This is a genomic window from Streptomyces paromomycinus, from assembly GCF_003865155.1.
Classification (GTDB): Bacteria; Actinomycetota; Actinomycetes; order Streptomycetales; family Streptomycetaceae; genus Streptomyces; species Streptomyces chrestomyceticus.
In genome coordinates this window covers 1,089,734-1,145,830 of the sequence record NZ_BHZD01000001.1, presented here as the reverse complement: position 1 = coordinate 1,145,830, position 56,097 = coordinate 1,089,734, and the positions used below count along the sequence as shown (strand labels likewise).

Annotated in this window: 48 protein-coding genes (1 of these 48 running past the window's edge); 23 read left to right on the top strand and 25 right to left on the bottom strand. The window is 73.2% G+C overall.

What is annotated here, in order from left to right:
• Positions 1-82: 82 nt before the first annotated feature.
• Positions 83-1,045: an ABC transporter ATP-binding protein gene (locus OEIGOIKO_RS04300; RefSeq protein WP_125058435.1), complete on the top strand. Its 963-nt coding sequence runs from the start codon at positions 83-85 to the stop codon at positions 1,043-1,045.
• Positions 1,038-1,709: an ABC transporter ATP-binding protein gene (locus tag OEIGOIKO_RS04295; protein ID WP_125051984.1), complete on the top strand. Its 672-nt coding sequence runs from the start codon at positions 1,038-1,040 to the stop codon at positions 1,707-1,709. Before OEIGOIKO_RS04300 ends, OEIGOIKO_RS04295 begins: the two co-directional genes overlap by 8 nt.
• Positions 1,710-1,743: 34 nt before the next feature.
• Here the strand turns inward: OEIGOIKO_RS04295 and OEIGOIKO_RS04290 are convergent, their stop codons facing one another.
• Positions 1,744-2,952: a cytochrome P450 gene (locus OEIGOIKO_RS04290; protein WP_125051982.1), complete on the bottom strand. Its 1,209-nt coding sequence runs from the start codon at positions 2,950-2,952 to the stop codon at positions 1,744-1,746.
• Positions 2,953-3,138: 186 nt separating this feature from the next.
• Here OEIGOIKO_RS04290 and OEIGOIKO_RS04285 point away from each other — a divergent pair, with 186 nt between their 5' ends.
• Positions 3,139-3,813, top strand: coding sequence for a GbsR/MarR family transcriptional regulator (locus OEIGOIKO_RS04285; protein ID WP_125051980.1), 675 nt, complete (start codon positions 3,139-3,141; stop codon positions 3,811-3,813).
• Positions 3,814-3,826: 13 nt separating this feature from the next.
• Here the strand turns inward: OEIGOIKO_RS04285 and OEIGOIKO_RS04280 are convergent, their stop codons facing one another.
• On the bottom strand, positions 3,827-5,404 hold the full coding sequence (locus tag OEIGOIKO_RS04280) for an acyl-CoA synthetase (protein ID WP_125051978.1): 1,578 nt from the start codon (positions 5,402-5,404) through the stop codon (positions 3,827-3,829).
• Between the two features lie 132 nt (positions 5,405-5,536).
• Between OEIGOIKO_RS04280 and OEIGOIKO_RS04275 the strand changes: the two genes are divergently transcribed.
• The 4 genes from OEIGOIKO_RS04275 (at position 5,537) to OEIGOIKO_RS04260 (ending at position 10,027) form a co-directional block, all read left to right on the top strand.
• A complete protein-coding gene (locus OEIGOIKO_RS04275; protein ID WP_125051976.1) occupies positions 5,537-6,796 on the top strand; it encodes a cytochrome P450 in 1,260 nt (419 codons plus the stop codon).
• Complete coding sequence (locus tag OEIGOIKO_RS04270) at positions 6,796-7,860, top strand: beta-ketoacyl-[acyl-carrier-protein] synthase family protein (protein ID WP_125051974.1); 1,065 nt, start codon at positions 6,796-6,798, stop codon at positions 7,858-7,860. The genes OEIGOIKO_RS04275 and OEIGOIKO_RS04270 overlap by 1 nt, the downstream gene beginning before the upstream one ends.
• A gap of 16 nt (positions 7,861-7,876) precedes the next feature.
• On the top strand, positions 7,877-8,455 hold the full coding sequence (locus OEIGOIKO_RS04265) for a hypothetical protein (RefSeq protein ID WP_125051972.1): 579 nt from the start codon (positions 7,877-7,879) through the stop codon (positions 8,453-8,455).
• A gap of 84 nt (positions 8,456-8,539) precedes the next feature.
• Positions 8,540-10,027 carry an aromatic amino acid ammonia-lyase gene (locus OEIGOIKO_RS04260; protein WP_125051970.1) on the top strand — a complete coding sequence of 496 codons (1,488 nt, stop codon included), beginning with the start codon at positions 8,540-8,542 and terminating at the stop codon, positions 10,025-10,027.
• Between the two features lie 45 nt (positions 10,028-10,072).
• Here OEIGOIKO_RS04260 and OEIGOIKO_RS04255 read toward each other — a convergent pair whose 3' ends face one another.
• Positions 10,073-10,852 carry a DeoR/GlpR family DNA-binding transcription regulator gene (locus OEIGOIKO_RS04255; protein ID WP_125051968.1) on the bottom strand — a complete coding sequence of 260 codons (780 nt, stop codon included), beginning with the start codon at positions 10,850-10,852 and terminating at the stop codon, positions 10,073-10,075.
• Positions 10,853-11,130: 278 nt separating this feature from the next.
• Between OEIGOIKO_RS04255 and OEIGOIKO_RS04250 the strand changes: the two genes are divergently transcribed.
• The 5 genes from OEIGOIKO_RS04250 (at position 11,131) to OEIGOIKO_RS04230 (ending at position 17,301) form a co-directional block, all read left to right on the top strand.
• Complete coding sequence (locus tag OEIGOIKO_RS04250) at positions 11,131-12,441, top strand: MFS transporter (RefSeq protein WP_125051966.1); 1,311 nt, start codon at positions 11,131-11,133, stop codon at positions 12,439-12,441.
• Between the two features lie 13 nt (positions 12,442-12,454).
• The gene (locus OEIGOIKO_RS04245; RefSeq protein ID WP_246177193.1) at positions 12,455-14,050 is read left to right on the top strand and encodes an FGGY-family carbohydrate kinase; all 1,596 of its coding nucleotides are present in this window, start codon (positions 12,455-12,457) and stop codon (positions 14,048-14,050) included.
• Entirely contained in the window at positions 14,043-15,548 is a 1,506-nt protein-coding gene (locus OEIGOIKO_RS04240) for an FGGY-family carbohydrate kinase (protein ID WP_125051964.1), read from the top strand. The genes OEIGOIKO_RS04245 and OEIGOIKO_RS04240 overlap by 8 nt, the downstream gene beginning before the upstream one ends.
• The gene (locus OEIGOIKO_RS04235; RefSeq protein ID WP_125051962.1) at positions 15,545-16,177 is read left to right on the top strand and encodes a histidine phosphatase family protein; all 633 of its coding nucleotides are present in this window, start codon (positions 15,545-15,547) and stop codon (positions 16,175-16,177) included. The genes OEIGOIKO_RS04240 and OEIGOIKO_RS04235 overlap by 4 nt, the downstream gene beginning before the upstream one ends.
• A gap of 74 nt (positions 16,178-16,251) precedes the next feature.
• Positions 16,252-17,301, top strand: a complete 1,050-nt coding sequence (locus tag OEIGOIKO_RS04230; protein WP_125051961.1) for a 2-hydroxyacid dehydrogenase — start codon at positions 16,252-16,254, stop codon at positions 17,299-17,301.
• 57 nt (positions 17,302-17,358) lie between these two features.
• Here OEIGOIKO_RS04230 and lysX read toward each other — a convergent pair whose 3' ends face one another.
• Positions 17,359-20,676 (bottom strand): bifunctional lysylphosphatidylglycerol synthetase/lysine--tRNA ligase LysX, encoded by a 3,318-nt coding sequence (gene lysX / locus OEIGOIKO_RS04225; protein WP_125051959.1) that lies wholly within the window; start codon positions 20,674-20,676, stop codon positions 17,359-17,361.
• A gap of 26 nt (positions 20,677-20,702) precedes the next feature.
• Positions 20,703-21,914, bottom strand: coding sequence for a L,D-transpeptidase (locus OEIGOIKO_RS04220; RefSeq protein ID WP_125051957.1), 1,212 nt, complete (start codon positions 21,912-21,914; stop codon positions 20,703-20,705).
• Between the two features lie 235 nt (positions 21,915-22,149).
• Between OEIGOIKO_RS04220 and OEIGOIKO_RS04215 the strand changes: the two genes are divergently transcribed.
• Genes OEIGOIKO_RS04215 through OEIGOIKO_RS04200 form a run of 4 tightly spaced genes read left to right on the top strand, consistent with a single transcriptional unit; the run spans position 22,150 to position 25,556 of the window.
• Positions 22,150-23,112, top strand: a complete 963-nt coding sequence (locus OEIGOIKO_RS04215; RefSeq protein WP_125051955.1) for an ABC transporter substrate-binding protein — start codon at positions 22,150-22,152, stop codon at positions 23,110-23,112.
• A 29-nt stretch (positions 23,113-23,141) separates the two neighbouring features.
• The gene (locus OEIGOIKO_RS04210; RefSeq protein WP_125051953.1) at positions 23,142-23,918 is read left to right on the top strand and encodes an ABC transporter permease; all 777 of its coding nucleotides are present in this window, start codon (positions 23,142-23,144) and stop codon (positions 23,916-23,918) included.
• Positions 23,915-24,751 (top strand): ABC transporter permease, encoded by an 837-nt coding sequence (locus OEIGOIKO_RS04205; RefSeq protein ID WP_218039976.1) that lies wholly within the window; start codon positions 23,915-23,917, stop codon positions 24,749-24,751. The genes OEIGOIKO_RS04210 and OEIGOIKO_RS04205 overlap by 4 nt, the downstream gene beginning before the upstream one ends.
• Positions 24,744-25,556 carry an ABC transporter ATP-binding protein gene (locus OEIGOIKO_RS04200; protein ID WP_125051951.1) on the top strand — a complete coding sequence of 271 codons (813 nt, stop codon included), beginning with the start codon at positions 24,744-24,746 and terminating at the stop codon, positions 25,554-25,556. The genes OEIGOIKO_RS04205 and OEIGOIKO_RS04200 overlap by 8 nt, the downstream gene beginning before the upstream one ends.
• Positions 25,557-25,587: 31 nt before the next feature.
• On the opposite strand, the gene OEIGOIKO_RS04195 is transcribed toward OEIGOIKO_RS04200, so the two are convergent.
• Positions 25,588-26,358: a YwiC-like family protein gene (locus tag OEIGOIKO_RS04195; protein WP_125051949.1), complete on the bottom strand. Its 771-nt coding sequence runs from the start codon at positions 26,356-26,358 to the stop codon at positions 25,588-25,590.
• A gap of 228 nt (positions 26,359-26,586) precedes the next feature.
• On the opposite strand from OEIGOIKO_RS04195, the gene OEIGOIKO_RS04190 reads away from it, so the two are divergent.
• Positions 26,587-26,781 carry a hypothetical protein gene (locus tag OEIGOIKO_RS04190; protein WP_125051947.1) on the top strand — a complete coding sequence of 65 codons (195 nt, stop codon included), beginning with the start codon at positions 26,587-26,589 and terminating at the stop codon, positions 26,779-26,781.
• Positions 26,782-26,835: 54 nt separating this feature from the next.
• On the opposite strand, the gene OEIGOIKO_RS04185 is transcribed toward OEIGOIKO_RS04190, so the two are convergent.
• The 6 genes from OEIGOIKO_RS04185 to xylB form a co-directional block, all read right to left on the bottom strand.
• Entirely contained in the window at positions 26,836-28,071 is a 1,236-nt protein-coding gene (locus OEIGOIKO_RS04185) for a phosphodiester glycosidase family protein (protein WP_125051945.1), read from the bottom strand.
• 351 nt (positions 28,072-28,422) lie between these two features.
• Positions 28,423-28,965 carry a COG1361 family protein gene (locus tag OEIGOIKO_RS04180; RefSeq protein WP_246177192.1) on the bottom strand — a complete coding sequence of 181 codons (543 nt, stop codon included), beginning with the start codon at positions 28,963-28,965 and terminating at the stop codon, positions 28,423-28,425.
• A 555-nt stretch (positions 28,966-29,520) separates the two neighbouring features.
• Complete coding sequence (locus tag OEIGOIKO_RS04175; protein ID WP_125051943.1) at positions 29,521-30,939, bottom strand: family 2B encapsulin nanocompartment shell protein; 1,419 nt, start codon at positions 30,937-30,939, stop codon at positions 29,521-29,523.
• A gap of 96 nt (positions 30,940-31,035) precedes the next feature.
• Positions 31,036-32,445 (bottom strand): family 2B encapsulin nanocompartment shell protein, encoded by a 1,410-nt coding sequence (locus tag OEIGOIKO_RS04170; RefSeq protein WP_125051941.1) that lies wholly within the window; start codon positions 32,443-32,445, stop codon positions 31,036-31,038.
• A gap of 401 nt (positions 32,446-32,846) precedes the next feature.
• Positions 32,847-33,149: a hypothetical protein gene (locus OEIGOIKO_RS04165; protein WP_125051939.1), complete on the bottom strand. Its 303-nt coding sequence runs from the start codon at positions 33,147-33,149 to the stop codon at positions 32,847-32,849.
• Between the two features lie 107 nt (positions 33,150-33,256).
• Positions 33,257-34,720, bottom strand: a complete 1,464-nt coding sequence (gene xylB / locus OEIGOIKO_RS04160; RefSeq protein ID WP_125051937.1) for a xylulokinase — start codon at positions 34,718-34,720, stop codon at positions 33,257-33,259.
• A gap of 148 nt (positions 34,721-34,868) precedes the next feature.
• Here xylB and xylA point away from each other — a divergent pair, with 148 nt between their 5' ends.
• Positions 34,869-36,032, top strand: coding sequence for a xylose isomerase (gene xylA / locus OEIGOIKO_RS04155; protein WP_125051935.1), 1,164 nt, complete (start codon positions 34,869-34,871; stop codon positions 36,030-36,032).
• A gap of 54 nt (positions 36,033-36,086) precedes the next feature.
• Here the strand turns inward: xylA and OEIGOIKO_RS04150 are convergent, their stop codons facing one another.
• The 7 genes from OEIGOIKO_RS04150 to OEIGOIKO_RS04120 form a co-directional block, all read right to left on the bottom strand.
• Entirely contained in the window at positions 36,087-37,052 is a 966-nt protein-coding gene (locus tag OEIGOIKO_RS04150; RefSeq protein WP_125051933.1) for an acetylxylan esterase, read from the bottom strand.
• Between the two features lie 103 nt (positions 37,053-37,155).
• Entirely contained in the window at positions 37,156-37,998 is an 843-nt protein-coding gene (locus tag OEIGOIKO_RS04145) for an amino acid ABC transporter ATP-binding protein (RefSeq protein WP_281288328.1), read from the bottom strand.
• Positions 37,995-38,780 (bottom strand): amino acid ABC transporter permease, encoded by a 786-nt coding sequence (locus OEIGOIKO_RS04140; RefSeq protein WP_030023290.1) that lies wholly within the window; start codon positions 38,778-38,780, stop codon positions 37,995-37,997. Before OEIGOIKO_RS04140 ends, OEIGOIKO_RS04145 begins: the two co-directional genes overlap by 4 nt.
• A gap of 30 nt (positions 38,781-38,810) precedes the next feature.
• Complete coding sequence (locus tag OEIGOIKO_RS04135; RefSeq protein WP_125058432.1) at positions 38,811-39,608, bottom strand: transporter substrate-binding domain-containing protein; 798 nt, start codon at positions 39,606-39,608, stop codon at positions 38,811-38,813.
• A gap of 223 nt (positions 39,609-39,831) precedes the next feature.
• Positions 39,832-40,755, bottom strand: coding sequence for a homocysteine S-methyltransferase (gene mmuM, locus OEIGOIKO_RS04130; protein WP_125051929.1), 924 nt, complete (start codon positions 40,753-40,755; stop codon positions 39,832-39,834).
• Positions 40,756-40,843: 88 nt separating this feature from the next.
• Complete coding sequence (locus OEIGOIKO_RS04125) at positions 40,844-41,722, bottom strand: YceI family protein (RefSeq protein ID WP_125051927.1); 879 nt, start codon at positions 41,720-41,722, stop codon at positions 40,844-40,846.
• A 110-nt stretch (positions 41,723-41,832) separates the two neighbouring features.
• Entirely contained in the window at positions 41,833-44,913 is a 3,081-nt protein-coding gene (locus OEIGOIKO_RS04120) for a glycoside hydrolase family 2 TIM barrel-domain containing protein (protein WP_371858883.1), read from the bottom strand.
• A 231-nt stretch (positions 44,914-45,144) separates the two neighbouring features.
• Here OEIGOIKO_RS04120 and OEIGOIKO_RS04115 point away from each other — a divergent pair, with 231 nt between their 5' ends.
• The gene (locus OEIGOIKO_RS04115; RefSeq protein ID WP_125051925.1) at positions 45,145-45,378 is read left to right on the top strand and encodes a DUF6480 family protein; all 234 of its coding nucleotides are present in this window, start codon (positions 45,145-45,147) and stop codon (positions 45,376-45,378) included.
• 26 nt (positions 45,379-45,404) lie between these two features.
• Here OEIGOIKO_RS04115 and OEIGOIKO_RS04110 read toward each other — a convergent pair whose 3' ends face one another.
• The 3 genes from OEIGOIKO_RS04110 to OEIGOIKO_RS04100 form a co-directional block, all read right to left on the bottom strand.
• A complete protein-coding gene (locus tag OEIGOIKO_RS04110; protein ID WP_167515053.1) occupies positions 45,405-45,782 on the bottom strand; it encodes a nuclear transport factor 2 family protein in 378 nt (125 codons plus the stop codon).
• A gap of 139 nt (positions 45,783-45,921) precedes the next feature.
• Positions 45,922-47,283: an SWF or SNF family helicase gene (locus tag OEIGOIKO_RS04105; RefSeq protein ID WP_371858882.1), complete on the bottom strand. Its 1,362-nt coding sequence runs from the start codon at positions 47,281-47,283 to the stop codon at positions 45,922-45,924.
• Positions 47,283-50,405: a DEAD/DEAH box helicase gene (locus OEIGOIKO_RS04100; protein WP_246177191.1), complete on the bottom strand. Its 3,123-nt coding sequence runs from the start codon at positions 50,403-50,405 to the stop codon at positions 47,283-47,285. Before OEIGOIKO_RS04100 ends, OEIGOIKO_RS04105 begins: the two co-directional genes overlap by 1 nt.
• 189 nt (positions 50,406-50,594) lie before the next feature.
• Here OEIGOIKO_RS04100 and OEIGOIKO_RS04095 point away from each other — a divergent pair, with 189 nt between their 5' ends.
• Entirely contained in the window at positions 50,595-50,777 is a 183-nt protein-coding gene (locus OEIGOIKO_RS04095; protein ID WP_125051921.1) for a hypothetical protein, read from the top strand.
• A gap of 284 nt (positions 50,778-51,061) precedes the next feature.
• Here OEIGOIKO_RS04095 and OEIGOIKO_RS04090 read toward each other — a convergent pair whose 3' ends face one another.
• Positions 51,062-51,793, bottom strand: coding sequence for a hypothetical protein (locus OEIGOIKO_RS04090; protein ID WP_125058429.1), 732 nt, complete (start codon positions 51,791-51,793; stop codon positions 51,062-51,064).
• Positions 51,794-52,208: 415 nt separating this feature from the next.
• Positions 52,209-52,466, bottom strand: coding sequence for a hypothetical protein (locus OEIGOIKO_RS04085; RefSeq protein ID WP_246177941.1), 258 nt, complete (start codon positions 52,464-52,466; stop codon positions 52,209-52,211).
• 173 nt (positions 52,467-52,639) lie between these two features.
• On the opposite strand from OEIGOIKO_RS04085, the gene OEIGOIKO_RS04080 reads away from it, so the two are divergent.
• Both OEIGOIKO_RS04080 and OEIGOIKO_RS04075 read left to right on the top strand, forming a co-directional pair.
• Positions 52,640-53,515 (top strand): oxygenase MpaB family protein, encoded by an 876-nt coding sequence (locus OEIGOIKO_RS04080; protein WP_125051919.1) that lies wholly within the window; start codon positions 52,640-52,642, stop codon positions 53,513-53,515.
• Between the two features lie 67 nt (positions 53,516-53,582).
• Entirely contained in the window at positions 53,583-54,347 is a 765-nt protein-coding gene (locus OEIGOIKO_RS04075) for a hypothetical protein (protein WP_125051917.1), read from the top strand.
• Here OEIGOIKO_RS04075 and OEIGOIKO_RS04070 read toward each other — a convergent pair.
• Positions 54,335-54,967 carry a class I SAM-dependent methyltransferase gene (locus OEIGOIKO_RS04070; RefSeq protein WP_125051915.1) on the bottom strand — a complete coding sequence of 211 codons (633 nt, stop codon included), beginning with the start codon at positions 54,965-54,967 and terminating at the stop codon, positions 54,335-54,337. The genes OEIGOIKO_RS04075 and OEIGOIKO_RS04070 overlap by 13 nt on opposite strands.
• A gap of 126 nt (positions 54,968-55,093) precedes the next feature.
• Here OEIGOIKO_RS04070 and OEIGOIKO_RS04065 point away from each other — a divergent pair, with 126 nt between their 5' ends.
• A protein-coding gene (locus OEIGOIKO_RS04065) for a NosD domain-containing protein (protein WP_125051913.1) crosses the window boundary here: on the top strand, positions 55,094-56,097 show its 5' portion. 175 nt of this gene lie beyond the right edge of the window; 1,004 of the gene's 1,179 nt are visible here — the first part of the coding sequence; it begins with the start codon at positions 55,094-55,096; its stop codon lies off the right edge, out of view.

Sequence of the window (56,097 nt, the reverse complement as noted above, 5' to 3'; positions counted from 1 at the left end):
CGAATCCGCCGCCCCTCCTGAGCCGTCGGCCCCCGCGGCCCGGCCCGTGCTGTCCGTACGCGACCTCTCCGTACGCTTCCGGATGCGCGGCGGGCGGCACGTCGCCGCCGTCACCGGCGCCTCCTTCGACCTCGCGCCCGGCCAGTGCCTCGCGCTCGTCGGCGAGAGCGGCTGCGGCAAGTCCGTGCTGGCCTCCGCGCTGCTCGGGCTCCTCCCGGGCAACGCGCAGACCGCGGGCACCGCGTATCTGGACGGCACGGAACTGCTCACCGCCTCCGAACGCGAGCTGTCCCGCTCCGTGCGCGGCCGCCGCATCGGCCTGGTGCCCCAGAGCCCCGCCGCCCACCTCACCCCCGTACGCACCGTACGGGCGCAGCTGGAGGAGACCGTCCGGGAGCTGACCGGCACCCCCAAGCACGCGCTGCGGGCCGCCGCCGAGCAGGCCGCGGCGCGGGCCGCCTTCCCCGCCGACCACCTCGACCGCCATCCGCACGAACTCTCCGGCGGCCTCGCGCAGCGCGCCGCCACCGCCCTCGCGCTGGTCGGCGACGCCCCGCTGCTGCTCGCCGACGAACCGACCACCGGTCTGGACCGTGACCTGGTGGACCGTACGGTCGACGAACTGCGCCGCCACATCGACGCACCCGGCGACACCGCCGGGGCCGGGCGGGCCCTCCTCATGATCACCCACGACCTGGCGGCGGCCGAGCGGATCGCCGACCGGGTGGCCGTCATGTACGCGGGCCGGATCGTCGAACTCGCCGGAGCGGCGGACTTCTTCGGCACCCCGGGCCCCCGTCACCCGTACGCGCGCGGCCTGCTCGACGCCCTCCCGGACCGAGCCTTCACCCCCATCCCCGGAATGCCGCCGGAACTGGGCGACCTTCCGCCGGGCTGTGCCTTCGCCGCCCGCTGCGACCGGGCCACGGACCGCTGCACGACCGCCGTGCCCGCGCTGACCGACGGCACCGCCTGTCACCACCCGGCGGCGCCGCCCGAGACCCCCGCACACCAGGTCGCACCCGAGGGGGCAGGCCGTGCTTGAACTCCGCTCGATCACCGCGGGCTACGACCGCAGCCGCCCGGTCGTCCGTGACGTGACCCTGCGCATCGCGGGCGGTGAGGCCGTCGGCCTGCTCGGACCCAGCGGCTGCGGCAAGTCGACGCTGGCCCGGGTGGCCGCGCTGCTGCACCGCCCGGACGCCGGCACCGTCGTCCTCGACGGCGCACCCGTCAGCGGCTACCGCCACCGCGCCACCCCCGCCCAGCGCACCGCGTACGGCGTGGTCTTCCAGCAGCCCCGCCTGTCCGCCGACCCCCGCCTGCGCCTCGCCGACCTGATCACCGAACCCCTGCGCGCCACCGGCCGCCGCGCCGAGATCCCCGGCCGCCTCGCCGAACTGGCCCCCACGGTGGGCCTCTCCGGTGACCTCCTGTCCCGTCGTCCCCACGAGGTGAGCGACGGCCAGCTCCAGCGCGCCTGCCTGGCCCGTGCCCTGGTCCTGCGCCCGCGCTGGCTGATCTGCGACGAGATGACCGCGATGCTCGACGCGTCGACGACGGCCGCGCTGGTGGCGGTCGTGGAGGAGTACCGGCGCGAGTCGGGGGCGGGACTGCTGGCGGTCGGGCACGATCGTGTCCTGCTGGAGCGGTGGTGCGACCGGACGGTGGGCTGGGCGGAGCTGGGCTCCTCCGGGGCGGGCGGCTGAGCGGGCGCGGGCGGCAGGCCTTCGGGGTTCCCGGTCACACGTCCCAGGTGACCGGAAGGCGCTTCACCCCGTAGATGTCCGCGATCTCCGGGCGCAGCTCGACCTCCTCGGCCGGTACGGCCAGGCGCAGCGTGGGGAAGCGGTTGACCAGCGCGGGGAACGCGACTCCCAGCTCGACGCGGGCCAGCTGCTGGCCCAGGCACTGGTGGATGCCGTGGCCGAAGGCCAGGTGGCCGCCGCCCTGCCGCCGGAGGTCGAGCGCGTGCGGGTCGGCGAAGCGCTCGGGGTCACGGTTGGCGGTGTTGATCGACAGGATCACCGGCGAGCCGGCCTCGATGGTGTGGCCGGCGAGCTCGACGTCCTCCAGCGGCATCCTCATGAACGTCTTGGCAACGCTCAGATACCGCAGCAGCTCCTCCACGGCCCGGTCGGCGAGCGCGGGTTCGGCGCGCAGCGCGGCCAGCTGGTCCGGGTTCTGCAACAGCGCGAAGGTGCCCAGTGCCAGCATGTTCGCGGTGGTGTCGAGCCCGGCCGCCAGCAGGATCAGGCTGATCCCGCGCAGCTCCTCGTCGGTCAGGTCGCTGTCGGTGAGTTCGCTGAGCACGTCGTCGGTGGGGTTCGCGCGCTTCGCGGCCACCAGCTCGGCGAGGTAGTTCTGCACCGCCGTGTAGGCCGCTGTCAGTTCCTCGTCGGTCGTCTCTCCGCTCATGAACGACTCGACCTGTGTCTGGAAGGAGCCCCGGTCCTCGTACGGCACCCCCAGCAGCTCGCAGATCATGACGGCGGGAATGGGCTTGGCGAACGCGGTCACCAGATCCGTCGGCGGTCCGGTCTTCTCCATGGCGTCCAGGCAGCCGGCGGTGACCTGCTCGACGCGCTCGGTGAGCAGCCGCATCCGCCGGACGGTGAACTTGCCGGCCAGGGGCTTGCGGTAGCGCCGGTGCTCCGGGTCGTCCATGAGCAGGAACTCGCCGGGCGGCGCCGGGGGGACCTCGATGTCGCCGTAGTCGATGGTCGGGTGGTGGCGCATCAGCTCCTTGCGTGAACTGAACCGCTGGTCGGCCAGGACCGCGCGGACCAGGTCGTAGCCGGTGATCAGCCAGCCGGGTTTTCCGCCGGGGAAGGTGTAGCGGCTGACCGGGCCGTGCCGGCGGGCGTCGGTCAGCTCGGCCGGCGGGGCGAACGGGCAGCCGGACCTGCGGGCTGTCGGCAGCGTGCGGACGGTGTGGAGGGACTCGCTCATGACCGCTCTCCTCATATCGCGATAGTACGCGTTTTGACGCATCCCGAAAGCTACGTTGCATTCGATATCGCGTCAATCGCTCGAAATGCATTGCCGCAGGTGAGAGGCGGAATTTTGGTGCAATGACGCTGCCCTCGAATGCAACATCGCGTTGCAATGAGAGTAGGCGAAGGCAATACTGCCGCCATGCCAGGAGGACGACTGACCCAGCAGGACCGCCAGCGTGTCGCGGCCGGACTCGCCGACGGACTCACCTATGCCGAGATCGCCAGGCGGCTCGGCCGGCCGACGTCGACGGTCAGCCGGGAGGTCGCACGCAACGGCGGCCCCGGCAGCTACCGGCCCCAGCAGGCGCACCGGGCGACGGTTCAGCGGGCGCGGCGCGGCACACCGGCACCACCCCGTGCGCCCGGAGGGCCGGACGGCGCGGTGGAACAGGAGGTGATCGAGCTGGCGGTCAGGGCGGGACTGCCGAGGATCACGGCGCGCGTCCACGTCGACCTGCTGCTGTCCGAGGACGGCAGGCGCACCGCGGCCGAGCTGACGCGCAGGCTCGGTGTCAGTCCGGCCTCCGTGTCCGTGGCCGTGAACTACCTGGTCCGGCACGGCTATGTCCGGCGCGAGCGCGATGCGCACCGGCGCCGCGACGTCTACGTGGTCGACGACGACGCCTGGTACCACTCGGTCGTGCTCAGCGCGCGGCGGACGCTGGAGTCGGCGCGGGCCGCGCTGGCGGCGGCGGAGGCGTTCGGGCCCGGCAGCCCCGTGGGGGAGCGGCTGGCCAGGTCGGGAACGTTCCTGGAGCGGGTCGTCCTGGACATGACGGAGTCGGCCGACCGCTGGCGCTCCCTCCTGTCGTGACAGGGGGGCCGGTTCAGGGGGCGCCGTACCGGTCCTTGAGCTGCCGGCGTACGGCCTTGCCCGTGGCCGTGCGGGGCAGGTCCGGTGCCACGACGGCGGTACGGGGGATCTTGTAGCCGGCCAGGCGGCCGGAGAGGGAGGCGAGGACCTCGTCCGGGTCGAGGAGCACGCCCGGCGCCGCCACGAGGACCGCGCGGCCGACCTCGCCCCACTCCGTGTCGGGTACGGGGATCACGGCGCAGTCGGCGACGCCCGGGTGGGCCAGGAGCGCGTGCTCGACCTCGGCCGGGTAGATGTTCTCGCCGCCCGAGATGATCATTTCCTTGATGCGGTCCACGACGGTCACCCCGCCGTCGGCGTCCACCCGGGCCGCGTCGCCGGTGTGCAGCCAGCCGTCCGTGAAGACGGCCGTGCTCTCCTGGGGGCGGTTCCAGTAACCGGCCATCACGTTGGGGCCGCGGACGAGCAGTTCCCCCGTCTCGCCGACGGCGGCATCGACGGCCCTGTCGCCCCCGTCGCCCCCGTCGCCCCCGTCGCCCCCTTCGGCCCCGGCGTCGCCCTCGTCGGCCCGGACGGCCCCGGAGCCGGCCGGGCCGTCCGGGCCGGCGACCACGACGCGTACGTCGGTGAACAGGTGCGGCACGCCCGCCGGCCCCGGCGCGACACCGGCCGGTCCGGGGGGAGCCAGCAGGACACCGGGCGCCGCCTCGGTCATGCCGTACCCCTGGCGCAGTACGAGCCCGCGCCGCGCGTAGGTGACGGCCAGCGCCTCGGGCACCTGGGCGCCGCCGCACACCAGGGTGCGCAGGGACGACAGGTCGGCGTCCGGCCAGCGCGGGTGCGCGGCGATGCGGCGGAACATCGTGGGGACGCCGAACAGGGACGTGACGCGGTGCCGTTCGACGGCTCCGAGCGCCGCGCCCGCGTCGAAGGACTCCATGAGCACACAGGTGCCGCCCTTGAGCAGCACCGGCAGGGCCTGCATGCCCAGTGCGGCGGCGTGGTAGAGCGGTGCGGCGATCAGGGCCGTCTCGTCGGCCGTCAGGTCCATGTCGATCAGCACGTTGACGGCGTTCCAGGTGAGGTTGGCGTGGGTGAGGACGGCGCCTTTGGGGTGACCGGTGGTGCCGGAGGTGTAGAGGATTACGTACGGGTCGCCCGGTGCCACGGATTCTTCGACCGGTGGCGCGGGGGCGGCCTCTCCCGTCGCGTCCACCTCGACGACCGGTACGCCGGTGCCCGCCGGAGCGCCGGGGGAGCGGCCGGTGCGCAGCAGCACCCGGGCGCCGCAGTCCGTCAGCTGGTAGGCCAGTTCCGGCGGGCCGAGCCGTACGTTGAAGGGGACGAACACGGCGCCGAGCAGGCCGGTGGCGAAGAGGCACGCGAGGAACTCGGGCCGGTTGGGGCCGAGGAAGCCGACCCGGTCGCCCTTGCGCACGCCGTGGTGCCGCAGGGTGTGGGCGATGCGGGTGGCATGGGCGTACAGCCCGGCGTAGCTCATGCGCCGTCCGTCGCCGTGGACCACCGCCGTGCGGTGCGGGGTGCGCCGCGCCCGCCGCTCGGCCCAGGCACCGATGCCTTCGTCGTGCATGTGCCCGCTCTCTCCGGTCGCTCGGGATGCCCGCCTGTCGCGTCACCCGTTCGAGGGGCACGCGTAGTGACATGATATTACCGATGGTAATTTACCAGTGACTCTGGGTGTCCAACGTGTGGGGAGGCTGCGGTGATCGCTGGCCCAGGTACGGCGCTGCTGATGGACGCGCGGGTCCGCCACAGCCCCGAGGCCGAGCGCATCGACACCCGGGGTGAGCCCCCGGTGTGGCGCGCGGAGCTGCCCGACGGCTCCGCCGTCTGGGTCGCGAGCGGGTACGACGCGGCGCGCCGGGCGATGACGGACACCGGCTTCGCCAAACCGGCCGTGCGGGGCGGTGAGCGGTGGACGCGCTATCTGGACTTCACCGCGCCGCAGGTCACCGACAGCATCGTCCGCAGCATGGGCAACACCGACGGTGACCTGCACCGTAGCCTGCGGGACCTGGGCGCCTCGGCGCTCACGCCGGAGCGCGTACGAGCCGCCGTCGACCGGGCCGACGGGGTGGCGGAGGAGCTGCTCGACGCCGTCGCCGAGCGCGGCCGCGCCGACCTCGTCGGCGAGTTCGCCCACCCGTTCGGCGTCCGGGCGATCACCGAACTCCTGGGATGTCCGGAGGACTTCGTCCGGCGCGCCCTGGAGCTGCGGCGCTGGGGTCCGGCACCGCTGTTCGATCCCCCCGGGTCCCCCGACCGCGAGCGGTACGCGGCCGAACGGGAGGCCATGAGCGAGCTGCTGCACGACCTCGTGGCCTTCCGGCGGCGCAGCCCCGGCTCCGACGCCGTCAGCGGGATGATCGCGCACGCCGACGCCGCCGGCCTCGACGAAGGGCAGCTGACCTCCACCCTCTTCCTGCTGCTCGTCGCCACCTACGAGCCGGTCGCCGACTTCCTCACGTCGAGCCTGTACACGCTCTGGCACCACCCCGACCTCCTCGCCGAGCCCGCCCGGATCACCGAAGGGCTCGACGAACTGCTGCGCTACACCTCACCGCTGGCGGCCACCATGCCGCGCTTCGCCGTCCGGCCCACCGAGCTGTACGGCGCGGAGCTGGAGCCGGGCGACGCGGTCGTCGTGCACCTCGCCCTCGCCAACCGGGACCCGCGGCGCTTCACCGCCCCCAACCGCCTCGACCTGACGCGAGATCAGGGCCAGGACCTCGTCTTCTCGCACGGCCCGCACTTCTGCCTCGGCAGCGGCCTCGCCGTCGGGCTGTGCCGTACCGCGCTCGGCGCCGTGCTCCGCCGCCTGCCCGGCCTCGCCGCCGCCCGGCCGCTCGACACACTGCCCTGGCAGCGCGGCTCGACCGGCGACATCACCCACCTGCACATCACCGCGGGGCTGACGGAGCTGCCCGTGACCTGCCGGCCCCGGCCCGCGGTGGTCTCCTGATGGCCCGCGTCACCGGCCTGTCGGTCCTCACCGCGTACGGCCACGGTCCGGACGCCCTCTGGGCAGGACTGTCCTCCCGTGAACCCGCCACCTCCCCGGTCACCCGCTTCGCCACGGAACGCCACCGGGCCCACCACGCCGCCACCGTCCCCGGTGCGCCCGATCCGTACGAAGAGCTGGAACGTCTCGTCGGTGAAGCCTGTGACCAGGCCGAACTGTCCCCGGCGGACCGCGCAGGGACGCCGCTCGTCCTCGCCCTGCACGCCGGCCCGGACACGGCCGCGCTGGCCGTCGAACTGGCGGGCGCCTGCGGCCTGCGCGAGGTCCTCACCGTCCACACCGCCGCCTGCGCCGCCTCCAACACCGCCGTCGCCGAGGCGGCCCACCTCATCGGCACCACCGCCGAACGGCGGGCCGTCGTCGCCGGGGCCAGCTTCGTCGACGCCAGTATGTTCGCCGCCTTCGACAGCGCCGGAATCCTCGCACCCGACGGAGTCTGCCGTCCGTTCAGCGCCGGCCGCGAGGGCCCCGTGCTGGGCGACGGCGCCGCCGCCGTGGTCCTCGAACACACCGGCACCGCACCGCCGTGGGCCGCCGTCCGCGGCTGGGGCAACGCCGCCGAGGCCCACCACGTCTGCCGCCCCCACCCCGACGGCCGGGGCCCCGCGGCGGCCGTCACCACCGCACTGCGCCGCGCCGGGATCACCGGCGACCGGATCGGCTACCTGAATGCCCATGCGACCGCCACCCCCGCCTTCGACGCGGGTGAGGCCGCCGCCATCGTGAGCGCGCTCTCCCCGCACGGCGTACGGGTCCCGGTCAGCTCCACCAAGGCCTTGCACGGACACTGCCTGGAAGCTTCCGGCCTGGTCGAACTGGCCGTCTGCGCCCTCGCCTTCCGGCACGGGGAACTGCCCGTCAACGCCAACCACCTGGCCCCGGACGAGGACTGCCCCCTCGACCTGGTGCTCGAACCGGGCCGCGCCCCGCAGTCCCGCTACGCGCTCAGCCTCAACAGCGGCTTCGGCGGCGTCTGCACGGCCCTCCTCCTGGCGATGCCGTAACCCGGCCGGTGCCGCCATGACCCCGACCACCCCGTGCCGTACGACGACACCAGTGCGGGAAGAGCCCGATGAGGACGCCATGGAACTGATCGTCGAGACCCTCGCCCAGTGGCCGCCGCCGGACGATCCGGCGGCGCGCCTCCCGGAAGTCCCGCGCTTCGACACGTCCGCCTTCGCGCCCCTGCTGGTGGCCGTCGGCGAACGCTGCCTCGCCGACCGGTACGGCACACCCCCGCTGCCTCCGGCGCTCGGCGCGCGCACCGCGCTCGTCCTCGCGGCCACGCGTGGTGACGTGGTCACCCAGACCGCCATCGACGACGCGGTGGCCGGGCAGCGGCAGGTGCCCAAGCCCCTGCTGTTCCAGAACGTGCCCTCCACGGCGCTCGGCCATCTGAGCGCCGTATGGGGCCTGACGGGCCCGCTCGTCGCCACCCTCGCCGTCGGCGACCCGCTGGCCGCGGCCCGCACCACCGCCGCGCGTCTCATCGCCACGGGCGACGCCGACCAGGCCCTGGCCATCGCCGCCGACCCCGGCGACAGCCCGCGGTCGCCCGGCACGGCATGGGCCCACCTGTTCACCACCGGCCGGACCTGACACCCGTACCCGGCCGCCCCGCCCTCGTCCGCCACCGTGGCCGCGCCCCACCGCGCCCACGCCGCCATCCCCTCAAGGAAAGCGATGCCCACCACCATGCGGCCCCCCACGACCGAGCTGCGGTTCCCCTCGGTCCTGACCCCCGAGACACTCGAATCCGCCGCCGGACCCGTCACCGTACGGCTCGACGACGCCTCCCGCGCGGCCGTCGCCCGCTGCCACGCCTACCTCGGCACCTGCCTCGACAAGGGCCGCGAGATCTACGGCACCACCACCGGCTTCGGCCCCCTCGTCGTCTACGCGGGCCAGGACGAGGGCGTGGACCAGTGCGAGAACGTGCTCACCCACCTCGAAGTCGGCCAGGGCCCCGACCTGGAACCGCCGGTCGCCAGGGCCACCCTGCTCACCCGTCTGTGGAGCTTGGCCAAGGGCCGCTCCGGCGTGGCGCCCCCCGCCGTGGACGCCCTCGTGGCGATGCTCGGCACGTCCTTCGCGCCGGTGATGCCCGAGTACGGATCGGTCGGCGCCAGCGGTGACCTCGCGCCCCTGGCGCACGCCATCCGGTCCCTCCAGGGACGCGGCGACGCCTACCTCGGCACCACCCGGATGCCCGCCGCCCGAGCCCTCGCCGAAGCCGGGCTGCGTCCCGTCGAACTGACCGGCCGGGACGCGCTCGGCCTGGTCAACGGCACCTCCGTGACCGCGGCCGGCGCCGGCCTGGCGCTGGCCCAGCTGCACCGCTCGGTGGCCGCCGGCACCGCGCTGACCGCCCTGCTCGCCGGAGTCCTCGGCTGCCGCCCCGACTTCACGGCCCCCGAGATCTTCGAGGCACTGGGCCACGAGGACACCGCCGAACGCGCCGACGACCTGCGCAAACAACTCGTCGGCCACGAGCCGAGCGGCACCCGCGCCCTCCAGGAGCCCTACACGCTGCGCTGCGCGCCGCACATCCTCGGTGCCGCGGCGACCAGCCTGCGCCACGCCCGCCAGGTCGTCACCGACGACCTCAACGGCATCAGCGACAATCCGCTCTTCTTCCCCGAGCGCGACGTCGTCGCCCACGGCGGCAACTTCTTCGGCCAGCAGGTCGCCTTCGCCGCCGACCTGATGTCCATCACCGCCGCCCAGCTCGCCAACCTCGCCGAACGCCAGCTCGACCTGCTGATCGACCCGCGCCGCAACGGCGGCCTCAACCCGATGCTCGCCGAGGACCCCGGACGCGACCACGGCGTCCAGGGCATCCAGCTCGCCGCGACCTCCCTGGTCGTCGCGATGCGCCGGGCCACCACTCCCGCCGCCATGCAGAGCGTCCCCACCAACTGGCACAACCAGGACATCGTCCCGTTCGGCACCCAGGCCGCGTTCACCGCGCTCCGGCAGGCCAGGACGCTGCGCCTGCTGCACGGTTCGCTCGCCGTCGCCCTGCGTCAGGCCGTCCACGTCGGCACCCGGCGCCCCACCGCCGACGCCTGCGTCCGCCTCCTGGACGCCCTGGAGCCGACCGTGGGGCCGGACCGGCCGTGGGCGGTGTCCGTACGCGAGGCCGCCGACGTGCTCGACCGCACGTGCTGACCCGGAGGCGGTACCTGCCGGCCCGGGAGCCGCTCACCCGTGCCCTCAGGGCCGCGGCACCACCATCACCTCGGTGCCCCCGGCCCGTACGGCCCGGATCTCGGCGGCGGGCAGCCCGTCGTCCACGATCAGCAGGTCGAAGTCGGTCAGCGGCGCCAGCGCGTACAGCCCGCCCTTGGTGAACTTGGTGTGGTCGGCGACCAGCACCCGCCGTGCCGCGCTCTCCATCATCGCCCGCTTGACCTGCACCGTCTCCGGCGAGGTGTGGTAGCAGCGGCCGTTGGTGACGGCGGTGGTCGACAGGAACAGCACATCGGCGCGGAAGGCCCGTACCGAGTCCGCCGTGTGCGGGCCCATGAACGCGTCGTACGCCGGGAAGTAGGCGCCGCCCAGCGTGATCAGCGAGATGCCGGGTTCCTTGGCGAGCGTGGTGACGGCCGGCAGCGAGTTGGTGACGACGGTCAGCGGCGTGTGCTCCGCGAACCGGTGCGCCAGCAGGAGGCAGGTGGTGCTGTCGTCGAGCATGACGGTCTGGCCGGGCACGAGCAGGGTCGCCGCGGCCCGCGCCAGAGCCTGCTTGGCCGGTGCCATCACCGCCGTCCGGTCGGCCACGCTCCCGTGGAACTGTGCCGACGGCAGGCCGGTCGCCCCGCCGCGCACCTTGCGCAGCCAGCCCTGCGCCTGGAGGGCGTCCAGGTCGCGGTGGGCGGTCATCAGGCTGATGCCGTACTCCTCGGCCAGGTCCGCGGTGCGGACGAAGCCGCGGGCGATGACGGTCTCCCGCAGGCGGCGGCGCCGCTCCTCCTGGGCTTCGAGCCGGTCCATGGTGCCTGCCTTCCGCGCCGTGCCGGGGCCGCCCGGCGGCCGGGGCACGGCATACGCCGTGTGAATTCGCCGCGTTATGTTCGCACGGATCTAACGTGGCGTGCGCGCGGGGCGCGGCCCCCACCGGCGATGCCGGTAGGACACAACACGGCAGGCCACCGGCCCGGTGCGAAGATTTCCGGCCACCATTGACGCCTGTTTCGGCCGGACTGTTGCATCGGCTCGTCCGCTCCGCAGGCCTCCTGCCGCCGCCTGCCGCCGTAGAAAGGGGAGATTCGATGACGAACCCTCCTCCGCGTTCGCCGATCACACGCCTGGGCATCCCGCCGACGCTCGCCTGGGGCTACCTGGGCCTGCTCCTGTTCATGATCGGCGACGGTGTCGAGTCCGGTTACCTCTCGCCGTACCTGATCGACCAGGGAATCCCCGAGCCCCGGGTGGCGCTGCTGTTCACCGTCTACGGCATCGCGGCCGGCGTCGCCGCCTGGCTCTCCGGCGTGCTGTCCGAGCTGTGGGGCCCGCGCCGCGTCATGTGGACGGGCCTGGCCGTCTGGGGCGCCTTCCAGGTCGTCTTCCTCGCCGCGGCCGTCCCGCTGGGCAGCTACCCCCTGATGATGCTGGGCTACGGCCTGCGCGGCCTGGGCTACCCGCTGTTCGCCTACGGGTTCCTCGTCTGGATCGCCGGGGTCGCGCCGCGGGCGCGGCTCAGCACCGCCATGGGCTGGTTCTGGTTCGCCTTCACCGGCGGCCTGCCCACCCTCGGTTCGCTGGTCGCCAGCGGCCTGATCCCGCACATCGGCGCGTACGCCACCCTGTGGGCGGCCCTCGTGCTGGTCGCTGTCGGCGGCCTGATCGCGCTGCTGCTGGTCCGCGACGACCGCGGCGGCCCCCGGCCGCGCTCCGAAGGGGACGGCCCGCTGGCCACCCTGATCGGCAGCGTCACGATCCTGTGGCGCAACCCCCGGGTCGGCACCGGCGCGCTCGTACGGACCGTCAACACGGCCTCGCAGTTCGGGTTCTTCGTCATCCTGCCGGTGCACTTCACCAGGACCGTCGGCTTCAGCCTCACCCAGTGGCTGCACCTGCTCAGCGCCATGTTCGCGACCAACATCGTCGCGAATCTGCTGTGCGGGATGATCGGCGACCGGTTCGGCTGGCGCCGGACCATCGCCTGGTGCGGCGGCGCGGGCTGCACCGTCAGCACCCTGCTGCTGTTCTACGTACCGCAGGCGGCGGGCGCCAACTTCGGCCTCGCCCTGGTGGTCGCCGCGTTCTACGGCGCTACGCTGGCGGGATACGTCCCGATTTCGGCACTGATGCCCTCGCTGGAGCCGCACCACAAGGGCCAGGCACTGGCGGCGCTCAACCTGGGCGCGGGCGCCAGCACCTTCGTCGGACCGGCCGTCGTCGCGGTCTTCGCCGGGCCGTTCGGCGTCGAAGGGGTGGTCTGGATCTTCGCGGGGATGTACGCGGTCAGTACCGTGCTCACCGTCTTCCTGAAACTGCCGGACGGGCCGGGCACGGCGCCGGACCGGGCGGCCGCCCCCGCCACCGCGCCCGCCGCGCCGTCCGCCTCCGCACCGGCGTGAGAGGACGCACCTGATGTCCGTACTGACCGTCGACGTCGGCACCACGATGATCAAGTCCGTGGTCTTCGACGACCGGGGCCGCGAGATCGCGGTCTCCCGCCTCGCCACCGAAGTGCTCCGCCCCCTCCCGGGCCGCGCCGAGCAGGACATGGACGCCGTCTGGAACGCCGTCGTCTGCACCGTCCGCAACGCCCTGTCCGAACTCGCCGGCCGCCCCGGCCCGGCCGACCCCGTATGGCTGGTCTCCTTCACCGCCCAGGGCGACGGTGCCTGGCTCGTCGACGAGCGCGGCCGCCCCACCGGACCCGCGATCCTGTGGTCCGACGGCCGGGCGGGCGACCTCGTCGGCCAGTGGCAGCGGGACGGCGTCCTGGCGGCCGCCTTCCGCCGCAACGGCTCGCTGACCTGCGCCGGAATGCCCAACGCGATCTTCGCGTGGCTGGCCGGGAACGACCCGGACCGGCTCGCCCGCTCGCACGCCTCGCTCACCGCGGCGGGCTGGCTCTTCCTGCGGCTGACCGGAGTCGTGGCCGTCGACGAGTCGGACGCCTCGGCGCCCTTCCTCGACCACGCCACCGGCGCGTACGACCCGTACCTGATCGACCTCTTCGGCCTGGCCCCGTACGAGCGGCTGCTGCCGAAGGTGCTCGGCGAGCACGAGCGGATCGCCGAGATGACGTCCGACGCGGCCGGTCAGCTCGGGCTGCCCGCCGGCCTCCCGGTCGTCATGGCCCCGTACGACATCGCCGCCACCGCGCGCGGCGTCGGCGTGGTCAACCCGGGCCAGGCGTGCAGCATCCTGGGCACCACCCTGTGCACCGAGATCGTCCGGACGACCGTGGACACCACCGGCGAACCGTCCGGCATCACCATCGCCTACCGAGGCCGGGAACGCGTCCTGCGCGCCTTCCCGACCCTCAACGGCGCGGAGGTGCTCGGCTGGGCCGCCCGTACGCTGCACCTGTCCGGACCGCCGGAACTGTCGCGGCTGGCCTTCGAGTCCGAGCCGGGCGCGAACGGCCTGATGTTCCTGCCGTACCTCTCCCCGGCGGGCGAACGGGCCCCGTTCCTCGACGGGCACGCCCGCGGCGGATTCTGGGGCCTGTCCCTGGAGCACACCCGCGCCGACCTGGCCCGCGCGGTCTTCGACGGCCTGTCGCTCGTCCTCCGCGACTCGCTGACCGCCTCCCGCACCCACGTCACCGAACTGCGCCTGTGCGGCGGCGGCGCCAACAGCGACGCGTGGTGCGCGCTCATCGCGGACGCTACGGGCGTACCGACCGCCCGCTCCGGCGACACCGAACTCGGCGCCAAGGGCGCCTTCCTCACCGGCCTGGTGCTGTCCGGAGCCGAGTCCAGCATGCACAGCGCCGCCACCAAGTACGTACGGATGCGGTCCAGCTGGGAGCCCGACCCGGAGCGCACCGCCCGGTACGCGGAGCTGTACGAGGACTTCCTGCGCTGGCGCGGCCTCGCCCGCGAGGCGGGCTGGCGCCCCGGGGCCGGCCGCAAGAGCGTCCCCGAAGTCCCCGGCCGGCCACCGGCCCCGCCGCACCCGACACCCGCATCACCCGGAAACCCCGACCGAGGAGCCCCCCACCGTGTCTGACGCCCTGACCGCCGACGCCGTCTGGCTCGGCCTCGACCTCGGTACGCAGAGCGCCCGCTGCGTCGCCGTCGACGGGACCGGGCAACTGCTCGCCGCCGCTTCCCGGCCGCTGACGAGCCACCGGGACGGCAGGCGCCACGAGCAGGACCCCGGGCAGTGGTGGAGCGCCCTGTCCGCCGCCTGCCGCGCGGCCCTCGCCGGGACGGACCCGGCCCGGGTACGCGGCCTGGCGCTCGACGCCACCTCCGGTACGGTTCTCCTCGCCGCCGCCGACGGCACTCCGCTCACCCCCGGGCTCATGTACGACGACGGGCGCGCCGCCGACCAGGCGGAGGCCGTCAACGAGGCCGGGGGAGCGGTGTGGCAGGACCTCGGCTACCGCACCATGCAGCCCTCCTGGGCCCTGCCCAAACTGCTCTGGCTGCTGCGCCAGGACCCCGGCCTCGGCGAGCGGGCCCGGCTGCTGCACCAGCCCGACCTGATCACCTGGCGGCTGACCGGCCACCAGGTCCCCTCCGACGCCAGCCACGCCCTCAAGACCGGCTACCACCTCACGGAGGAGCGCTGGCCGTCCGCCGAACTCACCCGGCTCGGCGTGCCAGAGCGCGTGCTGCCGCAGGTCGTACGGCCCGGAACCGTCCTCGGCACGGTCTGCGCTGCCGCCGCTGCCGCCACCGGCATCCCCGAAGGCACCACCGTCGTCGCCGGGATGACCGACGGCTGCGCCGCCCAGATCGGTGCCGGCGCCCTCGCCCCCGGCGCCTGGAACGCCGTACTCGGCACCACCCTCGTCCTCAAGGGCACCAGCCCGCACCTGATCCGCGACCCGCACGGCGTCGTCTACTGCCACCGCGGACCGGACGGGAACTGGCTGCCCGGCGGCGCCTCCAGTTCCGGCGCGGGCGTCCTCGCCCGGCATTTCGGCCCCGAGAACGGCGACGACCTCGACGCGCTCACCGCCGAGGCCGCACGCGACGGCCGGGACTGGGACGCGGTCACCTATCCCCTCGTGTCGGCGGGCGGCGAGCGCTTCCCCTTCCGCGCGCCGGACGCCGAACCGTTCACCCTCGGCGACGCGCCCACCCGAGCCCAGGAGTTCCACGCCTGCCTGCTCGGCGTCGCCTGCGTCGAACGCCTCTGCTTCGACTACCTCGACCACCTCGGTGCCCCCGTCGAGGGGCCGCTCACCTTCACCGGCGGCGGCGCCCGCAACGCCTACTGGTCGCAGCTCCGCGCCGACCTGCTCGGCCGCCCCGTCCACCTGCCCGAACAGGCCGAAGGCGCCCTCGGCATGGCCGTGCTCGCCGCCACCTCCGGCGGCGTCACCCTCCAGGAGGCCGCCGCCGCCATGGTCCGCACCGGCACGCCCGTCACGCCCGACCCGGCCCGCACCGCCCGCCTGCTCCCCGTCTACCTCCGCTTCCTCGACGAACTGACCCGCCGTGGCTGGCTCGACCAGACCGTGGCCGACCACGCCCGCAGGAGGGCCGCACCGTGACCGACTTCATCCTCGTACGCCACGGCGAGACCGAATGGCACGCCGAGAACCGCTACGCCGGACTCACCGACGTGGCACTGACCGGACGCGGTGAGGAACAGGCGGCGGCCCTCGCCGACTGGGCCGCCACCGCCCGTCTGGACGCCGTCTGGTGCTCCCCGCTGTCCCGCGCCCGGCGCACCGCCGCGCCCGCCGCCGCGGCCTGCGGCCTGACCCCGCACGTCGACCCACGCCTCTACGAGGTGGACTTCGGCCGCGGCGAGGGCCTGACCAGGGACGAGATGCGCCGGCGCTTCCCGGACGAGCTGGACGCGTTCCTGGCCGACCCGGTCGGCCACCACCTGCCCGGGGGCGAGGACCCCCGTGCCGCCGCCCTGCGCGCCGCCGACTGCCTCGCCGGCATCGCCCGCACCCACCCGGACGGCCGAATCCTGATCGTCGCCCACTCCACCCTCGTCCGCGTCCTCCTCTGCCACCTGCTGGGCATCCCGCTCGCCGACTACCGGCGCGTCTTCCCGCAGCTCCTCAACGGCGCACTGACCGAACTGCGCCTCCGGGACGGCCAGGCCGCGCTGCTGCGCCTCAACGCCCCCGCCACGCCCGCACCGCTCTCCGCACCCCTGCGCTGAACCGCACCGACCCCGTACACCGACCCCGTACACCGACCCCGTACACCCCGGTCCACCCCAGGAGAAAGACCCTCATGAGCAGCCCCACCGTCCTCGCCGCCGGCAACCACTTCATCCTCCCGAGCCTGCTCACCGAGGCGGTCACCGAGGCCACCGGCGGCACGGTGTCCGCCGGGCAGATCCGGGAGCTGCAACTGCCCTGGCCGCACACCCCGCTCGGCAAGGTCGCCGAGGTCGACGAGGCTTCGGGTACGGAGGACCAGCTCATCGAGGCGCTCCAGGGCGTCCGGATCTGCGTCACCGAACACGCCGCGCTCACCGAGCGCATCCTCGCCCACTGCCCGGACCTGGAACTGTTCTGCGTCGGCCGCGGCGGGCCGGTCAACGCCAACCTGGACGCCGCCACCCGGCACGGCGTCGCCGTCTGCTACGCCCCCGGCCGCAACGCCACCGCCACCGCCGAGCACACCCTCACCCTGCTCCTCGCGGCCGCCCGCGGCGTCGGCGACACCCACACCGACCTGCGGCAGGGCGTCTGGCGCGGCGACTACTACGACTACGACAAGTGCGGCATCGAGATCGAGGGCACCACCGTCGGCCTGATCGGGTACGGGGCGATCGGCAGCCGCGTCGCCAAGGTACTGGCCGCCATGGGCGCGCACGTCCTCGTCCACGACCCGTACGCCGCCCCCGAGGCACTGGCCGGCGTCGCCGAACAGGTCGGCCTGGACGAGCTGCTGAGCCGCTCGCGCATCGTCTCCCTGCACGCCCGCCTCACCGACGAGACCCGCGGCATGATCGGCGGCGCGCAGCTCGCCGCCATGCCGCACGGCTCCGTCCTGGTCAACTGCGCGCGCGGCGCCCTCGTGGACTACGACGCGGTCTGCGACGCGCTGGAGTCCGGGCAGCTCAGGGGCGCCGGATTCGACGTCTTCCCCGAGGAGCCGGTCCCGGCGGACTACCGCCTGCTGGCCGCGCCCGGCGTCGTGCTGACCCCGCACATCGCGGGCGGCAGCCGCCAGGTCGCGCACAAGGCGGCCCGTATCGTCGCCGCCGAGGCCGCCCGCTTCCTGCGCGGCGAGCCGCTCGCGCACTGCGCCAACCCGGCGGTGCTGGGCAACTGACCGGTAGTACGACGAAGGGCCGCCCCCGGCCGGGGGCGGCCCTTCTGTTCCGGGTGCCTACCGGCGCCGTACCAGCGGGAACGGCAGCGTCTCGCGGATCGACAGGCCGGTGAGGAACATGACCAGCCGGTCCACGCCGATGCCCAGACCGCCGGTCGGCGGCATGGCGTATTCGAGGGCCTGGAGGAAGTCCTCGTCCAGCTCCATCGCCTCCGGGTCGCCGCCCGCCGCCAGCAGCGACTGGGCGGTCAGCCGGCGCCGCTGCTCGACCGGGTCGGTCAGCTCGGAGTAGGCGGTGCCCAGCTCCGTGCCGAAGGCGACCAGGTCCCAGCGCTCGGCGAGGCGCGGGTCCTTGCGGTGCTGGCGGGTCAGCGGCGAGACGTCGGTGGGGAAGTCCTTGTAGAAGGTGGGCAGCGTGGTCTTCTCCTCGACCAGCCGCTCGTACATCTCCAGGACGATGTCACCGCGGCCCATCTCCGGCTTCACCGGCACCCCGGACCGCTGGCACAGCCGGCGCAGCGCGTCCGGCTCGGTGTCCGCGTCGACCTCTTCGCCCAGGGCCTCCGAGATCGCGCCGTACACCGTCTTGACCGGCCAGATGCCCGAGATGTCGTGCTCGACGAGCTTGCCGTTCGCATCCGCCTTGCGGGCGGTGGCGCTGCCGAACGCGGAGATCGCGGCGCCCTGGATCAGCTCGCGGGTCAGGTCGAGCATCACGTCGTAGTCGGCGAACGCCTGGTACGCCTCCAGCATCGTGAACTCGGGGTTGTGCTTGTAGGAGATGCCCTCGTTGCGGAACGTGCGTCCCATCTCGAAGACCTTCTCCATACCGCCCACGCACAGCCGCTTCAGGTACAGCTCCGGCGCGATGCGCAGGTACAGGTCGAGGTCGTAGGCGTTGATGTGGGTCTGGAAGGGACGCGCGTTGGCGCCGCCGTGGATCTGCTGGAGCATCGGCGTCTCGACTTCGAGATAGCCACGCTCGATCAGCCCCTGGCGCAGCGCCTGCACCGCGGTGCTGCGGGCCCGCAGGTTGTCCCGCGAGTCCGGCGAGACGACCAGGTCCACATAGCGCTGGCGGACCTTGGCCTCCGGGTCGGTCAGACCGCGCCGCTTGTCGGGCAGCGGACGCAGACACTTCGCCGTGAGCCGCCAGTGGGTGACGAAGACCGTCAGCTCACCGCGGTCGCTCGTACCGACCTCGCCCTCGGCCTCGATGTGGTCGCCCAGGTCGATGTCGGCGGCGAACCGCGCCAGCTCCTCGGCGCCGGTGCCCTCGCGGGTCAGCGCGATCTGGAGATCGCCCGACCAGTCGCGCAGCACGGCGAACAGCACACCGCCGTGGTCGCGGGTGAGCAGCACCCGGCCGGCGATCCGGACGACCTTGCCGGTGTGCGTACCGGCCTCCAGGTCCGGGTGCTCGTCGCGGACGTTGCCCAGCGTGTGGGTGCGCTGTACACCGACCGGGTACGGGTCGGTGCCCTCCGTACGCAGCCGCTCCAGCTTGCGGTGCCGGATGCGGACCTGCTCCGGCAGCGCCGCCAGCTCCCGCTCGCGCAGCTCCTCCTCGGTCGCCGGCGGCTGTTCGACCAGGCCCAGCTCGTCCAGCGACGGCAGGTGGGCGGTGGTCGCCGGGGTCAGCACCCGCTTCTTGTGGCCCTTGCCCCACAGCTTGCCCAGGCTCGGTACGGCCACGAAGCCCTCGGCGATGCCGGAGGCCATGCCGATACGGGCCAGGGCACCGGTGTCCGCGTAGCACAGGAAGCGCGGGTACCACTCGGGCGCGTACTTGGCGTTGGAGCGGTACAGCGCCTCCAGCTGCCACCACTTGGAGAAGAACAGCAGCAGCTTGCGCCACACCTTCAGCACCGGACCGGCGCCGATCCGGGCGCCCTCCTCGAAGGCGGACCGGAAGACCGCGAAGTTCAGCGAGATCCGGCGCACACCGATCTGCCCGGCCTGCGCGCACAGCTGGGCGACCATGTACTCCATCACGCCGTTGGGCGCGCTGCGGTCGCGGCGCATCACGTCCAGCGAGATGCCGTCCTTGCCCCACGGCACGAACGACAGCAGGGCCATCATGTTGCCGTCGCCGTCGAACGCCTCGGCCAGCAGGCAGTCGCCGTCCTCGGGGTCGCCGAGCCGGTCCAGCGCCATCGAGAAGCCGCGCTCGGTCTCGGTGTCGCGCCAGGCGTCCGCCCGGTGGATGACCTCCTGCATCTCCGCGTCGGACAGCTCGGAGTGCCGGCGGACCCGGAAGGTGGCACCGGTGCGCTCGACCCGGTTGACGGCCTGGCGGGTCACCCGCATCTCACGGCCGTCCAGGTCGAAGTCCTTGACGTGCAGGATCGCCTCGTCGCCGAGCTGCAGCGCGCTCAGACCGCTGCGCGCGAACGCCTTGGCGCCGTCCTCGCTGGCGCCCATGACGGCGGGCTGCCAGCCGTAGCGCCCGGCGACCTTGAGCCACTCCTCGATGGCCGGGCCCCACGCCTCGCGGTCACCGACCGGGTCACCGCTGGCCAGGCAGACGCCGGCCTCCACCCGGTAGGTGACGGCGGCCTTGCCGCTGGGGGAGAAGACCACGGCCTTGTCCCGGCGGGTGGCGAAGTAGCCGAGCGAGTCCCGGCCGCCGTAACGGGCCAGCAGCGCCCGGATACGGGTCTCCTCGTCACCGTGGAGCGCGGCCTCCATGCGCTGCGACCGGAAGAGCACCCGGGCCGCGTTCAGCAGCGCCAGCGCGCCGAACAGGCCGAGCAGGAAGATGATCCAGTGCGGCGGGTGGCCGTGGAACTGGTGGTTGCTCAGCAGACCGCCGCAGACCCGGTCGGCCGCCCACAGCAGCCGGCTGTCGGCGCCGCGCTCCAGGTTGCCCGGGAACAGCGACACCAGGCCCCAGCCGACGAGGATCGAGACCACCAGGCCCGCGACCAGCACCCCGGCGGCGCGCCAGAAGGCGCCGCGGCGGGTGATCGCGTAGAACTCGCGGTGCGCGACCAGCAGCAGGACCAGCGCGGCCGTGCACAGCACCAGGGAGAAGTAGTACTCCCGGTAGCCGTCGATCACGAGGGCCGCGTCGGTCAGGGTCACCAGCACCATGTAGACGACGGCGAACCACAGGGCGACCCGTTTGCGCGCGGTCAGGGCCGCGGCCAGCAAGGAGAGGAACACCGCGTACGCGAGGTTCGGTTCGACCACGATGGTCAGGGTGTCCAGCCATTGGATGACCGGTTTCAGGGCGCGTCGCAGCGGCCCGATCAGCGCCGTGACGGCGCAGAACAGCCCCAGAAGGCTGAAGAAGATGGCGAAGCCGTTGGGCACGCGGCGGCGAAAGCGCGCCCACGCCGTTATTTGGTCCTGGTCCTGCACGGTGCTCATTCCGTCACACTAGGCTCTGTAAGGGGTCAGCTGCTCGATGGAAGGGCGCTCTTCTTCTGCCACTGGGGCCAGTCGACCATCCAGTCCCCGAGTCCGTTGTTCTCGGCCGCTCTCCCCCGTTCGGAGGAACCGATGACCTCGAACGGGTCACCGACGCGGACCTTGGAGTAAAGCCAGTCGGCGTCGGCGTCGGTCAGGCCGATGCCGCCGGAACCGTCGTTCACCCGGCCCGCCTTGCCGGCGTCCCACGGCGCCGCGTGCGCGTAGGTGCCGGAGCTGGTGAGCTTCATGGCGTCGCGGACCGTCCTTTTGTCCGCGTCGCCCGGTCCCGCGGTCCCGGAGTCCATGATGATCGTGCCCTCCTTCGCCATCAGCGGGAAGATGCCTGTCCAGGTGGAGTGCCGCGGATCCGGCCGGCCGGCGGAGAAGGGGATGTTCTTCACCTCCTTTCCGTTCTCGGTGAACGTCAGCTGCTTGCTGTCCAGGTCGACCGTGATCACGTGGCGGTCGCCGATGGTGAAGTTCAGGTCGTAGTCCTTGGCGAAGTACCGGCCGCCGCCGGAGTCCACGCCGTTCAGATCGGCGCGCAGCCCGACCTTGGTGCCCGGCCGCCAGTACTCCTTCGGCCGCCAGTCCACCCGGTCCTTGCCGGAGAAGTCCTTGACCCAGCCCCACGCGCCGGCCGTGCCGTTGTCGGTGGTGACCCTCAGGTGCTTCTCCACGGCGGCCTTGTCGGTCACGGGGAAGTCGAAGGTGACCGAGACGGGCTGCGCCACGCCGACGGTGGCGCCCTGCGAGCCGGGGTTCAGCACGAGCTTGTTCAGCTGGCCGGCCTGGGCGGTGGTCAGCGACTCCTTGACCGTGTTCGTGCCGCCCTGCGCGTTCCGGGCCTCGGCCGCGACCGAGTACCTGGTGTCCGGGACGGTCGGCTCGTGGGAGGTCCACACCCGGCCGCCGTCGCCCAGCCCGCCGGGCAGCCGACGGCCCTTCGGGTCGGTCACGACGACCTTGACCAGACGGCCGCCCTCCGCGCTGACCTGCAGCTTGTCCCCGGCCTGCACCGTCTTCACACCGTTCGCCGCGCTCAGCGACACCCGTACCGGAGCGCCTTTCGACGCGGACGCCGCGGGGCCTCCGCAGGCGGTCAGCGCACCGATGCCGAGCAGCGGCACCAGGGCCAGCACGGCCCGCGCACGGCGTGGCGTGCGACGGTGGTGCGGGACGGGGGCAGGGGTCATCTAAGGGCTTTCCGTGCAGCGGTCCGGCGGATGTCGGCCGCTAAGACGCGAACCACCTGCATTTCGTTGCGGTGCGTGACGTGATACACGACACACCGCGCCACCGGCGGGCGTAGCGCCCGCGCGCCGGCGTGATCCGTGTTCCGTGTCTCCGTTGTGCCGCCCCGCCGGTTACCTCCCGTCCCGTCGGCCCTGCACCGTTGACGACGGCACCGCCCGCCCCTACGGTTCCCGCGTGTATCGCTTACGGGCCGCCGCGGCGGCAGCAGCAGCACTTCTCCTCACCCTCACCGCGTGCGGGAACGACGGGTCCGGGCCGGGCGGCGACGGCCGGGACAGCATCGAGATCGGCGCGCTCTCCATCGTCGACACCGCACCGGTCCACCTTGCCCGGTCGCTCGGCTTCTTCGCCAAGCAGGGCATCGACGCGAAGATCACGACGGTCCAGGGCGGCGCGTACAGCTCCTCCGGCGTCGTCAGCGGCCAGTTCGACTTCGGCTTCAGCAACACCACCACCCTGCTCACCGCCCGTGAACAGGGACTGCCCCTGAAGGCCGTGGCCAACGGGGTGGCCTCCACCGGGCAGACCGGGCGCGGCAAGGACTACAGCGCCGTCCTCGTGCCCGAGGGCAGCGCCATCAAGTCGGCCAAGGACCTGCCCGGCCACAAGATCGCCGTCAACCAGCTGAAGAACATCGGCGACACCACGATCCGCGCCGCCGTGCGCCGGGCCGGCGGCGACCCCGAGAAGCTGGAGTTCACCGAGATCCCGCTCCCCGACATGCCCGCCGCCCTGGCCGCCGGGCGGGTGGACGCCATCTGGACCGTGGAGCCCTTCCAGACGCAGGCCATCGACCAGGGCGCCCACGAGGTGTGCTGGCCCTTCGCCGAGGCCACCGACGACCTCACCGTCGCCATGTACTTCACCAGCGAGAAACTGCTCCGCGAGAAACCGGATCTGGTCAAACGCTTCACCGCGGCCATCAATCAGGCGCTGGCGCACGCCCGGACGCACCCCGAGGCGGTACGCGCGGAACTCGGCAAGTACACGAAGATCCCGCCCGCGGTCATCCGGCGCATCGTGCTGCCGAAGTGGCCCACCGAGATCAACCGCCCGTCCGTGCAGGCCATCGCCGACTTCGCCCGCAAGGACGGGGTCCTCGCACGGCCCGCCGACGTCGGCGCGCTGCTGCCGTGACCCGCCGAGGGGCGCGCGCCGGGGAGCCGATGAGCGCGCCGCGCGCCGCCGGTCTCGGCCTCCTGGGCCTGGCCTGCCTCTTCGCCGTCGCCGAGGCGGTGCCCCGGCTCGGCCTCGTCGACCCCCGCCACCTGCCGCCCGCCACCGCGATCCTGCGCCGACTCGCCACCGAGCTGGGCGACGCGTCCCTGTGGACCGCGCTCGGCGAGACCCTGCGCTCCTGGGCGCTCGGCCTCGCCATCGCCTGCTGCCTGGCCGTCGCCCTCGGCGTCCTCATCGACGCCGTACCGGGGCTGCGCGCCGCCACCGCCTCGACCATCGAGTTCCTGCGGCCCATCCCGTCCGTGGCGCTGATCCCGCTGGCCACCCTCCTCTTCGGCGCCGAGACCGGCTCCACCCTCCTCCTCGTCGTCTACGCCGCCTTCTGGCAGGTGCTCATCCAGGTGCTGTACGGCGTCGCCGACGTGGACCCGGTCGCCCGCGAGACCGCCCGCAGCTACCGCCTCGGCCGCTGGGCCCACCTGCGCCACCTCGTGTGGCCGACGGCCCTGCCGTACGTGCTGACCGGCGTGCGGCTGGCCGCCGCGGTGGCCTTCATCCTCGCCGTCACCGCCGAACTGGTCATCGGCAGCCCCGGGCTGGGCCTGCGCATCCAGCTCGCCCAGTCCGGCGGCGCGGTCACCGAGGTCTACGCGCTGATCGTGCTGACCGGGCTGGTCGGGGTCACCGTGAACACGGCGGTACGGGCCGTGGAGCGCCGGGTGCTCGCCTGGCACCCGTCCGTACGCGGCGAGGCGGCGCGATGAGCACGGCACGTAAAGGGTGGGACGGCGCGGCACGCGAGCGTCCTGCCGGGCCGCTGCGGCGCGCGGGCCTGCGCCTGCTGCGCGTCCTGGGCCTGCCGGTCCTGCTGATCCTCGGCTGGTGGGCCTACAGCTCCGCCAGTCCCACCTTCTACCTGCCGACACCCGGACGGGTCGCCACCGCCTTCGCGAAGGTGTGGTTCTCGGCGCGGTTCACCGAGGACGTCCTGCCCAGCGTGGGCCGGCTGCTCACCGGCTACGTCCTCGCGGGCCTGCTGGGCGTCGGCCTCGGCGTCGCCATAGGCTCCTCGCGCACCCTGCGGGCCGCCGCCGAACCCGTACTGGAGTTCTTCCGCGCCGTGCCGCCACCCGTCCTCGTCCCGCTCATCATGCTGCTCGCCGGGCTGGACACCGCGATGAAGGTCCTGGTCATCGTCTCCGGCTGTGTGTGGCCCGTGCTGCTCAACACCGTCGAGGGCGTCCGCGCCGTGGACGAGGTGCTGGACGACACCGGCCGCTGCTTCGGGCTGCGCGGAGCCGCCCGGCTGCGCCATCTCGTACTGCCCGCCGCGAGCCCGCAGATCATGGCGGGGCTGCGGCAGGCCCTGTCGATCGGCATCATCCTCATGGTCATCGGGGAGATGTTCGCCAGCACCTCCGGCCTCGGCCACACCGTCGTCCTCTTCCAGCGCGGCTTCGCCATACCGGAGATGTGGAGCGGCATCGTCGTCCTCGGACTGCTCGGATTCGGCCTCTCGGTCGCCTTCCGGGCCGTCGAACGCCGCATACTGGCGTGGCACTTGGCGCGCGGCGAGGAGCGGGGGCGGCATGCTTGAGATCACCGGGCTGGGCAAGGTCTACGAGGGGCGGGGCGGCGTCGAGGCGCTACGGAAGATCGACTTCCGGGTGGCCGACGGCGACCTGGTGTGCGTCGTGGGGCCCTCGGGCTGCGGCAAGACGACCCTGCTCAAGTGCCTCGCCGGGCTGCTGACACCGACCACCGGCGAGGTGCGGGTCGCGGGCCGCCGCGTCACCGGCCCGCCGCCCGGCATGGCCGTCGTCTTCCAGGAGTACGGGCGCAGCCTCTTCCCCTGGATGACCGTGCGCAAGAATGTCGAACTCCCGCTGCGCGAGAAGAAGGTGCCCGCGCCACGCCGCCGCGAACTGGTCGAGGAGGCCCTGTCCGCCGTCGGCCTCGCGGGCGCGGCGGCGGCCCACCCGTGGCAGCTCTCGGGCGGCATGCAGCAGCGCGTCGCCATCGCCCGCGCCATCGCGTACGAGCCGCAGGTCCTCCTGATGGACGAACCGTTCGCCGCCGTCGACGCGCAGACCCGGGCGGAGCTGGAGGATCTGCTGCTCACCCTGTGGCGGCGGCTGGGAGTGACGACCCTGCTGGTCACCCACGACATCGACGAGGCGGTGTACCTGGGACGGCGGGTGATCGTCCTGTCCTCGGCGCCCACCGTCGTCCAGGAAGACCTCCCGGTCGACCTGCCGGCCGCCCGCGACCAGATCACCACCCGCTCCGCCCCGCGCTTCGCCGAGCTGCGCGCCCACGTCTACGCCGAGATCAAGCAGGCGAAGACCGGTGTGGCGGGAGCGGCGGCGCCGGCCCGGGAGGCGGAGCAGTCCGGACCGTAGGGTCTCGGCGGGGAGCCCGGCCCGTGCGCCCTCAGCCGGGAAGCAGACCGCCGCACACGAGGAAGGCCAGCAGCAGCACCGAGCACAGCACCTCCACGGCACCGACCACCGCGACCCGTACCCGGCGCGCGGGCAGCGCCATCGCCCGTACGAAGAACAGCACGAAGGGCACCGCCAGCCACGGGTCCAGCGAGACGGCGGCCACCACCGCGAGCCCGTGATAAACGGCCGACGCCACCCGGAAGGCCTCGCTCCCGCGCTCGCGGATCATTGTTTTCACGTAGAGCACGGTCCCGGTGAAATACAGCAGACAGGCCGCGGCGGCCTGCCAGGCACCCGAATCGACGGTTCCGCTGCCCAGCCGGTACGAGACGAGCAGCATTCCGCAGGCGGGCACCACGGCCGCGATTCCGTTGACCGTGGCGCGTTCCTTGTTGCGGTACGCGTAGCCGATGTTCAGCGCGAAGAACGGCGCCGCGCACAAGGCGGCGATCAGCAGCCAGGGATGCGCCACCGCGAGCGGTACGGCGCATACGGCGAATGCCGCGCCGAATCCGGTGAGCGGCGCGAGATGGCGGCGCGGCGCCCGCGGATTACGCGACAGGCGGCGCAGCCGGACGAACTGCTGGGCGTGGAACGCCGCGCAGTAGGCCAGCAGCCACGCGGGCAGCAGGACGGCGTGCCACCCGTCGAACCCGACCGGCAGCGCCCCCGCCAGGAAGGGCACGACGAGCATGGCCCAGGCGCCGTGCTGGTTCGGTATCCAGCGGCGAAGGGCGCGCCGCCCCGGCGATGTGCTCATCCCACGAATATAGGCGGTGGGCAAGCCGGTTCGGGCCGCCGAAGGTCCGGGACCAAGGTCCCGCGCGGATTTCCCGCCCGGCCCGGACCGGGAAATCCGGCACGCTTTCCGGTGACCCGTAGTGATCACCTGTATGGCGCACCCGCGAAGACACGGGAAAAGGGACGCAATGAGCCACACTGGCGGCCGTTGTCGTCCGTTCGGGCGGCGGGGTGAGGAGGTTCTGTCGTGGCTGTCTCGATCTCGGTCGTCGTGCTGCTCGTCGTACTGACCGTCGTCTTCCTGCGCAGCGGACGGCTGAAATTCACGCACGCCCTCGTCTGTATGCTGCTCGGTTTCTATTTGGCGGGCAGCAACCTGGCGCCCGACATTCACAACGGGCTGTCCGGCGCGGCGGACGTGGTCAGCAGCGTCCGCCCCTGAAAGCCGGCGCCAAGCCCGGCCGGGCGCCGCCGTGCGGCCCTGAGCCGCCGGCTCTCACCCCCGCGCGAACACGCCGATGCCGTTCGGGACCGGCCGTTCCGCGCCCGCCGACGGGTGGTTGCGCACGGTCGACCCGGGACTGCCCGGCTCGCGCGTGACGAGCGTGGAGGAGCCGCCGCCGTCCAGGTTGACCGCGTCCCGGGCGCCCAGCCGGACCATCAGGCCGGCCAGTTCGCGTACCGTCGCCCCGGCCCGCCCCGGCGCGCCGTCCAGGGCCAGCAGCAACAGCCGGCGCCCGCCCGCGCCGACGCCGGCGGCGGTCCGTACGGCCGGGGTGACGGTGTCCAGACCGGCCAGCGGCTCGTCGCCGCGGACGATCGGGAAGCCGCCGACGGCGAAGCGCAGCGGTGCGGGCCGCTTCCCGGTCAGCGCGTGGCCGACCCGGACCCGGTCGCCGACATGCAGCTTGCGCAGTTGCCGGGCGCCCTCCTCCCGGCCGACCAGCGTCGTCGTCCCGCGGGGGATGCCGCCCCGGCCGGGCACCTGCGTCGCTTGCGTCACCCGGCCCTGCCGGACCGTGAGCTCGTACGTCTCCGTGCTGCACGGCGCGGCCCGGTCGGTGTCCGTGCCGCAGGTCGCCCGGACCCGCGAGGTGGGCCCCCACCGGGACGTGAACGCGCCGATGCCGTTCACCGGCAGCGCGTACTGGTTCAGGCCCTTCAGGGGGAGCGCGCCCGCCGGGGTCAGGACGGCGCCGCGCAGGGACAGCCGGTCCAGGCGCGCGCGGCGGTCGAAGCCCACGCCGATGACGTCCTCGGTGTTCGTACCGGGGGGCAGGGCGGGGCCGAAGCGCTGGCCGTCGGGCACCGCCGCTTTCAGATGCCGCCCCGAGGCGATGGCCGGGCCCACGGGGGCGCCGGTCGCCTCCACCCCGGGGTGCTGGGTCTCGGTGATGTTGAAGAAGTCCGCGTTGACGGCGGCCACCGCGGACCGCGCGTCGGCCAGCCGGGAGACCGGGGCCCGCGCGCCGACCACGCCGGGGTACAGCAGGTCCACCGCGACCCGCCGGTCGGTCAGATCCACCGTCAGAAGGTGGGCGTGCGCGGTGCCGCGTCCCACCGCGAGGTCGAAGGCGCGGTACGTCACGCCCGGCGCGACGCGGACCGCGTGCCCTGCCCGGGCGGTGCCGTCCTGCGCGGTGGCCCCGGAGGCCACTCCGCTCCCGGCCAGTACGCCCCAGGCCGTGAGCGCCGTCAGCACCGCCCGTGCACGAACGAATCGATTCTTCACGATCCCCCCAGACGTCGCGGTAACGGTCTCACGGGTACGAGGAGCCCACTATGGCCCGGAGGTGTCGGAAAACCGTACAACCGCCGTACGGCCGTCGTGTCGCCTCCGCCACCCGGGGCTGTGGGCTTCGCCCCCGCCACCCGGGCCCCGCGTGTCGCCTCCGTCCCCCGGACGCGGGAACCGCTCCACCGCTCCAGGGGCGTGGCCACGGCCCTGGACCGGCGGAGCGGGAAGCCGACGGGGACGAAAGGGGACGGAAGGGGGTGGAAGGGGACGGAACGCGTGCGCGGGGCCGCGCCGGTGGGGGCCGGCGGTCCTGCCGTGCGGAACGCGCGGGTGGTGCGGCCCGGGTCAGGCCTGCGCGCCCGCCGGGGGAGTGGTCGGGCAGATCACGCGGGTGGCGGGGGTGAAGTAGGTGCCGTCCTTGGCGGGCTGGCCGCCGGCGAACTCGGTGTAGATGTACGAGTAGAAGGCGACGTCCGGGTAGCCGCAGGAGGAGTCGGCGCCGATGGTGTAGGTCATGGTGACCTTGCGGGTGGCGCCGGGGGCGATCGGCACGGCGTACGTGGCGCCCTGGCCGGCGGTGCAGGTTACGCCGGGGTCGGCAGTACAGGTCTTCCAGGCGTACTTCAGACCGCTCGCGGAAGAGGTCTCCCACGTGGGCTGGAACGACTGCCACACGAACCGCACGTCGGCGGTGCCGGTGTTGGTGAACGTCATGGTCACGGTGACGTCCGAGCCGGGGGTGGCCTGCGTCTTGTCCACGGTGAAGGCGAGCGCGGGGGCGTCGGCGGCGGACGCCGGGGAGGCGCCGGCCAGACCGAGGAGGGAGACGACGAGGGCGAGGAGGGCGGCGAGACCGGCCCTGCTGGAGCTGCTCATTGTTCTGCGCATGACCAGGGAGCGTAAGGCGTGATCCGCCCTTCGGGGTGGTTCCGGGAGAACCTGTTCTTTCGACCGAAAAGGTCGGGCCACCCCTCAAATGGCCTTCTCGCGGCCGGAAATGCGCGAAGCGGCCGGATTCGGGTGCCGGGGCCCGCCCGGTTCTGTACGGTCGCCACGAGGGCGGTGAGCGCCCCGACGGAGCCCGTCGGACAGTGCGCGGCGGCGGCTACGAACGGCTGCCGGATGCCGATTCCGGCCAGGCCGTGTCCGCGTACCGGTACGCGCCCGGCGTCGCCCGGCCTGGCGTGAAGCAGCCGCCCCGGAACGGCGGAAGACGCGGCTCAGTGCCCCGCAGGCCCCGCAGCCACTGCCGGCACAAGCTCAACGGCCCGCCGTACGGCATGGTTCCCGCCCCGGCCCACGCACTCCGCCCGCTGCCCCGGCGCCGTGGACCACGGGCGCGGGAACAGCGGGCGGTGGCCGGCCGGAGCTGCGGTCCGGCCGGCCCGGGGCGGGGGCCGGTGCCGGCGGGAGGCGTGGCCTTCCGCCGGTCTGAGGCGCTGCCTAGTGCCCGATCTCCACGTCCTCCAGGACGCCCAGCGCGTCCGGCACCAGTACGGCCGCCGAATAGTAGGCGCTGACCAGGTAGTTGATGACCGCCTGCTCGTTGATGCCCATGAAACGGACCGACAGGCCGGGCTGGTACTCGTCGGGAATGCCCGTCTGGTGCAGCCCCACCACGCCCTGGTTCTCCTCGCCCACCCGCATGGCGATGACCGAGCTGGTCTGGTCGGGGTTGATCGGGATCTTGTTGCACGGCAGCAGCGGGATGCCGCGCCAGGCCCGGACGGGCGTGCCGCCGATCTCCGCGCCGGTCGGGTAGATGCCGCGGGCGTTCCACTCCCGGCCGATCGCCGCGATGGTGCGCGGGTGCGCCAGCAGGTACTGGGTCTTGCGGCGCCGCGAGATCAGCTCGTCCAGGTCGTCGGGGGTGGGCGGGCCGCTGCGGGTGTGGATGCGCTGCTTGAGGTCGGCGTTGTGCAGCAGGCCGAACTCGCGGTTGTTGACCATCTCGTGCTCCTGGCGCTCGCGCAGCGCCTCGATGGTCAGCCGCAGCTGCTGGTCCAGCTGGTTCATCGGGTCGTTGTACAGGTCGGCGACCCGGGTGTGGATCTTCAGTACGGTCTGCGCGACGCTCAGCTCGTACTCCCGGGGCGCCAGCTCGTAGTCGACGAAGGTGCCCGGCAGCGCGGGCTCGCCGACATGGCCCGAGGTGACGTCGATGGCCGCCTCGCCGTGCTTGTTCTGCGGCGGGACCTGGGCGGTGCGGAAGCGCTCCAGGTGTTCGCGCAGCGCGGGGGAGCGGTCCGCGAGCTGTTCGTACTCGGCGCGCGGCAGCGTCAGTACGGTCACCCGGGTCACGGCCCGTACGGAGTGCTCCCAGGTCGCGTCCGGCGACAGCAGCGCCGCCTCGCCCAGGTGGTCGCCGTCCGCGAGCACGCCGAGGACCGTTTCGTCACCGTACTTGCCGGCCCCGATCCGGTTCAGCTTGCCGTGCGCGATCAGCACGACCCGGTCGGCCGGCGCGCCCCGCTCGGCCAGTACGTCGCCGGGCGCGTGCTCCTCCTGGACGAACCGGCCGGCCAGCGCCTCCAGCACCGACGGGTCGTCGAAGTCGCGCAGCGGCGGCAGCTCCCGCAGCTCCGCGGGGATGACCCGGACGTCGGAACCGGTGCTGGTGAACTCGACCCGGCCGTCCCCGAGGGTGTGGGTCAGCCGCCGGTTGACGCGGTACGTACCGCCGGAGACCTGGGTCCAGGGCAGCACGCGCAGCAGCCAGCGGGAGGAGATCCCCTGCATCTGCGGCACGGTCTTGGTCGTGGTGGCCAGATTGCGTGCCGCGGCTGTCGCCAGGCTGGTGCGCGCCTGCTCGGTGTCCGGGGTGGTGCCGGGTCCGGACGTCGGGTCCGCCGGTGTGGTCATGGGGGGGTTCACCTGTTCCTGTCGCTCGTTCGGCGTCGTGCGTCATTTCCCGGCAAACGGTTCTTCAATGGTTTGCCATGGCTGAAATGAGGTGGTTCATTGACCGGTCTGTACGTCTTCGAGAATTCCCAGGGCGTCGGGTACGAGGACCGCGGCGGAGTAGTAGGTGCTCACCAGGTAGTTGGCGATCGCCTGGTCGCTGACGCCCATGAAGCGGACCGAGAGACCCGGTTCGTATTCATCGGGAATTCCCGTCTGGTGCAGGCCGACGACGCCCTGCTTCTCCTCGCCGGTGCGCATCACCAGAAAGGAACTGGTGCCGTCGGCGGAGACCGGAATCTTGTTGCACGGGAAGATGGGTACGCCGCGCCAGGAGGGCAGCGAGTGCCCCATGAAGTCGACCGCCGTCGGGTACAGGCCGCGGGCGCTGCACTGCCGTCCGAAGGCGGAGATGGCCTTCGGGTGGGCGAGCAGGAAGGCCGGGTCCTTCCAGACCGTCGCGAGCAGTTCGTCCAGGTCGTCGGGGGTGGGCGGGCCGCTGCGGGTACGGACGCGCTGGGTGAGGTCGGCGTTGTGCAGCAGGCCGAACTCGCGGTTGTTGACCATCTCGTGCTCCTGGCGCTCGCGCAGCGCCTGGATGGTCAGCCGCAGTTGCTCCTCGACCTGGTTCATCGGGTCGCTGTACAGGTCGCCGACCCGCGTGTGGGCCCGCAGCACCGTCTGCGCGACGCTCAGCTCGTACTCGCGCGGCGAGAGTTCGTAGTCGGCGAAGGTGCCGGGGACCCGGGGTTCGCCGTGGTGGCCGGAGGCGACCTCGATGGCCGACTCGCCGCTGGCGTTGCGTGGCGGCGCGGTGTCCGTCCCGGCCGCCGCGAGGTGGTCGCGCAGCTGCGGGGAGCGGTCCGTGACCTCCTGCGCGGCCTCCCGGGGCAGTGCCATGACGGTCACCCGGGTCACCGCCCGGTAGGTGTACCGCCAGGACGCGGCGGGGTCGGTGAGCAGGTCGTCGCCGAGGTGGTCGCCCCCGGCCAGGGCCCCCAGAACCGTTTCGTCGCCGTACTTTCCGGCGCCGATCCGGTCGACCCGGCCGTGCGCGACGAGCACCAGGCGGTCGGCCGGCGTGCCCGCCGCGGCGATCACGTCGCCGGGCGCGTACTCGTGCTGGACGAAGCGCTCGCCGAGCGCGCCGAGCACCTCGCGGTCGGTGAAGTCGCGCAGCGCGGGCAGTTCGCGCAGTTCGTCGGGGATGATCGATACTTCGGTGCCCGAGACGGCGAAGTCGACGCGCCCGTCGCCGACGGTGTAGGTCAGCCGCCGGTTGACGCGGTACGTGCCGCCCGAGACCTGCACCCAGGGCAGCAGCCGCAGCAGCCAGCGCGAGGTGACGCCCTGCATCTGCGGGACGGTCTTGGTGGTGGTGGCCAGGTTGCGTGCCGCGCCCGTCGTCAGACTGGAATTCTGCGTCTCGCCCCCGGGGCCGGGAATTGTCTCGTCGGTAACCGTCACGGCTTCGCCACCAATCTTGGGAAGTTGACAATCGGACGGCGGCCGGAGCCAGGGCCGTTCCGTGCGGCGAGGTCCGAGCCGCTCGCCGCACTGAACATAGACGTGTTGTTTTAATCTGGGCAATCACTCAAAAGAGTGGCATGAAAAATAATGGAGCTGGACAGGTTTAGTGGAATCCTTCGGTGGAAAGTGTGCCGGGGTGATTCCGTCGGGCCGGCAGCGGAAGACGCGGTGCCGGCGGAAAGCCGACGAGGCGACGCAGCGGTTCGTTCCCCGGCGGGAAACCGGTCCGTGGCGGCTGTGCGGTACCGGCCGAGCGGGTCGTCCGGCACCGTACGCACCACGGCGTGCGTGACCGGGACGGCCCCTCGGGCAGTCCGGTCAGCGGGGCGGCCGGGATCTCAGCCGGCGACGTCCGTCCGGCCGCCCCCGAGCGGCCCGTACATCTCGGCGAACGCCATGTCGGCGCACCGGCCCAGGCTCGTCAGCAGCCCGGCGGCGTGCTCCTGGGATGCCGGGGGCGCCGCCGGGTCGGCGTACTCCTCCAGCACCAGGTAGGCGCCGGGCTCGGGGAGGGTGAACCAGCGATAGGTCGGGCCGCACGGCTCCGGACCGGCCGCCTCGTGGAGAGCGGTGGCACTCCGCTCGGTGCCGTCCTGCCGGCGGTCGCTGACGTCGAACCGGGCACGAACAAAGATGCTCATGCCCGGCACCCCATCACAAGATCCGCGCTCGCGGTACGGCGCCGTCCGAATCCGTTTTCCGGATGCGGAGTTCCGGCCGCCGTTTGCCCGGGAGGAATATGCCCCGGTCAGGCCCCCAGCAGCGGCCCGCCCGCCGCCAGCGTCTGCGCCAGCCGCTCCCGCGCCGCCGTGTCGCACGGCACCGCCGGGTACTCGGCACCGCGCGCCGTCCCCCACCGCCGTGCCACCGCCGCCGGGTCCTCACCCAGCAGCAGCCCCGCCGCCTGCGCCGCCGCGCCCAGTGCGACCAGTTCGCGGGCCTCCGGCACCACCACCGGCCGCCCCGAGAGGCGCCGTACGGTGTCCCGCCACGCGTTCCCGCGCGCGCCGCCGCCGATCAGCAGCAGCGGCGCATCGGCCGGTACGTCCTCGTCCACGATCCGCTCCAGCGCCTGGAGCAGCGCGAACACCGCACCGTCATAGGCCGCCTGCAGCAACTGACCGCGTGTCGTGTCGTGCCGCAGGCCGTGCAGCAGCCCGGACGCCTGCGGCAGGTCGGGCGTGCGCTCACCATCGAGGAAGGGCAGCATCACCGCCGACCCGCCGGGCTCGACGTCCTCCCGGCCCAGACCGAGCAGGGCCGCGACCCGGTCCACGGCCAGCGTGCAGTTCAGGGTGCAGGCCAGGGGCAGCCAGTCGCCGCGCGCGTCGGCGAACCCGGCTACCGTCCCCGTCGGATCGCCGGCCGGACGCCGGGCGGACACCGCGTAGACCGTGCCCGACGTCCCCAGGCTCAGTACGGGCTGCCCGGGGCGCAGCCCGAGCCCGAGCGCCGCCGCCATGTTGTCGCCGGTGCCCGCGGCGACCAGCGCGCCCTGGGGCAGCGGCAGTTCACCGGCCTGTACGGTGCCCGCCGCCTCACCCGGCAGCGCGACCCGCGGCAGCGCCTTCGGGTCCAGGCCGATGTGCCCGAGGATCTCCTCGTCGTACGCCTCGTCGGCCGGCGACCACCAGCCGGTCCCGGAGGCGTCGCCGCGGTCGGTGACCGCCTCGCCGCTGAGGCGCTCGGTGAGGTAGTCGTGCGGCAGCCGCACCGCGGCCGTCGCGGCGGCCGCCGCCGGCTCGTGCTCGCGCAGCCAGGCCCACTTCGTCACGGTGAACGCCGGCAGCGGCACGCTGCCCACCCGCCGCGCCCACGCCGCCGGCCCGCCGTGCTCCGCCAGCAGGCGCCGGTGCTGGGGCGCCGACCGTACGTCGTTCCAGAGCAGCGCCGGACGTACCGGCCGCCCCGACGCGTCGAGGGTGACCAGGCCGTGCTGCTGGCCCCCGACGGACACGGCCGCCGCCTCCCGTGCGGCGTCACCGCACTGGTCCAGCGCCTCGCCGAGCGCGCGCCACCACTGTTCGGGGTCGCTCTCCTTGCCCGCGCCGCCGAGGTCCGCTCCGTCGGCGGCCGTACCACCGGTGACCACGTGCGGAGCCTGGCCGCGGGCCACGACCTCGCCGGTCGCGGCGTCCACCACGAGCGCCTTCGTGGACTGGGTGGAGCTGTCCACGCCGATGACGAGCGGCCCCGCTGCCTGTGTACCCATCGCGTACTCCCTCTCCGCACCGCGGGGAAGGCCCCGCCGGACACCGGGCGCCTCGCCCGCCCCGGGGCTTCCCCGGCGTGCTGCCGCATATTAGTTTGGCCCCGGCTTGATGTGCGCAGTGCCGTGTCGAAGGGGCCGAGGAGCCGCGATGACCTGTCAGCCCGTGCCCGAGGACAAGTTCAGCTTCGGCCTGTGGACGGTCGGCTGGCAGGGCCGCGACCCCTTCGGGGACGCCACCCGCCGCTCCCTCGACCCGGTCGAGTCCGTCCACCGGCTGGCGGAGCTGGGCGCGTACGGCATCACCTTTCACGACGACGACCTGATCCCCTTCGGCTCCGGCGACATCGCGCGCGAGGCGGCGGTCAAGCGCTTCCGCCAGGCACTGGACGCCACCGGCCTGACCGTGCCGATGGCCACGACCAATCTCTTCACCCATCCCGTGTTCAAGGACGGCGCGTTCACCGCCAACGACCGCGACGTCCGGCGTTACGCCCTGCGCAAGACCCTGCGGAACATCGACCTCGCGGCCGAGCTGGGCGCCCGTACGTATGTGGCGTGGGGCGGGCGCGAGGGCGCGGAGTCCGGCGCGGCCAAGGACGTGCGCGCGGCGCTGGACCGGATGCGGGAGGCGTTCGACCTGCTCGGCCAGTACGTCGTCGAGCAGGGCTACGACCTGCGGTTCGCCATCGAACCGAAGCCCAACGAGCCGCGGGGCGACATCCTGCTGCCCACCGTCGGCCACGCCCTCGCCTTCATCGAACGGCTGGAGCGGCCCGAGCTGTACGGCGTCAACCCGGAGGTCGGGCACGAGCAGATGGCCGGGCTCAACGTCCCGCACGGCATCGCCCAGGCCCTGTGGGCCGGCAAGCTCTTCCACATCGACCTTAACGGGCAGTCCGGCGTCAAGTACGACCAGGACCTGCGCTTCGGCGCCGGGGACCTGCGTGCCGCCTTCTGGCTGGTGGACCTGCTGGAGACGGCGGGCTACGAGGGGCCCAGGCACTTCGACTTCAAGCCGCCGCGCACCGAAGACCTGGACGGGGTGTGGGCCTCGGCGGCCGGCTGCATGCGCACTTACCTGATCCTCAAGGAGCGCGCGGCGGCCTTCCGCGCCGACCCGGCCGTCCAGGAGGCGCTGTGCGCCTCCCGACTGGACGAGCTGGCCCGGCCCACCGCCCCGGACGGACTCGCCGGTCTGCTCGCGGACCGTACGGCCTACGAGTCCTTCGACGTGGAGGCGGCCGCCGCGCGCGGCATGGCGTTCGAACAACTCGACCAGCTCGCCATGGACCACCTGCTGCGGGCGCGCTGACCCGTCTCCAAAGGATGGGAGCCCGGTCAGCCGAGCAGCGCGCGCGGAGCCCGGTCAGCCGAACAGCTTGCGCAGGAAGCGGATCTCCTCCGTCCGCTGGTGCCCGCCCCCGCTCTCGTGCCCGTTGAACCGCCACAGCCGCAGCTCCTTGGCGCCCGCGTAGTGGTGGTACGCGGCGAAGCCGGTGGAGGCGGGCGTGATCGGGTCGCGCAGCGCGGTACCGAAGAGCGCGGGGGCGCTCGCGCGGGCCGCGAAGTTCAGGCCGTCGAAGTGGTCGAGGGTGTGCAGGGCGGCTTCCACCTCGGTCCGGGCCCCCGCGAGGTAGCGGGAGAGTTCGCCGTACGGGCCTTCGTCGGTGATCTCGACGGCGCGCCGGACATGCGTCAGGAACGGTACGTCGATCAGCGCGCCCGCGAGCCCGGGCACCAGCCCGGCGACGGCCAGCGCGATGGCGCCGCCCTGGCTGCCGCCCGCCACCACCACCCGCCCGGCGTCCACCGCCGCGTGGCCGCGCGCTGCCGCCACGGCCCGTACGCCGTCGGTGTAGACCCGGCGGTAGTAGTAGTCGTCCGGGTCGAGCAGCCCCTGCGTCATCTTGCCGGGCACACCCGGATGGGGGGAGCCGACCGGGTCGGGGGTGTCGCCGGGCCGGTTGGGGCCGCTCTGCCCCCGGGTGTCCATGACCAGCGTGGCGTAGCCCGAGACCGGCCACAGCAGCCAGTCCTGCGGATGCAGCCGACCGCCGCCGTACCCGATGTACTGCACGACGCAGGGCAGCGGACCGCTCGCCTCCCGGGGCAGCAGGAACCAGCCCCGGATGCGGTGTCCGCCGAAGCCCGAGAACTCCACGTCGTACGTGTGCAGCAGCGACAGGCCCGCGTCGGTCTCCTCGAAGCGCGCGTCGAGGTCGTACGTACCGGCCTCGTCCAGCGTGCGCCGCCAGAACGCGTCGAAACCGTCGGGTTCGGGCAGCGGCGGACGGTAGCTGCGCAGCTGGTCGAGGGGCAGGTCGACGAACAAGCGGTGCCTCCAGGTCGGGAGCGGGCGGCGGGCCCGCGGCAGCTCCGGTGCCCGCCGGGTACCGGGCGCGCAACGTACCAGGCGCCGCCGGCGGGCCGCTCGGTCACGGCTCGGGCCGCTCCTCCTCCGGCCCCCGCGCACCGGCTTGCGGCACCTCGCTGAGCCCGGCGGCCGCCGGATCGAGCACCCGGGCCAGGAACGTCCGGGTCCGCTCGTGCTGCGGATCGGCCACCACCCGCTCCGGCGGCCCCTCCTCGACGATGACTCCGCCGTCCATGAACACCACCCGGTCGGCGACCTCCCGCGCGAAGCTCATCTCGTGGGTGACGACGAGCATCGTCATACCGTCCTGGGCGAGGGAGCGCATCACCGCCAGCACGTCGCCCACCAGCTCCGGGTCGAGCGCCGAGGTCGGTTCGTCGAAGAGCATCAGCTCCGGCTCCATGGACAGCGCGCGGGCGATGGCCACCCGCTGCTGCTGGCCGCCCGAGAGCTGCGCCGGATACGCGGTCTCTTTGTCGCTCAGACCGACCCGCGCGAGATTGGCGCGCGCGGTCCGTTCCGCCGCGGCCCGGTCGCGACGCAGCACCCGGCGCTGGGCGATCGTGAGATTCTCCAGCACGGTCAGGTGCGGGAAGAGGTTGAAGGACTGGAAGACCATCCCGATCCGGCGCCGGACCCGGTCGATGTCCACGTCCGGGTCGGTGACCTCGGTGCCCGCCACGGTGACCCGGCCCGCGGTCGGCTCCTCCAGCAGGTTCACACAGCGCAGCAGCGTCGACTTGCCCGACCCCGAGGGGCCGATGACGCACACCACCTCGCCCCGCTCCACCGAGAAGTCGATGCCCTTGAGCACCTCCAGCGCGCCGAAGGACTTGTGCAGCCCCTCGACCTGGATCGCCCGTCCTGCCGTCGCCGGCTCGCGGTCGGTGCGCACCGCCGTCACCTCGCCTTCGCCGTACGGGCCTCCAGCCGCCGGACCAGCTGGCCCAGGGGGAGGGTGATGACGAGATAGAGCAGGCCGGCCACGAGGATCGGCGTCAGGCTCTTGTGCTCGTTGAGGGCGTCCCGCCCGAAGTTCGCCAGCTCGAACTGGCCGAGCGACAGGCCGAGCAGATAGACCAGCGAGGAGTCCTTGGTGAGCAGGATCAGCTCGTTGGTCAGCGGCGGCAGGACGATCCGGAACGCCTGCGGTATGACGATCGAACGCATCGCGCGGCCCGGCGACATCCCCAGCGAACGCGCCGCCTCGGTCTGCCCCTTGGGCACGGCCTGGATGCCGGCCCGGATGGTCTCCGCCATGTACGCGGCGCCGACCAGGCCCAGCGAGAGCATCACGGTGATGTTCATGTCCAGCGCGACCTCGAAGGCCAGCGGCACACCGAAACCGAGCGCGATGAACACCAGCAGCGCCGGCACCCCGCGGAAGAACTCGATGTACGTGACGGCGAGCCAGCGGTACGGCGGGACCTGCGACAGCCGCATCAGCGCCAGCACCAGCCCGAGCCCCAGCCCGAACCCGAAGCCGAGCAGGGTGTACAGGACGGTGTTGACCAGCGCGGTGGTGATGATGTCGGGGAACAGTGCCTTGGCGACTTCGACGTCGAAGAACGCGTGGCGCAGCGTCCCCCAGTCGGCGACCAGGGCGAGGACGAGCACGGCGGCGGCCAGGACGGCGTACTGGCCGCCGCGCAGGAGACGGGCCCTCCGGCGTCGGGACAGGGGCATCAGTGTCGGCTCCTCATGCTGGCTGCGGTATCAGCCCTGCTGGGGTGCGGTGCCGAACCACTTCTTGTAGATCCGGTCGTAACTGCCGTCGGCCCGGGCCTTCTTCAGCACCTCGTTGATCTTCTCGCGCAGCGCGTCGTTGCCGGTGCGCACACCGATCCCGTAGTGCTCGCCGGTGTCGAACTCCGCCGTCACCGCCGTGTCCGGGTTCTGCTTGACGTAGTCGAACAGCACCCCGTTGTCGTTGATCCCCGCGTCCACCTGCCCGGACTTCACGGCGGTGAGCAGCAGCCCCAGGTCCTCGAACTCGACCAGCTCGACGCCCGCGCCGTGCTTCTTGGCGTACTCGGCGCCGGTGGTGGCCTTCTGGTAGCCGAGCTTCTTGCCCTTGAGATCCTCGATCTTCTTGTAGGCGCCGCCCTTCTTGGTGATGAGCGCCTGGGTGGCGTCGAAGTACGGGTCGGAGAAGTCCATGACCTTGTCGCGCTTGGCGTTGATGGTCATACCCGCCGCGGCCAGGTCGCATTTGCGGATGTTGAAGTCCTGGCCGGTTTCGATGCCCTCGAAGGGGGTGTTGACGATCTCCTGCGGCACGTTCAGCGCCTTGGCGACCAGATCGACCAGGTCCACGTCGAACCCGACGATCTTGCCTTCCTTCTTCACCTGGAAGGGCGCGTACGGCAGATGGGTGCAGGTCTTGAGCGTGCCGGGGGAGACGAGCTGGACGCCCGAGGCCGACTTCTCGCCGGCCGCCCCGCCCGACTTGGTGCTGGTGCAGCCCGTGGCGAGGAGGGCGGCGGCCGCGACGAGGGCGGCCGTGGCGGACATCGAGGAGCGAACGGACACAGGTCCTCCGGATCAGGATGCGGCCCCACACTCACCGGTCGGAGGTGAGTTGGCTGCATCCTGCCACCGGCCAGGGCCGATGTCGCCGTCGGCGGTGTTGCGACCGGGTAACGACCGGTGCCGGTCCGTGCCGTCCCTGGTGCTGTGCACGGCGGGAGTCCCGAGCCCGTGTTCGCCTCCCGGCCCGGGGGCCGGACACCTGCTTTCAGCCGGTCAGCTGCCGCGCCAGCGCCGCCACCGCCGCCGGCCCCACCCGGCAGCAGCCGCCGACGAGCCGGGCCCCCGCGGCGGTCCAGGCCGTGACCCGGTCCGCGCTGAAGGCGGGCGTACCGCACCAGGCGCGGGCCCGCGCGTCCCAGCTCTCGCCGCTGTTCGGGTAGACGACCACCGGCTTGCCGGCCGCGCGGGCCGCCACCGCCACCGCCCGGTCGGCATCCTCGGGGGTGCAGCAGTTCACGCCCACCGCCACCACCTCGGGGACGTCCGCCGCGAGCGCGCACGCGTCCGCCAGCGGCTGCCCGGCCCGCGTGCGGTCCCCGGCCGCGCTGAACGACAGCCAGGCCGGCACGCCGAGACCCCGCACCGCCCGCAGCAGGGCCCGCGCCTCGTCCGCGTCCGGCACGGTCTCCAGCGCCAGTACGTCGGGACCGGCCGCGGCCAGCACCTCCAGCCGCGGACGGTGGAACCGTTCGAGCTCGGCCACCGACAGTCCGTAGGCGCCCCGGTATTCGGAGCCGTCCGCCAGCATCGCGCCGTACGGACCGGCCGACGCGGCGACGTACAGCGGCCCTGCCACGCCGCCCGCCGCCGCCTGCCGCGCGGCCTCGCGCGCCAGCTCCACACTGCGCCGCAGCAGCCCGGCGGCCTCCGTCGCACCGATGCCCCGCGCGGCAAACCCCTCGAAGGTCGCCTGATAGCTGGACGTGATCGCCACCTGGGCGCCCGCCTCGTAGTACGCGCGGTGCGCCGCGACCACGGCGTCCGGTTCCTCGGCGAGCAGCCGCGCCGACCACAGCGCGTCGCCGAGGTCGTGCCCGGCGGACTCCAGCTGGTTGGACAGCCCGCCGTCCAGGACGAGCGGGCCCGCGGCGAGGGCGGCGGCGAACGGGGGCGCGGCAGTGGTGCTCATGCCGTCCAGCCTCTCACCCGGCGCCGGCAGGACGCCTGCCCCGTACCCGGTCCCGTCCCGATGCCCGCTCCGCACCCGGACGCCCCGGTCACTCCGCCTGGACGGCCTGGATGTCCATCTCCACGCGGATCGTCGCCCCGATGGCCGCGATGCCCCGGGCGAGCATCTTGCGCCAGTCGAGCGTGAAGTCCTCCCGGTGCAGCTCGGTCACCGCGGTGCACGCCGTACGCGTCTCGCCGCCCATGCCGGTGCCGAGGCCCAGGTACCGGGTGTCCAGCTGCACCGACCGGCTGACGCCGTGCAGGTGCAGCACCCCCTGCACGGCCCAGCGGGCCCCGCCCTTGTGCACGAACCGCTCCCCGGCGAACTGCAGGTACGGGTAGCGCGCCACGTCCAGGAACTCCGCCGAGCGCAGGTGGTCGTCGCGCATCTTCACCCCCGAGTCGATGCTCGCCGCGTCGATCGTCACCTCCACCCGCGAGTCCCGCATGTCCGGTGCGATCCACAGGCCGCCCTCGAAGTGGTTGAACCGGCCGTGGATCTCGGCCAGTCCGATGTGCCGGGCGGTGAAGCGGATGGACGAGTGGTCGGGGTCCAGCCGCCACTGCCCCGGCGTGGGCATCGGCGGCGCCGGGGCCGGCTCCAGCTGCAGCGTCCGCGGCGCGGTCCGTGTCCCCTCGGTCACCAGGCTGTCGAACCGCTCCGGGCGGAAGCCGTCGCAGGTGACCACCACGTGGTACGCGGCGGGGGCCAGCGTCGCGGTGAACATGCCGTTGGGATCCGTCTGGCCGCGTGTGACCTCGGTGCCCTCGGTGTCGCGCACCGACACCCCGGCCCGCGCCATCGGCAGCCCCACGGGGTCGTGGACGCTGAGGTCCAGCGCACCGGCACCGCGCGGGATCGGGGCCGGTGCGGGTGCACTGCGGGCGGAGCGGTCACGAAGGCGGGTGAGGATGGCGAGCGCCATGGCAGGACGGGGCCTCTCGGTCAGTTGTGTCGAAAAAGGTGCATCTCCATCCTGTCATTGGTTTAGACCGCTGGGGACGACAGCTGTCAATACCCGATGAAACGTGAAATTCATCGCACCGGGGAGAAGGTGATGGCGAACCGGGCGGGAGCCACCGTCAGCTCGTGTTCCGGCAGCACCCCGGGCCCGCAGGAAGCGCTGCCGATGCCGTGCTGGGCGTGGTCGAGGTGGATCCAGATCCAGTCGCCCGGAGTGAGGTCGGTGGTGTGCCGGGCGGCGTCCAGCTGCTCGCTCGTCCAGCGGCGCGCACTGAACCAGAACGACGGCTCACCCTCGGCACGCAGCGCCGAGCCGTCGCTGCGGGACAGCTCCACCCAGCGCACGTCCGCCCGCGCCCCGTTCTCCTGCGGACGCACGTACGGCGTCTGCAACGCGTCCACCGGCATGCGCCACAGCCCGGTCCGCGACGCCTCCCGTGTGTCCGGATACGCCTCGCCCGGGCCGCCGCCGTACCACCGCGCCGTCGAGAGGTTGCCGCACACGCCCAGCCGCACACCCAGCCTGGGCAGTGGACAGGGCCAGTCGCCGTACGGCCGGACCGACACCTCCAGCCGCAGCCGCTCGCTGTCGGCGGTCCAGCGGTATTCCGCGTCGAGGGCGAGGTCCGTACCGGCCGGCGCGACCCGGGTGCGTACCACCACCGCGTGCCGGTCGCACTCCACGGACGCCACCCGGTGCCGCATCCGGTGCAGACCGATACGGCGCCACTCTGCCGCGCGGCGCGGGCCCGGCTGCCAGGGCGCGCCCTCGTCGTTGTCGGTCGGTGCCCGCCACACGTCCAGCCGGGGCCCCTGCAGATGGCAGCCGTCGAGATACCGGAGCACACCGGTGGTGGCGTCGAAGGCGCCCGGGCCGAGGAGGATGAGGTTGCCCTCGCCGTGCCGGGGCGACGCGCCCGTGGCGGCCGGACGGGGCGTGGGGCGTGGCGGGGTGGCGGGCAGCTGGCCCCAGGCGACCTCGTGACCGGCCGCGGCCCAGGCGGTGTCCCCGGCCAGGGTCGCCCGTACCGTCCACAGGGCCTCGCGGCCGCGCCGTCCGGCGGGCTCCGGTGGCAGTGCCACCTCGGCGTGGGTGCCGGGGGCGAGCGGCGGCACGGTCAGCGGTCCTTCGGCGAGCACCTCGCCCTCGGCCTCGTAGGACCAGCGGAACGCCAGGTGCGCCAGGTCGCTGAAGTCGTGCAGGTTGGTGATCCGGACGGTGCCGGGCCCGGCGCCCTCCGGGCCGCCGCCCTCGCCCGTACCGTCGATCCGTACCGGTTCGACGACCTTCTTGAACTCCGCCAGCCCCGGCGACGGCGTCCGGTCGGGGAAGACCAGGCCGTCGCAGACGAAGTTGCCGTCGTGCAGCTCCTCGCCGAAGTCGCCCCCGTACGCGTGGAACACCTCGCCGTGCGGGGTGCGCTGCCGCAGCCCGTGGTCGATCCACTCCCACACGAAGCCGCCCTGGCAGCGCTCGTACGTCTCGAAGAGCCGCTGGTACTCGCGCAGTCCGCCGGGCCCGTTGCCCATCGCGTGCGCGTACTCGCACAGGAGGAACGGCAGGGCGCGGCGCCGGGCGTCCGCGGCCGGGTCGGCGAGCGGCTCCTCCTCCCGCCGGCCGATCCGTTCGACCTCGGCGTGCTCCGCGTACATCCGGGAGTACACGTCGGTGTCGGCGCACGACGGGTCGCCCTCGTAGTGCAGCGGCCGGGAGGGGTCGCGGTCGCGGGCCCAGGCGGCCATGGCGGACAGACCGCGGCCGGTGCCGCACTCGTTGCCCAGCGACCACATGATCACGCTGGGGTGGTTCTTGTCGCGCTCGACCGTCCGGCGCATGCGGTCCAGCAGTGCCGGGGTCCACGCGTCGTCGTCCACCGGATTGTCCCGCCAGCCCTGCTGCGCGAAGCCGTGCGTCTCCAGGTCGCACTCCTCGACGACCCACAGGCCCAGCTCGTCGCAGAGGTCGAGGAAGGCGGGGTGCGGCGGATAGTGGCTGGTGCGGACGGCGTTGACGTTGTGCTGCTTCATCAGCAGCAGGTCGCGGCGCATCGCGTCGGGGCCCAGCGCGCGGCCGTACCGCGGGTCGAACTCGTGGCGGTTGACGCCGCGGAACAGGACGCGGCGCCCGTTGACCTTCAGCAGACCGTCCTCGACGCACACGGTACGGAAACCGATGCGCAGGGGGACGCACTCGCCCGGCGTGCGCAGTTCGGCGTCGTACAGCCGCGGGGTCTCGGCCGTCCACGGTATGACCGGCACCGTCGCGCTCTCCCCGGTCGCCAGGTCCAGGCCGAGCGCGGGAACGGTGACCCGGCCGGCCGGCGCGCAGTCCACGCGGAGGGTGCCGAGGCCGGTGCGGTGGTCGTAGGAGGCGTGCACGAAGTGGTCCAGGACGGCGCCCGCGGGCCGGTGGTGCAGCGTGACGTCCCGGAAGACGCCCGGCAGCCACCACTGGTCCTGGTCCTCCAGGTAACTGCCCGAGGACCACTGGTGGACGCGGACCGCGAGCACGTTACGGCGTGCCCGCAGCAGATGGCCCACCTCGAACTCGTGCGGCAGCCTGCTGCCCTTGAAGTGCCCCAGCTCCTTTCCGTTGAGCCACACCCGTGCACAGGACTCGACACCTTCGAAACGCAGCAGGGCGGGTCCGGGTTCCCACGGGTCCGGAAGGTCGAAGGTGTGCCGGTGGTCGCCCGTCGGGTTCTCGTCGGGCAGCAGCGGCGGATCGACGGGGAACGGGTAGCGGGTGTTGGTGTAGGCGGGTGCGCCGTGACCGGCGAGCACCCAGTGGCCCGGCACCCGCAGCCCCGGCCAGTCCGTGTCGTCGAAGTCCGGCCGGGCGAAGGAGACGTCCGCGGAGCGGGCGGTCGCAAGGAGACGGAACCGCCACATCCCGTGCAGCGACATCCGCCGCGCGTCCGAGCGGGCGAACCAGGCGCGCGGCGGGCGGCAGCCCTGGCCGGGGGACACGTCCTCGTAGTACGGGAGGTGCTGTGGGGGGCGGGGGACGGGCGGGACGGCGGTGGACCGCCCGGCGGGAGCGGGGTGTCTTTCGGGGGCGGTGTGGGCTCCGGGGGTGCGTGGTGCGGGTGCGGTGCGTTCGGCGTCGGGTGCGGTGCGGGGGCCGACGTGTTCGGCGTCGGGCAGGGGCAAGGGTCCTCCTAGCTGCGGGGACACGGCAGGGCGTGGGGGATCACGTCAGCGAACCACGCGCGACGGCGCGCCGCGACCACATACGAATGATTGACCGCTGAAGCATTCGCTCCGTTTCGTACTGGTCCCGAGCGCCTCTGTTCGTGCCGAGGGAGCCGGGTACTCCGGGCCGTACGCACCCCATTTTGGATCAGCGGGTGACAACCGGCCGTACCCGGGCACCCGGGCAGCATGAACGATGCACCGAAGAACCCGGACCCGGTACCGGAGCGCACCGCCGGACTGGAGCCGGGCGGCGGGGTCCCGCCGGGCGAGACACCGCCCGCCGAGGGCAGCACCCCGGACGCCGGGCCCCTGGAGACCCACAACCCGACCCGCGGCTGGTCCAAGGGGCCGGTGCTGGCGCTCGCCGTCGTGGTCGTCCTGGTAGCTGCCTTCTTCATCGCCCGTATCTGGGGGGCGTAGGTACGCGGGCCGGCCACGGGCGAGGGTCAGGAAGGCTTGCGCAACGGCCCGGTGTAGTCGCGGAACAGCAGGATCCTGCCGTCCCGGATGCGGAACAGCTGCACCGAGCGGCCCTCGAACGCGTCGCCGCGCCCGACGCCCTTGGCGAGCGTCTCCGCGACGACGACCTCCGGGTCCTCGGTGCGGTGGACGGCGAGCGTCCGGAGCACGTCGACGCGCAGGGCGGACATCGCCGCCCGGGCGAACACGCGGATCGCCTCCCGGCCCTCGATGCGGTCGGGGACGTCCGGGCCCGCGAACGGCAGCTCGATCACGCCGTCCGGCGCGAACAGGTCCGCGAAGGCGTCCGCGTCCTGCGCCGTGACCGCGGCGCACCGCTGTTCGAGAACGTCCAGGGGGCTCACCGCAGGCATGGTCCCTCCGATCCCGCACCGCCGGGCCGGCGGTCGGCGCACCGGCCTCTGACGCCGAGCAGGGTAGCGCCGTGCCGCACGGGCAGTCAGCCCGCCCGGCACACGTGGCCGCTCGACGCCGCCCCGTCGGCTACCCGGCCTCCTCCTCGCCACCGCGCACCGCGGCGAGAGCGGCCGCGGGGTCCTCGGCCGCCGGGCCGGCGGGTGCCCACTGCCCGCGCTCCTTCAGGTACGGCCACCAACGCCCGTCACGCCCGAACCTGAGCTGCGCGCCGCCGCCGGCCATGGTCCAGCGGTTGCGGTCGTGGCGCAGCTGTGGTTGCGGTTCGTCCGCCTCCCAGGCGTCGGCGAGCTGAGCCGTCGCGCGGGCCAGGGCCGCCGGGTCCGGTGTCCATTCCTCCTCCAGTACGGCGAGCGCCGATACGCCGCCGTACTCCCACGCCCGTACGGCCAGGGAGAGCGCTCTGGCCGTACGCCCGGAGCCGGACGCCAGTCGCGCGACGATCCGGGCGTCGGGTTCGCGCGCTGCCAGACGTACGGCGTCCTGCGCGCGGGTCAGCGCTGTTTGCGGCGGTGTATCGGCATGGCCGGGGGCCAGGGCATCGGCCAGCAGCCGCTGGGCGCGCGCCGCCGTGTCACCCGCCAGGAACTCCAGCGCTGTCACGTCCACTCCGGGTGCCGGGTCCGTCCCTCCTCCGAGGACCGGAGCGGTGCCCGGCTCGTCCACGGCGGGCGGGGGTGCGGGCAGCGGCGGCAGGATGTCGCGCGCGGCGTACGCCTCCGCCGCCGGTATGCCCTCGGCCGCCGCCGGTTCCACCGCACCCGCACCGGCGGAGAGTTGCTCATTGACTTCCCGCGCGCGCATGGCGGTGCGGGCCTGAAGGTCTGCCAGCAGCTCCTGCTCGCTCCGTCCGCGCATCAGCAGCAGCACGAAGGGGTCTTCGTCCAGCAGGCGGGCCGTCTGGTGGCAGAGCGCGGCAGTGTGGGAACAGTGGTCCCACGCCCCGCAATCGCACTCCGCCTCCAGGTCACCGATGCCCGGGAGCAGTTCGATGCCGGCGGCGGCCGCGTCCTCCACCAGGTGCGGCGGCATGTCGTGGTCCAGCAGCGCCGCGATGTGCCCGGCACGGTCGGCGACCAGGTCCAGGAAGCGGTCCCAGTCCGCCTCGCTCAACTCCTGGAGCAGCACGTCGCAACGGCACGGCGTACCGTCACGGTCCTTGACGACCGCCGTGATCCGGCCCGGCCGCACGGACACCGCGCCCACCGCCCCCGCCCGCGCGTGCCGGCGGCCCTGCTTGACCTGCTGGCCGTCCAACGCGCTGTCCGCCAGCGCCTGCAGCCAGGCCAGGCCCCACCAGGTCTGCGCGAAGCCACGGCCGTGCGCCGGGGGCATGGCCGCGAAGGTCCGCTCCCTGTGCGGCCCCGGAAGGCGCGCGTCCCCGGAAGGTTCCGGGCGAGCTTCCCCGGCGTCGTCGTACAGGTTTCCCATCACTCGCTCCCTCGCAGTGCCACCAGGTCCGCCAGCTCGTCGTCGGTGAGTTCGGTCAGCGCGGCCTCACCGGAACCGAGCACCGCGTCCGCCAGCCGCTGTTTGCGCGCGAGCAGCCCGGCGATCCGGTCCTCGACCGTGCCCTCGGTGATCATCCGGTGCACCTGCACCGGCCGGGTCTGGCCGATGCGGTACGCACGGTCGGTGGCCTGCGCCTCGACCGCCGGATTCCACCAGCGGTCGTAGTGCACGACATGCGCGGCCCTGGTCAGGTTCAGCCCCGTGCCCGCCGCCTTCAACGACAGCAGGAACACCGGCACGGCACCCTCCTGGAAGCGGCGCACCATCTCCTCGCGCCGCGCGACCGGCGTGCCGCCGTGCAGCAGCTGCGTGGGCACGCCGCGCCCCGCCAGGTGCGTTTCGAGCAGCCGCGCCATCCGCACGTACTGCGTGAACACCAGCACCCCCGCGTCCTCGGCGAGAATCGTCTCCAGCAGCTCGTCCAGGAGCTCCAGCTTCCCGGAACGGCCCGCGATCAGCGGCCGCTCCTCCTTGAGGAACTGCGCAGGGTGGTTGCAGATCTGCTTGAGCGAGGTCAGCAGCTTGACGACCAGGCCGCGCCGCGCGAGGCCGTCCGCCGCCGCGATCTCGCCGAGCCCTTCGCGCACCACCGCCTCGTACAGCCCGGCCTGTTCCCCGGTCAGCGCCACCGCCCGGTCGGTCTCCGTCTTCGGCGGCAACTCGGGCGCGATGCCCGGGTCGGACTTGCGGCGGCGCAGCATGAAGGGGCGCACGAGCCGGGCCAGCCGCTCGGCGGCAGCCGGGTCGGTGCCGCCCTCGACAGCCGTGGCGTAACGCTCGCGGAAACGGCCCAGCGGGCCCAGCAGACCTGGCGTGGTCCAGTCCAGTACGGCCCACAGCTCGGACAGGTTGTTCTCGACCGGCGTGCCGGTGAGCGCCACCCGGGCGCCCGAGGGAAGACGCCGCAGCGCCTTGGCCGTCGCCGAGAAGGGATTCTTCACGTGCTGCGCCTCGTCGGCGACGATCAGCCCCCAGCGGGTCGTGGCGAGCTTCGCCGCGTCCAGCCGCATCGTGCCGTACGTGGTGAGCACGAACGCGCCGTCCTCCAGGCCGGCGAGACTGCGCCGGTCCGCGTGGAAGCGGCGCACCGGAGTGCCGGGCGCGAACTTCTCGATCTCGCGCTGCCAGTTGCCCATCAGGGACGCCGGGCAGACGACGAGCGTGGGCCCGGCGGAAGCGGAGTCGCTCTGCCGGTGCAGATGCAGGGCGATGAGGGTGACGGTCTTCCCCAGTCCCATGTCGTCGGCGAGGCAGCCGCCGAGGCCGAGGGAGGTCATGCGGTGCAGCCAGTCGAGGCCGCGCAGTTGGTAGTCGCGGAGGGTGGCGGTCAGGGCCGCAGGCTGGGCTGTGGGTGGGTCGAAGTCGGTGTTCGGGGTGGCGGGGGTGCCTGAAGCGGTGAGGTCCGGAGTGACGGCTTCCGGTGCGGACGTACCTGGGGCGGACGTACCTGATGCGGACGTACCTGATGCGGACGTACCTGATACAGAGGTACCCGGCACGGTGGTGTCCGGTGCCGTGAGCCGGTCGCGGAGGCGGGCCAGCCAGCCGGAGGCCTGCACCTCCACCCGTTCGCCGTCTCCGGACTCCGCGGTGCCGGTGAGCGCCGCACCGAGTGCGTCGATGGGCGTCACCTTGCGGTCCTGGCGGTCGCGGGCCGCCCGCAGCGCCTCGGGGTCGACGAGGACCCATTGGTCACGCAGCCGTACGAGCGGTCGCCCCGCCTCGGCCAGCCGGTCCAGCTCCGCCCTGCTGATCTCCTGGTCACCGACGGCGAAGCGCCAGCTGAACGAGAGCAGCGCGTCGGCCGAGAGGAAGGACGGCACGCCGGACGCGGCGCGGTCCTGGCCGGGAGCGTCGTCGTCCTGACCCGCTTGTGTGTACCGCGGCGCGCCGTCCTGGCCGGGCGGCCCCACCACGGCCCGGGTGGTGAGCCCGCGTACCAGGTCCCGTGGCCAGTGCACCTGCACGCCGGCGGCGGCCAGCGCACGCGAGGCCGGGCCGAGCAGCTCGGCGATCTCCTCGTCCGCGAGGTCCACCGCGTCCGGCACGGCGGCGGACAGCAGGGGCGTGAGCGGCGCCCAGGCAGCGGCGGCACGGCGCAGCGTGAGCAGGGTGTCCATCCGGGCCCGCGGGCCGAACGCCTGCTCGGTGGGGGAGGCGCCCGCCCACACCTCGGCGGCGTCGGCGACCAGCGCCGGGTCGGCGGGGTCGTGCAGTTGGAGGACGGCGGTGAAGCCGGCGCGGCCGGTGCCGGCGGACCCGGTCCGGTCCGTGCCCGGTCCGGGCAGCCCGGCGACCTCGACACGCAGGGAGAGCCGTACGCCGGCGTCGTGCCCGGCCGCCACGTCGGCGGCCCAGTCGCGCTGCTCGGGGATGTGCTGCGGCTCGGGCGCGGCGAACGCCGGGCCGCCGGTGACCAGGGCGGCGGCGGGGGAGCGGGGCAGGCTGTCCGCCACCGCGTCCAGGAAGTCGCGCACCAGGCGCTCCGGATCCGGCAGCAGTACGGGGCCGGAGCCGGGGCCGGCGGTGCCGGGGAGCGGGACGGCGTGTGCCTGCGGCGGCAGGGCCGCCGCCAGTTCGCGCAGCCGCTCGACATCGGCGGGGTCGAGCGGGCCCACGCGCCACGCGTCGTGACCGGAACGGCTCACTCCGGGCAGCAGGCGGCCGCGGGCCACGAGTTGCAGCGCCAGTACGGCGGCAGCGCCCCAGAAGGCCGCGGCCGGGTCGGACGTACGGGACGTACGGGCGCGGGTCAGGACGGGGAGGGCGTCGGCGACGGGCAGCACGACGGCCGGGACGTCGATGAGCTGGATGCCGTCACCGTGCCCGTGCCCGGCCGTGTCCCAGGCGACGGTCAGTGATTGCGTCGGCCACCCGGCCCCTTCGTCGCCTGCCGTGCCGTCCGCACGCCAGAAAGCGACCCGCCCCGTACGGGCCGGGTCGGCGGGCAGGAAGACCGCCGCGCGGCGCGCGAGGGCGGACGGTGGTGCGGCGGGTGCCGGAGGAAGAGCAGGGGGACAGGCCGGGGGAAGAAGTGCCACGTGCAGCAAGCTCCTCAAGTTTGACTACTGGCGACCGGAGCGCCCGAGGGTACAGCACGAACGGGGGTGGTGCCGACCCTTGCCCGCGGCGGCCCGGCCGGCCGTCGGCGCGGAGGGAACCCGTGGGGCCGAAAAGGCGTTCAACGGGGTACAGCGAGCGCGGCAACCGCCGCGGAAGGGACGTGAAGGATGTCCACGAACGCAAAGGTCGCCATCGGTGGCGTGGCGGCGGGAGTGATCCTGCTGTGGCTGCTGCCGTTCTGGGCGGCGGTGCTGGTCATGGTCGGTGTGCCGGCCGTGGCGTATCTGACGCTGGACCCCTCGCAGCGGCGCAGGCTGCGCAGCGTGACCCGCAAGGAGATAGGGCGCTGACCGGGTAGCCTGTGCCCGGACGTCCGGCGGTGTGAGCCGGGCGGGCGGCCGGGCCGCGACGACGTCCCCGTCAGCGGACCCGTGGGCGGACGGCTCACGGGTGGGGCGCCGCCACGGCTCAGACCGGACCGTCGGCAGGCCGGACCGGCGAGGCGAACGGAGCCTCAAGCCGGCCGGAACTCGAACCGGCCGAATCATCGAGCCGACCGGGCCCCTGAAGGCGGTCGGACCGCCGAGCCGACCGGACCCCTCACACCGGTCGGACCGCCGCGCCGACCGAACCGTCAAGCCGGCCGGACCGCCAGCGCTTCCAGCGCCTGCAGCAGTCCCGGCAGCTCGGGCCCACGTCCCACCGGCAGTATCTCGCCGGGCTGCTCGTCCAGGAGGACGAACGCGATGTCGTCGGTGCGGGCCACCATGCTCCAGCCCGGTCCGTCCACGCGGAGCGTACGGGACGCGTCGGCGGCGAAGGACGAGCGGACGCGCCCCGGCGGAGGCGGATCGGCCACATAGCCACGCGCCTCGGCCAGCGCCCGCTGCACCCCGGTGTGCGGCCGGGCCCCCGGATCGACGAACGTGACCTCACCCTCGACCTGTTCCCGCCAGGCCGCCCACTGGAGCGCGATCTCGTCCGCGCCCATCCGGCGCTGCGCGGGTCCCCACTGGGCGGCGTCCGGCGGTCTGAGTACGGCCGGACCGCCCTCCTCCGGTTCCGGGTCGTGCGGCGCGGGGACCCCCGGTGCCGCGACGGCGAGCGCGATCGGCCAGCCGGGCAGCGCTTCGACCATGCTGTCCTCGCCGGGGGAGAGGTCGTACTCCATCCCGCAGTCCCAGGCCGCCACGGCGCACGCGACGAGCGAGACGTCGTCGGTCACCACCGTCCAGCGGGCACCCGTCCCGTCCTGCCCGAGGACCAGGCCGTACCCCTGCTCGTACGGCGCGAGGCCGAGCCCGGCGCACACCTCCGGATAGTCGTTGCCGAGCACGCTCGGGAACTGCGCGGGCGTCAGCAGCATGGCCGTCAGGACGAGCAACTGGTCCTCGTCGGCGCTCTCGGGCGTGGCTCCGCCGGCGTTCTCGGCCGTGGACGTACCGGTGCTCTCGGTCGACACCCGGGCCTCCCCATCCGATGCGCTCCGACCCGCCCGGTCCCGGCCGGCCGCCTCCGGCCCGGTCCCCGGGCCCGCCCGCACCGGACCCGAACCGGCCCGATCGTTCCGATCAGTCGTCGGCGCACCCTAGTTGGCCGGGCAGCGGATTGTCACCAGTCGTACGCCACCGCCCCGGATGTTTCCGGCCCCGTGTCCCGGGCCCCGGGCGCTCCGGTCCACGCCACCGGCGTCCGCACCGGGCCACCGCACCCGCACCTGCAACCGGGGCGTCCGGAGCTCGGACCCGGCTCCGACCCGGACCCGGCTCCGTCCCGGCCCCTCAAGCCACCGGCAGATTGAGCAGATCACGGGCCACCGTCTGCGGTGACTCCCTGCGCTCCCGGGCGAGCGCGATCACCGCCCGGCAGGCCAGTTCGTTGATGCCGAAGGCGAGCGCCTCGGGGGAGACCCATTCCGCCGTCTCGGCGCTGCGCTCGTCGTCGTCCTCGGCGCACGCCGCCACATGGGCCGCCGCGGCCTCGAAGATGTTGTGCCGCCGCTTCGCCCCGGGGGCCCGGGGCTCCTCACTGCCCCGCATGCGCAGCGCGGTGCCAAGACGGGTGAAGAAGCCTCGAAGGTCGCGGAACAATTCGGAGATTTCGCGCAAGAACCCGGTCATCGTGTCCCCCATTCCCGGTTCCCGTTCCGGTCGTTCCAGTGTGCCCGTCATGCTTACGATGGGAACTTCGACGACGAAAGGGCGGGTACTCGGTGCGGCGGTATGACTGGCTCAAGGAGATCCAGCGGCTGGATCCGGAACGGGACTTTCTGCGTATCCACCGCATCACCACGACGTACGAATTCCCGTGGGACGTCGCGCGCGCCCTGGAGCTGGCGCTCTACCGCACCTACGCCGTTCCCAGCATCGGCCGGCTGCTGGCCGAGACCGCCGAGCTGACGGACCGTACGCAAAAGCGCTACGACGACACCGCGCTCCTCCTGGACGCGGTGCTGGAGCACGGCTTCGACAGCGAGGACGGCCGGACCGCGATCCGCCGCATCAACCAGATGCACCGCAGTTACGACATCAGCAACGACGACATGCGGTACGTGCTGTGCACGTTCGTGGTGGTTCCCAAGCGCTGGCTCGACCAGTTCGGCTGGCGGCGGATGAGCGAGCACGAAAAGCACGCCGCGGCCGTCTACTACCGCACCCTCGGGCGCCATATGGGCATCAACGGCATCCCGCGGGACTTCCAGGAGTTCGAACGCTGCCTGGACGATTACGAGCACGCGCATTTCGGCTGGGACGAAGGCGGGCGCCGGGTCTCGGACGCCACGCTCGGCCTGATGGCGGGCTGGTACGGCCCACTGGCCCCGGTGGTGCGCGGTGCGAGCATGGCGCTGCTGGACGACGCCCTGCTGAACGCCTTCCGCTACGAGCGTCCCAGGCCGGCCGTCCGTGCCGCGGTGCGCGGCGCGCTGCGGCTGCGCGCCAAGTCCGTACGGCTGCTGCCGCCGCGCCGGCGCCCGCACTACGCCCGTCAGAACCCGGAGATCAAGGGTTACCCGAACGGCTTCACCATCGCCGACCTCGGCACCTTCCCCCAAGGCCGCCCCGCGGGCGGCTGCCCCGTACCGCACTGAGACGCCCGACGGCCGGGATGGTCTTCATCGTGATCGTCTCTGTTCGTTCCGGTGTCATACTTGAGCGGTGACCGAGGAAGACCGTGAGTACGCCCAACAGTGGCTCGCCGAGCGCGGTGTCACCCGGACGGCGGAAACGTGGCGCGACCGGCGGTCGCCGGGCGAGGCGCTGACACCGCAGCAGGTGGCGCACGCGTGGGCGGACGAGGCGCTGTCCGACAGCGGCCTGGACGCGCCCGCCCGTCTGCGGCTCGCGTTCGGCCTCCTGGACCTGCTGGGCGATTACTGGGTCACCTGCGAACTCCGCTTCGCCGTACGCGACGAGCGGCACCCGTTGCGGGCGGACCTGTTCTGGGACGCCTGCCGCCGGCGGCTGGAAGCGCCGGAAGAGCCCAAAACCCTTGTCTATTCGCTCTGGGTGGACTGGTTCGAGGACCGGGCCACCGCGGCGGAGGCGTTCACCGAGGTGCTGGTCGACGCCGTGGAGGGCGCGCCGGACGGTACGGCACGGGACGCCCTGCTCCGTCGCGCCACCCGGGTCCTCGGCGTCTCGGGGCCCGTGCCCTGGCCGGTGAAGCACGCCACGTACCGGTCCGCCGCGACGGTCCCGCAGCTCCACCCCGCGCTGTTCCGCGGCCTCCTCGGCAGCTACCACGACCTGTACGGCGACCTGGAACCCCGCGCCGCGCTCGCCCTCTTGGACCAGCTGGACCTGCCGGCCGCCACCGAGCACCTGGCCCCACTGCGCGCCGTCCTCACGGCGGGCCACCAGAACCACTACCGTGCCCCGGACGCCTGGCCCAGGGCCCTGGACGCGTCTCAGGTGCCCTGACGCACGGCCAGCGCCAGGTAGCGGGCGTCCTCGTCCACGTACCGCATCAGGTCCCAGCCGGTGCGCGCCAGCAGCGGCCGCAGATTGGGTTCGGCCCGTACGTCGCCCGGTGTGAGCGGGCGGCCCTTCCGCGCGGCCAGCGCGGCCCGCCCGACCGGGTGGAACAGGGCGAGCCGGCCTCCGGGTCGTACGACCCTGGCGAGTTCCGCGAGCCCCGCCCGGGGGTCGGCCAGATGGGACAGCAGCCCGGCGGCGAAAACCGCGTCGAGCGCGGCATCCGGCAGGGGGAGCCGCTGCACGTCGGCGAGCAGCAGGGGCGCCAGGCGCGCGCGTCCGGCCCGTACGGCCGCCGCGAGCATCTCGGGCGTCAGGTCGGCGCCCAGCACCGTACCGTCCGCCCCGACGGCGGCCCGCAGGGCAGGCAGCGCCCGCCCCGTACCGCAGCCCGCGTCCAGCACCCGGTCTCCCGTGCGCAGCTCCATCGCCGCGACCCCCGCCTGGTAGGCGGGACCGTCGTCGGGGAACCGCGCGTCCCAGTCGCGGGCCCGGGAGCCGAAGAACTCCCGCACGTCGTGCGCCTGAACGGTGTCCTCGGGAGCCTTGGTGGCGTCGTCGTCCATACGGCAACTCTAGGTGCCACTGATCGCCCGGGGGCCGCGGTGGCCGGGGTGGCCAGGGTGGCCGGGGCCACAACTGTTGCCCTTCGATGTCTTACGTTCCCGGCCGCCCGGCGTAATCATGCAGGCATGACGGACACGGGGAAGTGGAATTTCGTCGACCATTTCGGTGCCGATCCGCAGGGCCTCGTCGACGCGGCGGCTCTCCTGCAGCACGCGGTGACCACCATCTGTGACGCCGGCGGCGGAACGCTGGTGATTCCCCCCGGGCGGTACCGGATGCACAGCACGGGAACAGTGGTACCGGATTCGGGGAATCTGACCGTGATCGCCCACGGTGCCCACATCTTCCGCAGCGACACCTCCACCATCGACACGCTCTGGGGCGGTGGTTTCTCCCACGACGGCTACAACGGCGCGTCCGACATCAGCATTTACGGCGGTCTGTGGGACGGCGGTGCGGGCAATCCGCGGCCGCTGGACATGTTCGCCTTCTGCTCCGCGGAAAACATCCTGTACGCGGACCTGGTGGTCGAGAACATTCCGGACTGGCACGCGATCGAGTTCCACGGCATCCGCAACGGCACGGCGCGCAACTGCGTCTTCCGGCGCTTCAAGGCCACCACACCGACCCGGTTCTTCTCCGAGGCGATCGAGGTCCAGGAGGCCCCGGACGGTACGCACAGCAGCGGCATCGTCGTGGACGGCTGCACGGCCGACGGGTACGGAGCCCTGGTGGGCACGCACACGGCCACCTTCCCCGGCCGGTTCCACGACGGTCTGCGGGTGGTGAACAACAGGATCACCAACGCCAAGAACTACGCCGTACGCGCGCACAACTGGCGCCATGCGGTCATCGCGAACAACATCGTCGAGGACTGCAACAGCGGAATTCAGGTGCAGGTGGATCCCGCCGCGCAGTACCGGTCGTGGTTCTGGTCGCAGACCGAGGACATCATCATCGCGCACAATGTCCTGACGCACACCGGGCTGGAACAGCAGCCGGGCCAGGGGCCGCGTTACGCCACCATCGGCGTCTACGGAATGGCGGACACGCCGATGGAGAACGTCGTCGTCACGGGGAACATCATCCGTGACTGGGCGAGTTCGAACGGCATAGCGTTGCAGTACGT

What these genes read in the sequence shown, in the direction of transcription:
- OEIGOIKO_RS04135 (WP_125058432.1), bottom strand. Translation starts at nt 39,608, where the DNA reads ATGTCCGCCACGGCCGCCCTCGTCGCGGCCGCCGCCCTCCTCGCCACG.
- OEIGOIKO_RS04175 (WP_125051943.1), bottom strand. Translation starts at nt 30,939, where the DNA reads ATGACCACACCGGCGGACCCGACGTCCGGACCCGGCACCACCCCGGAC.
- OEIGOIKO_RS04280 (WP_125051978.1), bottom strand. Translation starts at nt 5,404, where the DNA reads ATGCACGACGAAGGCATCGGTGCCTGGGCCGAGCGGCGGGCGCGGCGC.
- OEIGOIKO_RS04090 (WP_125058429.1), bottom strand. Translation starts at nt 51,793, where the DNA reads ATGCTGCTGACGCCCGCGCAGTTCCCGAGCGTGCTCGGCAACGACTAT.
- xylB (WP_125051937.1), bottom strand. Translation starts at nt 34,720, where the DNA reads ATGGGTACACAGGCAGCGGGGCCGCTCGTCATCGGCGTGGACAGCTCC.
- OEIGOIKO_RS04125 (WP_125051927.1), bottom strand. Translation starts at nt 41,722, where the DNA reads ATGGCGCTCGCCATCCTCACCCGCCTTCGTGACCGCTCCGCCCGCAGT.
- OEIGOIKO_RS04220 (WP_125051957.1), bottom strand. Translation starts at nt 21,914, where the DNA reads ATGACCCCTGCCCCCGTCCCGCACCACCGTCGCACGCCACGCCGTGCG.
- mmuM (WP_125051929.1), bottom strand. Translation starts at nt 40,755, where the DNA reads ATGAGCACCACTGCCGCGCCCCCGTTCGCCGCCGCCCTCGCCGCGGGC.
- OEIGOIKO_RS04180 (WP_246177192.1), bottom strand. Translation starts at nt 28,965, where the DNA reads ATGCGCAGAACAATGAGCAGCTCCAGCAGGGCCGGTCTCGCCGCCCTC.
- OEIGOIKO_RS04095 (WP_125051921.1), top strand. Translation starts at nt 50,595, where the DNA reads ATGTCCACGAACGCAAAGGTCGCCATCGGTGGCGTGGCGGCGGGAGTG.
- OEIGOIKO_RS04165 (WP_125051939.1), bottom strand. Translation starts at nt 33,149, where the DNA reads ATGAGCATCTTTGTTCGTGCCCGGTTCGACGTCAGCGACCGCCGGCAG.
- OEIGOIKO_RS04140 (WP_030023290.1), bottom strand. Translation starts at nt 38,780, where the DNA reads ATGCCCCTGTCCCGACGCCGGAGGGCCCGTCTCCTGCGCGGCGGCCAG.
- OEIGOIKO_RS04265 (WP_125051972.1), top strand. Translation starts at nt 7,877, where the DNA reads ATGACCCCGACCACCCCGTGCCGTACGACGACACCAGTGCGGGAAGAG.
- OEIGOIKO_RS04205 (WP_218039976.1), top strand. Translation starts at nt 23,915, where the DNA reads ATGAGCACGGCACGTAAAGGGTGGGACGGCGCGGCACGCGAGCGTCCT.
- OEIGOIKO_RS04300 (WP_125058435.1), top strand. Translation starts at nt 83, where the DNA reads ATGCGCGGCGGGCGGCACGTCGCCGCCGTCACCGGCGCCTCCTTCGAC.
- OEIGOIKO_RS04210 (WP_125051953.1), top strand. Translation starts at nt 23,142, where the DNA reads ATGAGCGCGCCGCGCGCCGCCGGTCTCGGCCTCCTGGGCCTGGCCTGC.
- OEIGOIKO_RS04105 (WP_371858882.1), bottom strand. Translation starts at nt 47,283, where the DNA reads ATGGGAAACCTGTACGACGACGCCGGGGAAGCTCGCCCGGAACCTTCC.
- OEIGOIKO_RS04260 (WP_125051970.1), top strand. Translation starts at nt 8,540, where the DNA reads ATGCCCACCACCATGCGGCCCCCCACGACCGAGCTGCGGTTCCCCTCG.
- OEIGOIKO_RS04085 (WP_246177941.1), bottom strand. Translation starts at nt 52,466, where the DNA reads ATGCGGGGCAGTGAGGAGCCCCGGGCCCCCGGGGCGAAGCGGCGGCAC.
- OEIGOIKO_RS04070 (WP_125051915.1), bottom strand. Translation starts at nt 54,967, where the DNA reads ATGGACGACGACGCCACCAAGGCTCCCGAGGACACCGTTCAGGCGCAC.
- OEIGOIKO_RS04270 (WP_125051974.1), top strand. Translation starts at nt 6,796, where the DNA reads ATGGCCCGCGTCACCGGCCTGTCGGTCCTCACCGCGTACGGCCACGGT.
- OEIGOIKO_RS04250 (WP_125051966.1), top strand. Translation starts at nt 11,131, where the DNA reads ATGACGAACCCTCCTCCGCGTTCGCCGATCACACGCCTGGGCATCCCG.
- OEIGOIKO_RS04285 (WP_125051980.1), top strand. Translation starts at nt 3,139, where the DNA reads ATGCCAGGAGGACGACTGACCCAGCAGGACCGCCAGCGTGTCGCGGCC.
- OEIGOIKO_RS04290 (WP_125051982.1), bottom strand. Translation starts at nt 2,952, where the DNA reads ATGAGCGAGTCCCTCCACACCGTCCGCACGCTGCCGACAGCCCGCAGG.
- OEIGOIKO_RS04200 (WP_125051951.1), top strand. Translation starts at nt 24,744, where the DNA reads ATGCTTGAGATCACCGGGCTGGGCAAGGTCTACGAGGGGCGGGGCGGC.
- OEIGOIKO_RS04230 (WP_125051961.1), top strand. Translation starts at nt 16,252, where the DNA reads ATGAGCAGCCCCACCGTCCTCGCCGCCGGCAACCACTTCATCCTCCCG.
- OEIGOIKO_RS04115 (WP_125051925.1), top strand. Translation starts at nt 45,145, where the DNA reads ATGAACGATGCACCGAAGAACCCGGACCCGGTACCGGAGCGCACCGCC.
- OEIGOIKO_RS04255 (WP_125051968.1), bottom strand. Translation starts at nt 10,852, where the DNA reads ATGGACCGGCTCGAAGCCCAGGAGGAGCGGCGCCGCCGCCTGCGGGAG.
- lysX (WP_125051959.1), bottom strand. Translation starts at nt 20,676, where the DNA reads ATGAGCACCGTGCAGGACCAGGACCAAATAACGGCGTGGGCGCGCTTT.
- OEIGOIKO_RS04245 (WP_246177193.1), top strand. Translation starts at nt 12,455, where the DNA reads ATGTCCGTACTGACCGTCGACGTCGGCACCACGATGATCAAGTCCGTG.
- OEIGOIKO_RS04195 (WP_125051949.1), bottom strand. Translation starts at nt 26,358, where the DNA reads ATGAGCACATCGCCGGGGCGGCGCGCCCTTCGCCGCTGGATACCGAAC.
- xylA (WP_125051935.1), top strand. Translation starts at nt 34,869, where the DNA reads ATGACCTGTCAGCCCGTGCCCGAGGACAAGTTCAGCTTCGGCCTGTGG.